The sequence below is a fragment of the Streptomyces sp. WAC04114 genome (assembly GCF_019733245.1).
Lineage (GTDB): Bacteria > Actinomycetota > Actinomycetes > Streptomycetales > Streptomycetaceae > Streptomyces > Streptomyces massasporeus_A.
The window spans coordinates 1-50,301 of record NZ_JAIGQA010000042.1 but is presented as its reverse complement, the minus strand read 5'-3'; the positions used below and the strand labels follow the sequence as shown (position 1 = coordinate 50,301).

Below are 50,301 nucleotides of genomic sequence, written 5' to 3'. Positions count from 1 at the left end.
CCCCCACCCCCGCCGCCCCAGCCCGGCCGTACCGCCGAGGTCGTCGAGACCGTCGAGACCGTCTTCCGGATGGAGTCGCCCCGGATCATCGCCGCAGTCGCACGGGTCGTCCGGGACGTCGGGATCGCCGAGGAACTCGCGCAGGACGCGCTGGTCGCGGCGCTGGAGCAGTGGCCCCGGGACGGGGTGCCCGACAACCCGGGCGCCTGGCTCATGACCGCCGCCCGCCACCGCGCCGTCGACCTGGTCAGGCGCCGGGAGAACTACGCCCGCAAGCTGGCGGAGATCGGCCGGGCCCTGCCCGACGCGGCCCCGGCGGAGGAGCCCGCCGACCCCGACGACATCGACGACGACCTGCTCCGCCTGGTCTTCACGGCCTGCCACCCGGTGCTGTCCACCGAGGCCCGCACCGCCCTCACCCTGCGCCTGCTCGGCGGCCTGACCACGACCGAGATCGCCCGCGCCTTCCTGGTCCCGGAGCCGACGGTCGCGCAGCGCATCGTCCGCGCCAAACGCACCCTCGCGACGAAGAACGTCGCCTTCGAGGTGCCGCACGGCCCCGACCGCGAGGCCCGCCTCGGCTCGGTCCTCGACGTCATCTACCTGATCTTCAACGAGGGGTACGCCGCCACGGCCGGCGACGACTGGCTCCGCCCGTCCCTGTGCGAGGACGCCCTGCGCCTGGCCCGGGTGCTCTCGGCTCTCATGCCGAAGGAACCCGAAGTGCACGGCCTCACCGCGCTCCTGGAACTCCAGGCCTCCCGGACGGCCGCCCGCACCGGCCCCTCCGGCGAGCCGGTCCTGCTGAAGGACCAGAACCGCTCCCGCTGGAACCGCATGCTCATCGCCCGCGGCATCACCGCACTGGGCCGGGCCGAGGCCACCTCCTCCGGCGCCCCGGGCCCTTACCTCCTCCAGGCGGCCATCGCCGCCTGCCACGCGCACGCGTACACCTACGAGGAGACCGACTGGTCCCGCATCGCCACCCTCTACGGCCTCCTGGCCGCCCGTTCCCCGTCCCCGGTCGTGGAGCTGAACCGCGCGGTGGCCGTCTCGATGTCCGAGGGCCCGGCCGCGGCCCTCGTCCTCGTCGACGCCCTGACCGGCGATCCCGCTCTGCGCGACTACCACCTGCTGCCCAGCGTCCGGGGCGACCTCCTGGCCCGCCTCGGGCGTACGGCCGAGGCCCGGGCGGAGTTCGAACGGGCGGCGTCGCTCACGCGGAACGAGAGGGAGCGGGACCTGCTGCTGCGCCGGGCGGCCGAGCCGTCCTGAAGGTCAGGCGGGGTGCCCGATGAGCATCGCCGGTGCCCCCGCGACCCGGGTCAGGAACACCGTGGCCGCGTGTGGCCCCTGCGGCTTGACCTTCTTGCGGAGCTCCTCCGGCTCGACCGCCGAACCCCGCTTCTTGACGGTGAGAATGCCGACCTGGCGCTCCCTCAGCAGCGCCTTCAGCTTCTTGACGTTGAAGGGCAGATGGTCGGTGATCTCGTAGGCGGTGGCGTACGGGGTCGGGTGCAGGGTGTCGGCCGTGACGTAGGCGATGGTCGCGTCGAGCAGCCCGCCGCCGACCTGGTCGGCCACCTCGGCGACCAGGTGGGCGCGGATGACGGCGCCGTCGGGCTCGTACAGGTAGCGGCCGGGCGGGCGGACCTCCGGGTCGGGCAGGCCGCGGGAGAGCAGGGTGCGGGGGCCCGGCAGGAGGGTCGCCCGGACCGCCCCCGGCTCGGTGCCGAACCACAGCACCGCTTCCTTGACGTCCCCGCCGTCGGAGATCCACTCGGCCTCGGCGTCCTCGGGGACGGCCTCGTGCGGGATGCCGGGGGCGACCTTCAGCGCGGCGCCGAGGGGGGCCCGGCGGGCGGCGGAGATCGCCCAGGACAGGGGCGGCGAGTAGGCCTCGGGGTCGAAGATCCGGCCGCGGCCGCCGCGCCGGGCGGGGTCGACGAACACGGCGTCGAAGCCGGCCGTGTCCACGTCCGTGACATCCGCCTCGCGCACCTCGACGAGACCGGACAGCCCCAGCGCGTCGGCGTTCGCCCGGGCCGCCGCGGCCGTCTGCGGGTCCCGGTCCACGGCCAGCACCCGGATCCCGGCACGGGCCAGCGCGATAGCGTCACCGCCGATGCCGCAGCACAGGTCGGCGACCGAGGTGATGCCCGCCTCGGCCATCCGCCGCGCCCGGTAGGCCGCCACGCTCGCCCGGGTCGACTGCTCGACGCCGTTCGGCGTGAAGAACATCCGGCCCGCGTCCTCGGCCCCGAACTTCACAGCCGCCCGCTGCCGCAGCCGCGCCTGCCCGAGCGCCGCCGACACCAGCGCGGCGGGGTGCTCGCGGCGCAGCCGGGTCGCGACGGCCAGCTCCTGCGCCGGGTCGGTGTCCCGCACCTCGTCGAGGAGGGCGCGGCCTTCGGGGGTGAGGAGGGGAGCGAGGTCGGTCACCGGATCATTGTCGGCCACGGCGGCGGGCGGGCGGCGTGTGGGCCAGTCGGTGGATGGTGGGGCGCGGGCCGCGGTGTCGGGCCGGGATCGACGGGAGGCGCTGCGAGGATCCGGCATCATGCGAGCAGTCGTACAAAATGACAAAAGCCGGGTATGGGGGGCATCGGGGCGAAGGTCCGCCGGCGTGCGGATCGGCCTCACCGTGCTCGTCCTCGCCGCCATCGCCTCCGGCTGCGCGCAGGACGGCGCGGGCGACCAGGTCACCCCGGCGGGTGGCCAGCAGCCCCTCGACGCGCCCCCGGCCCGCGCCCTCGACTCCTACGCCACCAAGCTGCGCGCCGCGCACGCCGCCCGGGTCGCCGCCGCGCACCGCTGGGGCCTGCGCAAGGTCCCCCGGGCGGCCCCGCCGGCCCCGGCGGAGAAGCCGAGGATCAGGACCCGCAAGGGCTTCGAGGTGGACGGCCACCGCGAGCTCGACCTGCCGCCCGTCTTCACCAGGGTCCCCACCCGCGACAAGGTCGTCTTCCTCACCATCGACGACGGCGCCGAGAAGGACCCCGCCTTCCTGCGGATGATGAGCGACCTGGACGTCCCGTACACCGCCTTCCTCAGCGGCTACCTGGTCAAGGACGACACCCGCTACTTCCGGACGATGCAGTCCAAGGGTGTGGTCCTGAACAACCACACCCTCCACCACCCCAATCTGCGGGGCATGTCCTACCGGGGGCAGAGGCGGGAGATCTGCGGCATGCAGCGCTACGTGCAAAGACAGTTCGGCAAGCGCCCCACCCTCTTCCGACCGCCCTACGGCAGCTACGACCGGGCGACCCTGCGCGCCGCCAAGACCTGCGGCATCACGTACGTCCCCCTGTGGAACGAGGAGGTCTTCGCCGACCACTGGGAGTACCGCGAGGGGGACCGCAAGCTGCGCCGGGGCGACATCGTCCTCACCCACTTCCGGGGCCGCGACCACTGGAAGGGCACGATGGCCGACATGGTCCGCCGCTTCCTCAACAAGGCGACGGCCCAGGGGTACGCGGTCGGGCGGCTGGAGGACTACCTGTGAGGCGGCCGGCCGCCGCCCTGCTGTGCGCGGTCCTGCTGGCCGGCTGCGCCGGGGGCGTGGGGGAGCGGCCGGACACCGCCGACGGCCGGGCCCAGGATTCGCCCCGCGCCGTGAGCGCCACCCGCCCGCTGCCGCCCGTGGTGGACCACGTCCCCACCCGCGAACCCGTCGTCTTCCTCACCTACGACGACGGCGCCGAACGCGACCCCCGCTTCGTCGGCCTCGTCCGCGAACGGCGCCTGCCCGTCAGCATGTTCCTCACGGACAGCGTCGTGGGCCCCGGCTACGGCCACTTCGCCCGGCTGCGCGCGGTCGGCGCGTCCATCCAGAACCACACCCTCGACCACCCCGCCCTGCGCGGCCTGCCCTACGCCGGCCAGCGCGCCGAGATCTGCGGCCAGCAGCACAAGCTCCGCTCCCGCTTCGGCATCAGCCCCCGCCTCTTCCGCCCGCCCTACGGCACCTACGACCGGACGACCCTGCGCGCGGCCGCCGACTGCGGCATCACGGCGGTCGTCCTGTGGCGCGCGTCCCTGGGCGTCGACGGCGAACTGACGTACACACGGGGCGAGCCGGGCCTGCGGCCGGGCGACATCGTCTCGGTGCCGGCGGGCGAGACGATGTCCCCGAGCCTGACCGAACGGACCGTGCGGCTGCTGCGCGAGATCGAGCGCAGGGGGCTTCGGGTGGGGCGGCTGGAGGACCACGTGCAGGACCGCCCGATGGGCCAGCCGAAGGACCAGCCGATGGGCAACCCGAAGGACCCCCCGATGGACCACCTGGAGAGAGCGCCCGGCCGACGCGCCGCCGGCAATTAGCAGTCCGCTTGACCGAGTGCTAATCGCAGTCATAGTCTCGGCTTTGGCACTCCCCCTAGGAGAGTGCCAACACAGCGACGGGCAGGTCCGGCACCCGCGACGACGGATCCACCTGGTCGCCACCTCAGACAGTTAACCCCGTGAGATCTCCGAAGGGGGAGGTCGGATCGTGACGACCACCAGCTCCAAGGTTGCCATCAAGCCGCTCGAGGACCGCATTGTGGTCCAGCCGCTCGACGCCGAGCAGACCACCGCCTCTGGCCTGGTCATCCCGGACACCGCCAAGGAGAAGCCCCAGGAGGGCGTCGTCCTGGCCGTGGGCCCGGGTCGCTTCGAGGACGGCAACCGTCTTCCGCTCGACGTCTCCGTCGGTGACGTCGTGCTCTACAGCAAGTACGGCGGCACCGAGGTGAAGTACAACGGCGAGGAGTACCTCGTCCTCTCGGCCCGCGACGTGCTCGCGATCGTCGAGAAGTAATTCACCCCAAGCACATTGCTTTGAAGCTGCGCCCCTGGCCCCCGCGATCGACATGAAGCCGGGCGCCCGGGGCGCAGTGCCGTATATCCCAGATTCCGGAAGAGGGCTCACGCTCCCATGGCGAAGATCCTGAAGTTCGACGAGGACGCCCGTCGCGCCCTCGAGCGCGGCGTCAACAAGCTTGCCGACACGGTCAAGGTGACGATCGGCCCCAAGGGCCGCAACGTCGTCATCGACAAGAAGTTCGGCGCTCCCACCATCACCAACGACGGTGTGACCATCGCCCGCGAGGTCGAGGTCGAGGACCCGTACGAGAACCTCGGTGCCCAGCTGGTCAAGGAGGTGGCGACCAAGACCAACGACATCGCGGGTGACGGTACGACCACCGCGACCGTGCTCGCCCAGGCGCTCGTGCGCGAGGGCCTGAAGAACGTCGCCGCCGGTGCCTCCCCGGCCGCCCTGAAGAAGGGCATCGACGCCGCCGTCGCCGCGGTCTCCGAGGAGCTCCTCGCGACCGCCCGGCCGATCGACGAGAAGTCCGACATCGCCGCCGTCGCCGGTCTGTCCGCCCAGGACCAGCAGGTCGGCGAGCTCATCGCCGAGGCGATGGACAAGGTCGGCAAGGACGGTGTCATCACCGTCGAGGAGTCCAACACCTTCGGTCTGGAGCTGGACTTCACCGAGGGCATGGCCTTCGACAAGGGCTACCTGTCGCCGTACTTCGTGACGGACCAGGAGCGCATGGAAGCCGTCCTGGACGACCCGTACATCCTCATCACGCAGGGCAAGATCTCCGCCATCGCGGACCTCCTGCCGCTGCTGGAGAAGGTCATCCAGTCGAACGCCTCCAAGCCGCTGCTGATCATCGCCGAGGACGTCGAGGGCGAGGCCCTGTCGACCCTCGTCGTGAACAAGATCCGCGGCACGTTCAACGCCGTCGCCGTGAAGGCCCCCGGCTTCGGCGACCGCCGCAAGGCGATGCTGCAGGACCTGGCGATCCTCACCGGCGCCACGGTCGTCTCCGAGGAGGTCGGCCTCAAGCTCGACCAGGTCGGCCTGGACGTGCTCGGCTCCGCCCGCCGCGTCACCGTCACCAAGGACGACACCACGGTCGTCGACGGCGCCGGCAACAAGGAGGACGTGCAGGGCCGCGTCGCCCAGATCAAGGCCGAGATCGAGTCCACCGACTCCGACTGGGACCGCGAGAAGCTCCAGGAGCGCCTCGCGAAGCTGGCCGGCGGCGTGTGCGTCATCCGCGTGGGTGCCGCCACCGAGGTCGAGCTCAAGGAGCGCAAGCACCGTCTGGAGGACGCCATCTCCGCGACCCGCGCCGCGGTCGAGGAGGGCATCGTCTCCGGTGGTGGCTCCGCCCTGGTCCACGCCGTCAAGGTCCTCGAGGGCAACCTCGGCAAGACCGGCGACGAGGCCACCGGTGTCGCGGTCGTCCGCAAGGCCGCCGTCGAGCCGCTGCGCTGGATCGCCGAGAACGCCGGCCTCGAGGGCTACGTCATCACCTCCAAGGTCGCCGAGCTCGACAAGGGCCAGGGCTTCAACGCCGCCACCGGCGAGTACGGCGACCTGGTCAAGGCCGGCGTCATCGACCCGGTGAAGGTCACCCGTTCCGCCCTGGAGAACGCCGCCTCCATCGCCTCCCTCCTCCTCACGACCGAGACCCTGGTCGTCGAGAAGAAGGAAGAGGAAGAGCCGGCCGCCGCGGGCCACGGCCACGGCCACGCCCACTGACGACCAAGGTCGCCAGAGCCTGAGTGAGGGCCCGGCACCCCGGAAACGGGGTGCCGGGCCCTCACTGTTCTTCTTCCCCGGTCAGGGAACCGCGGCGGCGTTCGGCGGCCTCCTAGGCACCGGAGCAGAAGGGGGATGCGATGAGCCAGGTGCTCTACGAGGAACGGTCCAGAAATCCGCTGGCGCGCACCGCGGAACTCACCGAGGACCGGCTGCGCAGGGGCGGCCGGACCACGCCATTGGACGAGCTGAACCTCGGCGCCATGGCCGAGGCGTATCTGCGCGGACACTGGCTGGGCGGCGGCGGTGCCGAACGCCCCCTCGCGTCACTCGTGCAGGGCCCGGGCATCGTCCCGGTCACCCGCGTCACCGGTACCACCACGCCCCTGAAGGTGCGCCGGACCGCCGACTTCGCCCGGGCGCTCGGCGAACTCGCCGTGCGCAGGTGCGGCGGGCCGGGCCAGGTGGCCGCCCTCGCCGCTCGGGCGCAGGCGGAGGGCGTGCCGCTGTGGATCGCCCGGCGGTACGCGCCGGGGCCCGCCGGGCCGGTTGCCGTCGCCGTGGACCGGCGCCTGGTCCGCGTGGACGTCTGGGGCCCGGGCGCTCCCGCCGTGCGCCTGCGAGCCCTCTACGGGTTCCGCGGTGCTCGGCGATGACCTCCCGCAGCCGCGGCTTGGCCCAGGCTGCGGCCTCGCCGTTCAGCACGGCGTGCAGCACGGTCAGGAAGTGGGACTTACCGGCGCCGAACGATCCGTGCAGGTAGGCGGCGTACGAGGCGTTCTTGCGGACGGCGCCGCGGATCAGCTTCAGCGCCTTGCCGAACTGTTCCTGGAGCTGCGGCGTGACCACGTACTCCTCGACCCGGCCCGCGGCACGCCCGCTGAACCCCTGGGACGGCTCGACCTTGAAGTCGCCGGCGTAGACGTCCTCCTTGATGTCGAGAACGTCCCTCAGTACGACCGTCTCGCCCGCGCTCTGGCCATCAGCCGCTCCCGCTCCCCACAGCACACGCCCGGCCACCCCCGCGGCCGGGCCTCGTTCCGGGCCCGCACAGTGAAACCGGGCCCCTTACAGCTCTCCTTATCCTGCCAGCCGGTAGGGGAATCCCGGTCGGGAAGAACGAGGCCATGCGACTTGTACCGGGTCCCTGTACCATCCGACTGGTACGGTATTTCGGTACCAGTCTGAGGAGGGACGGCATGTCCATCACCGCCAGTGAGGCCCGGGCCAGGCTTTTCCCGCTGATCCAGCAGGTCAACGACGACCATGAGCCCGTGGAGATCACCTCCAGGGGTGGCAACGCCATACTGATGTCGGCCGACGACTTCCGTTCCTGGCAGGAGACCGTCTACCTGCTGCGCTCGCCCGCCAATGCCGCCCACCTCATGGCGGCCGTCGCCGCGGACAAGGCCGCCGACACCCCGGTGATCACCAGGAGCATGGCGGAGCTGGAGGCCATGGCGGAGGACGGCGAGTGAGGGACGTACGGTTCCGTCCCACCGGCTGGGAGGACCTGCTCTACTGGCAGGCCGCCGACAGGAAGCTCTTCCGCAAGCTCGTCCGTCTGATCGCCGAGATCCAGCGGGACCCCTTCACGGGTATCGGCAAACCGGAGCCGCTGAAGGGCGACCTGTCTGGCTACTGGTCACGCCGGATCGACGACGAACACCGCCTCGTCTACCGGGCCACCGAAAAGGAAGTCGTGATCATCAAGGCCCGGTACCACTACTGACGGACCGAAAATGTGCACCTCGCTCCTTCGGTGCGGGGGCGCGGCGGGCGTTGAGGGCCCGGCGGCTGCTTACGGCGGGGGGCCGGCGCGACGCAGCGTGATGGTGTACCGGTCTGATCGGAGCCGTAGGTCGTCTCCTGAGCAAGAGAACTCTTCGGCCTTCGTCATGTGCGCGAAAAGGGGTTCTGTCGACTTCTTCTCGCCGTCCCAGAACAAAGTCTCGCGACCGTCTGGGACCGGATCCTCGTAATCGATCCGGTCGTCTTCGGCCAGGAAGTCCAGCCGGAGCGTTCCCGTGTACTTGTATACGGCCTCATGGCCGTTGAGGGAGCCCCATTCCCAGGTCTGGGAGCCGAAGTCCAACGTCACGGTCCCATTCCGTTGGAATCGGTGAGTGACTCCTTTTGAACGTGTAAAGGTGAGTGAGCCCGTTTCGTCGAGGGGAACGGTGCGGCGGTATTCGGTTTCGACCCAGGTGCCGAGAAGACAGTTCGCCGCAGATGCCTGGTTGCCGGCAAGGACGATCCATGCGCCATGGTTGAAGTAGGAGGCAGGTACCAGGGGGGCGGCCACCGCTGTGGCGAGCAGGACGAAGCCCACACGGGAGGTGGGAGGGCGGCGGCCGGGAAGCTCCTTCGGAGCCTGGTTCGTCGATGGCGCGTCTGACCGGACACGCCTTGCGCGTCGGCCCGGGATCTTTTGCGCCACGGCGACGAGAAGGACTACGGGGACTGCCGCGAGCGCGCCCAGGATGATCGCGGAGTGCCAGAACCGTCCGGCTGTGTCAGCCGAGAGTGGTTGCCAGCATGCCTCCACCATGATGCCCACGTAGGAGTAGCAATTGCCGGGCTGTGCGCCCACCCAGACGGCTAGGGTCGTCATCGTGCCCATGATGAAGACCGTCATCAGAGCGAAAACAACACGCCCCCGCTTCACGACAACGGCGGTGGCCCCCGCGGCCAATGCCTCGAAGGCGGCACAGATCGCCAGGAAGGCGGCCATGCTCCCCGTACCCCAGGCTTCGAGATCCTCTCTCGCACCGGCAGTTCGGTAGGCCGATCGCGCGAGCAGCACATGAGCGGCACAGGCCAGGGCCCAGAGACCGGTGCCGGACGCGGCGACCGCCAAAGAGGCACGAACGTCACGGAACGGGCTGTCGAGCGCCGGGTTCGCTCTGGAACGCCATGACGTGAGGACGATCGGGACCAGCCACAGCAGTCCCAGACCGAGCAGGACCCCCGGCATGAAGTAGCTGGCGACGAAGAACAGGAACCCTTGCGGCCAGAGGGTCAGTGTCTCCGTCCAGGCGAGTGCGGTGGCGTATCCCTCGACCAAGCCCTCCGGCATGGAGACCGCGGCGGGAGCCTTGCTCCGCAGGGCATCTGCGAGGGTCTCGTCGATGTTCTGGCGCAGCGTCAGCCAGAGAGCCATCCACGGAGTGGTCGCGAGCACCGCCGTGGCGATCAGCGCGCCCTGCAGTCTGCGCCGCCCTGGATCGGCCGTGCGGTGTAGAGCCGACCTCGCCCATACGGCCAGCAGCAGACCGCCGACCAGCAAGGGCGCGGCAGTGGTGAGCACCGTGACCGGTGTGAAGGAGTCGTCACTTCCGTACTGGCTGAACAGCACCCACTGGCCCGCACCCGTGTTGATCAACGAAATGGCCTCACCGGTGAGCAGGCCTGCTCCCATGACCATGGGGAGTGCCAGGACTCGCATGGCTGAAGTGCGGCGTCCCGTCGCGGTGACGGTTCGAGAGACCGAGAGCACCAGTGTCGCGGCCACCGGCGCGGTGAACAGCAGAGCGGTCAGGAACGTCGACAGGTTCAGAGCACCCGGCATGAGGTTGGCCAGCGTGAATCGGCTGTTCTCCATGATCACCGCTGCGACGACGCCGACGCAGAAGCTGTCCCACAACCGCGGGCGCACCAGCAGGCGGGGATCGTCCATGGTCTCGATCCGCTGCCGGGGCGGTGGATGATGATGCCAGTAGCGACGGGCGAGGGCGAAGCGCCCGGCTGTTTCCCGCCGGAGCGCAGCCCGGAGCGCTTGGAGGGGGACGCCGTCGGAGGGGTCCGACCAGCGGACCGCCTGCGCGTCGGCGTGCAACTCGCGGGCCCGCAGCAGGGCGTTTCGCGTGAGGTAGACCAGCAGCGTCAGAGCGCCGAGGGACACCGCGGCCGGTGCTGCCGCCGGCCAGTCCCGAAGGCCGGCGCCGGTATCGGTTCCGGAGCCTGACAGGAATTGCGGCGCCACCGCGAGGAACAGCATCAGGGGGACGACGGACAGAACGAACGACCACCACATGGCGATGGTGAGGTAGGTCTTGTCGACGTCATGGTGGTGCAGGTGCCCGAGCTCGTGTAGCACCGTGTCCCGGCGGAGATCCGGCAGGGAGCCGGAGTTCTGCAGCAGCCGGTTGGACAGTTGGATGCGGCGGCGCCCGGGATGGCCGAAGGTCAGGGCCTCGAGGGTCTTGTCGTAGGGCGCCACCAAGAACGTCGGTTCGGGCTCCACCCCGGCTTGTCGACACAGCGCCCTCAGCTCCGCCATGATTTCGGGGTCGTCCGCGGCCGTGACGCGTTGCAGGCGACCACGCCGGATCATTCGCCGTGGATGGCACGCGTAGATCGTCGCAGCAAGGACGAACACCGCACCGCTGCCCAAGGCGATGAGCGGAATTCTGCCGATGGTTCCCTCGGGCAGCGCCGTGTGAAGGACATAGAACACCGTGGACGTGGTGGCGAGCACAGCTCCGATCAACAGAGCGAACAGGGGCGTCGTGCTGGCCGAAGGAGTAGCTGCGTCCTCGTCCCCGGCCGTTTCGAGGCTGTTCGAGCCGGTTTCCGGGGTGGTGGGTGTGGTGGTCACGGGTCTTCGGAGCCTGCCTCCGGCCCGGCCTCGGTCAGAGCATCGGCGATCTCCCGCGCCAGTTCCTCGGCGTAGCCGTTCCGCGCCATGACCTCCTCCACGATGCGGCGCACCTCGTGACGCTCCTCGGCTGTCCGCAACTCCAGAATCGGTCCCTGCGCACCCGGGGCGTCGTCGTCCGAGCGGGCCCTGATCAGTCGCCGGACGGCTTCGCTCGCCGCTCGCCCTGCCCGGGACGCTCCGCGCACGGCGTACAGGCCGGCCAGGTAGAGGGCGACCTCCGAGGAGACCGCGAGGACGACCGGTGTGAGAGCTTCGACGACCTCGGTCACGCCGCTGCCCACGACACCGTCACTCGCCCGGTCGCCCTTCAATGCGCGCCGCGGGTCGGCGAAGTAGGCCTCGCTGGTGAACCGGAAGGTACGGAGCTCTCCTGGCGCCACGCGATGGACGACCTCGCGGGCCAGAACCTTGACCAGGTCCTGATCGGCGACTTTCTCGGGACGTTTTGTCACCCTGCCTCCATGCCTTACGTGTCCGCGGGACGGCTCGGGGCGAAGCGCACCTGACGGTCATCCGTGAATGACCGGATCGCCGGTGCCCCGCCGACCTGACATCGGAGACGACGGCCCGCCGGGCAACCCGGTTCCCCCTGCTGAGCAGACGATCGATGGCGACCGCAAGTGACTACCGGCGGCCGGGATCGTATGCATTCGGCATGACTTCTGACCGCGAATGAGGCGTTGTCGATCCAGTGGAGGACCGCCGCGCGCAGGTTCCCTCGACTCCCGGCCGGGATCAACCGGCGGGGTACCGACCACCCGGTTGATTCTTCGGAGCGGTGAAGGTTTCGGAGGGCCGTGACGACCCGGCGTCGGAGTGGGTTCCGACGACTCGGGGACCCCGTCCGTCATCGTGGGGGGCAGGGCCCACCGTGAACGGGCTGGTGTCGGCCGTCGGGGAGTCCGCTTGACGTCGGACCATCGCGCTCAGCGCGCCTCGGCCCCCGCGTACGCCGGGCAGTGTGTCTCGTCTCCGGCGGGCCGGAAGAGTCTCGGCTGTACGTGGTCGCCCTCGCACTCGCGGGTTCCGGCCAACCGGGCCGACAGGACCGTGGCGCCGCCCTGGGGCGCCACGGGCGCGCCGGATGGACGGAGAACGGGTGGCACGTCGCGGAGCAGGTAGCGCAGGAGGCCGCCGGGGCGGTGGACCGGGGTGCCGTCGGCGGGGAGGCCGCGCAGGATGTGCGTGCGGACGACGGTGGGGGTGTGGCCGGCGGCGATCCAACAGGAGATGAGACGGGCCAGTTCGTCGTGCATGCGCCGGGGGATGCCGCGCAGGTCGGGAGAGAGGTGAGAGAGGGCGGCGACGAGTGCGCGGGCGGTTTCGGGGACCTCGGTCGTCTCCGGGGCCGGGTCCGGCCTCGGCGGGGACCTCGGTCGTCTCCGGGGCGGGTTCCGAGTCCGGCCTCGGCTTCCGCTCCGGCTCGGCGGGATGGTGGGAGGTGTTCTCCCCAGGGTCTCTTCTTGGATGACCGTCGGTGGACGGAGGGGTCGGAGCACCGGCCGCCGGAATGCAGGGACTCGGTGCGGGCTGGGGCGACGCCGGGGCGGAGGGTGTGTGTACCGGCATCCGAGCGAGGATCTTGGCGGCTTCCGCGGCGCTCAACGGCACGTTGGAGACGAGCTGTTGGGTGACCCAGTGACCGCCGGGCCCCTGGAGCCGCCGCTCGTGCACGAAGCCCTCCTCCTTGAGCTGCCGCTTGGCCCGCGTGAAGGCGCACGCCCCGATGCGGGCGCGCTCGGCGGTGCGCGACAGCCACTCGCGCGTCCCGTCGGGGAGGGAGAGCTGCCAGGTCAGCAGTCGCACGGCGTCGGAGGACAGCCGGGGGTGCCGGATGAGGTCGTGAGAGAACTGGGAGAAGGCGCGCGGGGGCGCGATATGGTGCCGGCAAATCTCGGTGGGAGCCCATACTTCCACTGGTGTTCAGGCCCTCGCGGACGGTTGCAGCCGTCGCGGGGGCCGTCTTCGTACCGTGCCCGGCGTGGCACGCGGAAGACGAGATGTCGGGGCGACGCTACCGGACGCTGCGTGTGCGGATGAGCGCATTGAGTGAAGAAGGCTTTCGCGTAAGGGCGAACGCCCTGTCGACGGGAGTCGTCACCCGCCCACGTCCCCGGGTTCGCCGGATCGCGTCGTCACATGCTGCTCAGTCGCCGTCTCACCGAGGGACGTCCTTGACTTTCCCGATCAGGACGCCGGACGCCTGTGCCTTCTCCCTCAGCCCGGAGCTCAGGTCTACGGCGTCCTCGAGTACCACTACCCGCTGGACCTGGCCGTGCCGGGCAACCGACGGGGCTGACCTGCCGACGTACTCGACGGCCCCTGCGAGGCGCTTCGCCTCTTCGTCGCCTGATCGCTCGGGAGCCGCGACCCACGCGCCGTACGCGGTCCGTTCACTGACCCAGCCGAGGTCGAACTGCGGTCCCCGTCGCGCCGGAGCCCGAACGTCGAGCGTCCCTCGGGCGGCGACCCGCTCGATGAGGCGTCACAGTAGGCGGGGCTGGACAGCCACGCGTCCGGGATCAGCCCGTTGTCCTCGCTGAACCGCACGAACACACACGCCAGCACCCACGCGGCAGCGATCTGCACGACCCGCTCGTCCCGCCAGGTCTCGTACATGGCGGCCGTACGCTCCGCCGCGACGGCTTTCTCGTATTCCGCGCGCAGGGCGTCCCGGAACTCCGGCTCGCTCTCGGTCCGCGCCCGGAGATCGTCCTCCAGGAGCCGCGCCTGCGTCTGGAGATCCTTCAGCAGCCGCGCCCGGTCCAGCACGGACCCCGTCCCCTCAGCCGTAGCCGTCACCCTCGGCCCACTCCTTCAACGCTGACTCACGGGCCCACACGGCCCACCGCACCATCCTGCCAGCCGCCTCCCTTCAACCGGCCCGATCCGCATCAGGGTCGATTTCCGACGAAGAGGCCCCGGAGCGGGGCGAGCGGGGCCATCATGGCGGAGCCGCAGCGCAGAAGTCCGGTGGGGGAACGTTCATGTGCGCTGTGTGCCCGCACGGGGGGTGCCACCACATGGAGTGTCCGGCGAGCAGACGTGTGCCATGGGCGAGGTCTCTGGGAGCGGCGGCGGGCATGCTGCTGGCGTTGCTCTGCCTCTGTCTGAGCGGTGCCGGTCCGGCCGGCGCGGCCGGTGGAGGAAAGGGCGAGGGGAGCGTCGGGAAGCTCACTATCGACATCGGCTGGGACGCGGACCGGGAGAAGGTGGTGGTCCGCAAACGCTGCACGTACACCCTCCATCCTCGAAGTGAAGCCTTGACCTGGTTACGAACGGTCGGGAGCGGTTTCTGCACGGGCTACACCGTGCGCCGTGATGGAGAGGAGCCGATCTACGACAGTGAGGACGACCCGGCGGACAAGGTCACGCAACAGTCGTCCAGGAGTCCCGTACGGGTGGAGACGGACTCCGCCCGCCACCTGTCCCGACGTTCCGGCCCGCAGTCGCTGGAAGTCCACATCGACATGGCGCGAGCGCTGAAGAACGCACGGGACGGGATCCCCGAGGTCTGGACTGTGGAGGTGCGGGCCCCGCGCTGGTCGTTCAGCATGATCCGCGGTCCGGTGGCATCGCAGTCGCCCGGCAGGGTCACATGGGAGATGAAAACCACGTCGCAGGACGCTCCGGCCATGGTCGGCAAGGTCGTCCTGCGCAAGACGCTGGAGACGACGAAGCCGCCCTCGTCGAGGCGGCAGACGCAGGCGGAGCCGGTGACCGCCTTCGGCGTCGCCGCCTGCGGGATCGGTGTCGTCGCGGTATGCCTGGTGATGAGGCTCACCGGTCCCGCGGTGCCGTGGAGGTGGGCGAAGGCCACCATGGTGCTGACAGCGGCGGCGTACCCCCTCGCCTTCTTCGGGACGCAGGGACAACAGGATCTCTGGCGGTACAGCGGCCCTACCTCCGGCCCGCCGACGGCTCAGGAATGGGCGCCGGGGCCCGCCCTTGGCATGTGGTTGTGGTACGTCCTGCCGGTGGCAGGATGGTGGTTCAGCCGCCGCCTGGTCACCCGCAGGCCCCCGTCGACCCACATACTCCTCGTGAGCGGCGCGGCGCCCCTTCTCTTCTTTCCCCTCCTGGCAGCCGGCGGGACACTGCTGACTCCCAGAGGGTGGCGCGGACTGGTCGTTCTGTTCCTCCTCGCACTCGCCAAGTTCCTCGTCTTTCGCTTCCTCACCGACAGGGGGACGGCGGCCCGCAGATGGGCGGCGGCGGGGGGCACATTCGTGTGGGTCGCCGCCCTGACGTACCGGTTCGGCGGCGCCCCGATCATCACCGACAACGACTCGTCGGTGAAGACGTACGAAGTGGCCGCCCTACTGATCTGCACATGGCCGGCCGCGGCATGGCTCACATCGCTGCTGGGGCCGGCGCTGGGCCGGCCCCTGAGGCCGGTGGTCTGCGTCGTCTGTTTCGCCGCGCTGTGGGCTCTGGTGCTTGCTCCCTTCCTGGTGGCCCACATGACGACGCCGACGGAAGCAGGAAACGACCCGTGGGACTACTACAGAAGATCCTTCTTCACGGGATACATGGGTTTCCCGCTCTGCGCGGTGGTGGTCTGCGGCCTCGTCCTGCAACTCGTCTACCTGGTCCGGTGCGGTGGCCTCGCCGACCGGGGCCGGGCCGCGGAGCCGGTCGGCAGGGTGCTCCTGGTCTGCGGCGTGCTCATGGCTCTGGGTAACCCCAGCCTGCGGACCCTGTCCATGTGGGGCGACGCGCTCGCCATCCTGTGTGCCGCGCTCGGCTCGCTCTGGCTGATCCCCGTCGGCTCCCACGCGACGGCCGTCGGGTTCCGGCGCGTCAGCCGGAAGGCGCACGCACGGCTCATGAGCCGGTACGTGAGGACGCAACTCCTCTGGGACTCGCGTGCCGACTTCCAGCGGGCCTCCCGGTCGGCGCTCACGGATGGTGACATGTCCGCGGCGGAGTTCTCCCAGCGCTGGGAGGAACTGGACGTGCCCGGCCGCCGGGGCGACCCGGCAACCCGGCTGGCCCGTGCGAAGCGGTGCGCGCTGGGAACGAGTGCGGGAACCGCGCCGCGGGTCGCGGGAGCGGCCGGTGCGGCCCTCGCCCAGCTACTGGCCTTGCCCTGGGCCACCTACAAGCTCGTGACCGCCGACCCCGTGGGGGCCGACGCGTTCATGCCGTTCCACCTGGAAGAGATCTCCAAGGCGCTGAGGTTCGCCCACTGGGCGCTGTACGGCTTCGTGTTCGGCTATTTCTACACCCTGCTGCGTGGCCACACACCGATCGCCAAGGCGGCGGCACTCATGGCGGTGGTGCTGCCGGCCGAGGTACTGGCGATGGTCCCCCTCACCGTGGATCCGCAGTTCACACGGAACCCGTCCTGGAACGACATGGTGGTGGCCTGCGGCGGCCTGGCCGGACAGACCTTCGTCGTCTGTATGGGGCTGGGGCTCGTCTGGGAGTGGTGGCTGGCACGGGCCGCGGCGCTGAAGTGGTCCCAGGTGCGCAACTTCCGCCGGCTGTCCTCCATCACCGTGCCCCTCGGCACCGTACTCGTCGCCGCCGCCACCGCGTTCGCCACGGTGGTCGCGGGAGCCTGGGCCCAGCAGGAACTCCAGCCCCCGTCCGGCAACCCGTCATCGTCATCGACCGCCCCGGCTCACCCCGGGCCCAGCCCAGACCCTGACCGCTGACGCCAGGGTCGTCCGTCTTCCGGCCCGGTCGCGCGACGATGTCACGGAAGGCCGGTCGGGACGTCCCGGCGCGTGGTGACGTCGTTCCGTGCCGTCCACATGAGAACGGGCCAGGCGGCGCAGGGGACGTTCCGTCCCTCACGTGCCGCCGTGCACCGCACCCGGGGTCCGTCGCATACGGCACCTCGGCCGGAAAGCAGTCGGCACCGACCCGCTCGGCCGGTGGGTCGGCGAGAACAGCGTGCCCGCCCGGCGGCGGACAGGCCACGCCGTCTGGCTCACGGTGTGTCCGGCCGGGTGGTGGCCCGATCCGACACGTCGGACCGGGCCACCACGACGGTGGTCGTCAGGAACGCGGCTTGTCGGTCGCGGCGGATTCCTTGCCCGGCTCGGCGGGCTGGTCGGTGAAGACCGTCAGGTGCCACGTTCCCTTCTCCCGCGTGACGGTGAAGGTGTCCTGCAGTGGCTTGCCCTTCTTGTCCTCGGCGAGGAGGCGGGCCGAGCCGACGTCCGGACCCATGTCGTGCTGGATCCGCACGTCCTTGATCCTCCAGCCGCGTCCGCCCTGGTCGGCGAGGATCCGCTCCGCCTCCTGCCGGGACCATTCCTCGTCCTCGACGCCCCCGACCGAGATCAGCTCGGCGGCGTCACGGGAGTTGAGGGCCTGGACATACGCCTCGACGGCATCACGGGCCCCGTCGGAGGATGCCGATGCCGAAGACGAGGGCGCGGAGACCGCGGGCGGGGCTTCATCGTCCTGGGACGAACAGCCGGATGCGACAACCAGAGCGGCCGCCACGGCCAAGAGGCGTCGACGTTGCACAGCACACTCCTGTTTTCTGGTGAGGGGACGGGCAACCTGTCAGGTGCGGTGCGCATACCACCAGGCGCGCGGGTAGTCGGAGAGGATCTTCTTCAGGCTTTTGTTGTGGGTGTCGCCGGTGTGGTAGGTCAGATACGGCGTACCGCGGTATTTCTTCGTGACGATCATGGTGTGATCGATGTTGTTGTTGCGGTTGAAGTCGGCCTGGAGAACATCGGCCGAGGCCAGCTTCCACACGTTGCTGAGTATCTTGGTCCGCTTCGAGTGCTTCTTCGCGAACCAGTACCAGTTTTCGGCCCCGGCCCACGTGTAGCTGGTCGTGAACTTCGTCGGCCCGTAGAACCAGTACTTGTTGCTCTTCCGCTGGATGATGGCGCCACCCTTGGGCCCCCAGCCGCCGGCCAGCATCGCCTGGGAGATGAAATTGGTGCAGTCGTTGCCGTACGTGCGGAAGGCGTCGTTGTGGTTGTTCCAGTACTTGTTGGCGTAGGACACCATCTTGCCGTAGTTGTAGTTCGCCGTAATCGTGGGTTTGACGTAGTCGGCGCTGTTGGCGGGCAGCGGTTCGACGTCAGCCCCGGCGTCCTTGCTCCCTTCGGCCTCGTCCGGCGTCCCGCCCCCGTCGTCGACGGCGGGGGCGACGTCCACGTCGGTCACCTGGGTCGTCGCGGTCGGCCCGCCTTCCGCGTCGGCCTCGTCGGCCGACAGCAGCCAGGCGCCGTCGGGGCCCTGGGTGAACTGCACCGTGTGGGGGAGTGACAACTCCTCGTACTCCGGCGCGCCTTCCTCGACCTCCTGAGGTGTGAACGGGAGGTACAGGCGTGTGTGCTCGGTGAGTTGAAGCGTTGCCGACTGGCCGGTGACGCTCGCGTCGGTGACCTTCACGTCAACCTCCGCTCTTGTATAGCCGCCGTCGGCTTTCTCGTACCGCCGGCCCTTCTCCACCAGGGCGGCGAACTCGTCCTGTACCTGGGCCGTCATGGAGCGAGTCGCCTGAACCTGCCCGCGGGCGGACTTCACCGCAGGACGGGCCGTTGTCAGCAGGTCGGCCCGCTGCTGAAGGTAGCCCTCGGCGAGCTGGGTGAGTTCGGTGGTGTCGGCGCCCGCCGACGGAGTCGCCGCGGGCGAGGGCGTCTGAGCGTGTGCTGGTGTGCCGATGAGCGTGAGTGTCGCCGCCACCGTGGTCGCGGCTACGGCGATGACAGGTCTGTGCCCCGTGGTGCGCATGAATCCCCCTGCATGAGCTGACTGGTCGGCTTCAGCCTGCATGCCAAGAGATCGCATTCGAACACGCCGTTCCCGTACGGCGGGTTCAGATCCAGGAATGGCCGGTTCCTATTCGAAAGTCCTTCATAGCGAACAAGGTCCGGTCCCGCTGGAGAGTCGGGTACCGGATCGAGCACAGGAAGCCGGTCGAACCACCCCCGCACGTCGTGACGTCATCTACCGGGAAGACGCCCTCGGCCTCTTGGAAACAGATCACTTTAGGCAAGGATGCGGGCCGGGAAGGAACCGCGGGAGATCAGCGGCAACTGTCCCTTCGGCCCGGAGATCCTGAGCTGCCTGCCCAGGTGAGCCGCGATCTTGACGGTCGAGGAGGCAGGGGTGGTGAGAGGAATGAGCTGTGACAACTCGTCCCGAGCGATCCCCGTGACTACTTCGTTGCCACAGACCAGGACGGCGAAGACCAAGGGTGCCGGTTCGGAGTCGATTCTCCTCTTGTCTTCGCCGGAGAAGGTGAAGAAGTAATCCCCTGGTCCCTTGCCGTCGTTGTACTTGATGAACAGGTGGCGGTCGTGGTTCACCACGTAGTGCCCGTACTTCACGCTGGCGCGGTTGAGCGCAGTGAACTTCTCCGAGTCGGCGATCGCCACCAGCGCTGCGCCATGCATGAAGTCCTTGTGATCAATCACCGTCGTCCCCTCCGGTCGGCCATGGATCGATGAACGATCACCAGGATGGACGCGTCCGCGTGACAATCAGTTCTGCAGATGCGCCGGGACGATCTCCCGGACCAGTCGCCACATCCCGCTCGACGGATTCCGCTTGTGTTCCTCGCCCGGCTTCGCCAGCGCCCGCGCCCGTTCCACGGCCTGCGGCCACACCTCCCGGTAGAGGTCGAAGGCGAACCTGTTCGCAGCTTTGCTGTAACCGCTGTGGTGGGGGAGGAGGTGCCGCTCGGCCTGGCGGAAGCCGTCGACCGGGGCGCGGTGGTCGCGGAAGTGGAGCAGCAACCACAGCTCGAAGCACGGGTTCGACAGGGCGATGTCGATGCGCTCGGCGCGGGCCAGCCGCAGCGCCTCGTCCAAGTGCGCGAAGTCGTCCACGTCGAGAACACACCACGTGCGTTCGTAATGATCGCGGGCCCGTGTGCGCTCACCGGCCGCGTGCCGGACCACGGGCACCGGGTCCTGCGGACAGACCTTGACCTGCACATCGACGGCGCGGTTGTCCACTACCCTCAACAAGCTTTTGATGTAGATCGGTTCGGTGTTTCTCGCTCCGCACACCACCAGGATCGTCGGTAATGCGTCCCGGTATGCCGGCCTGCGGCGCAGCGTGGACTCACGCCGTGGATTCTTCCGGCCTTCCTGCTTCGGATCCCTCGCCATCCGTCTCCCCCCGCCTGGCGATAGCCAGCGTGAACGTGTCGTCGACCATGGGCACCGCGCCGTAGCTTCCATTGAGATAGCGCCGCTCCCGGTTCTCGTCCTGGCGCGGCCGGAAGTCGGACAGCGGATACAGCGAGCTCTCCCCGAACTCGTTCTTCGTCACGAACCAGATCTGATCCCGCTTCAGGATGTCCTCGCCGGCCCTGCGGCCCAGCAGGCTCACGTCATGGCTGGTGAACAGCAACTGGGCGCCGTGAGGATTGCGCTCGGGGTCCTGGAAGAGACCGACGAGGAAGGCGCTGAGCCGCGGGTGAAGGCTGCTGCCCAACTCGTCCACGACCAGGGTGCCCCCGCGACGAGCCACCCCCTCCAGCGTGAACGCGTACTCCACCAGCGCCTGCGTACCGGCGGACTCCGCGTTCAGCGGCACCTCGAACGGGCCGTTCCTGCCGGTGTGCCGCAGAAATAGGTCGTGGCGTGTCCGCCGGTACGTCCTCGGCATGTCGAAGAGCGTCTCCGTCTCGGCGCCCCGGGAGACGGGCCGCGAGGACTGCAGGTCCTCCTCGACCGTCTCCACGCGAAAGTCCTCGATGCCGAGGTCCGCGACGCGCAGCAGGTCCCGCAGATGGGTCGGCTCTCCACGTTGGTCCAGTCGGCGTGCGAGATTCCTGAGCATCAGCGCGCGGTTCATCGGACCGTTCGTCAGAGGGCCGCCGAACACCAGGTCGCTCCGAAACCACCGGTACACGGGGGTGACCACGTCCGTGGCCGTCTTCGACCGGGCGGCCATGGACAGGAACAGCGCGTTGGGAGCCGTCACGTCGGCGACCGTGTGCAGTTCCTTGGGACGGTCCTGCGAACTGCCGACCCGGAAGTCGTCTCCGTTCCGCTCGAACACCACCCGTTTGCGCCCCTCCGGGTAGGCGTACAGCCATTCGCCGACGACGTGGTCGTCGTCCACCTCGAAGCCGTAGACGTACCTGACTCCGCGCACGAGGAGGTCGGCGACGTACCAGGAGGAATCCGTCTCCCGAACGTCGGAGAAGAAGGGCTGCCTGCTCACGCCCCCGCCATCCTCCGCCAGGAGATGCGACCGGGTCACCATCTCCGCCATGTAGCGCAGCGCGTCGACGATGTTGGACTTGCCGGCCGCGTTCGAGCCGAAGACCCCCGCGACCGGTACTGCCTCCCACGCGGTGCCCGGCGGCCGGTCCCCTTCGTACACCGGTTGAAGCTGCCACTCCAGCTCGTCGCGAATCGAGCGGTGGTTGGCCACCCTGAAGTTCAAGAGCATGCGTACCCCCCTCGCGCAGGCTAGCTTCACCCGGTTTCGTGCAAGTGAATCGCCGGTAGTGCGGAGTAGCAAGCAGAACTGGAAAGTCAGGCGCCAAATCGAGCCCTACGGGTGTACGCCGGTGCCGTCAGGGCCGTACGGCTGTGGACCGGAGGTCCTTGAGGAACAACCCGTCCAGCACCTCCCACTCCGTCGCCCGGTCCACCACCTCCACCGTCCGCCCGTCCAGCACGGGCGTGGCGCGCGGGTCCTCCGCCGGCAGCAGCAGCCACAGGCCGTGCGGGGTGTCCGCCGGGCGACGGGCCGCCTGCTGGAGGCCGGCCAGCAGCTCACGGCCCCGGCAGGGGTCGGATCGTCGGAGCCCGGCTGGTCCTCCAGCGCGAGGACGACCCTGCCGCCGCGCCGCTGCACGGCCAACCGCGCCGGTGCCTCGTGCCGGGCCGGACCACGGTGCTGCGTGAGCTGCGCGCCGTCGGGGCTCCTGACGGCATGGCGCCGCTCGCGGACACCCGGCTGGTGGAGCTGGCCGCGTCGATGGCGGGCGGGGTGGCGTTCTCGCCGCGGTTGGAGTTGTTCCCGCTGGATCTGGGGCTGGCCCGTGCTCTGCGCATCTCACAGGCCGCGGCGGGGGTCCGGTCGGAGAGCGGCATCTCGCTCGAGGACCTGCTGTCGCGGGTACGGGCGCGCTTCCCCGGTCTGGCGGGGCTGGACGAGACGACATATGTCGAGCTGTCCGAGGCACTGACCGAGGCGGGTTTCCCACTGGACTGGGACACCGGGCGGCGCCGTTTCCTCCCGAGGGCCGAGGAGGGCCGCGGCAGCCGTCTGGATCCATCGGAGGTGGCCCCGGCCGGGGCGTCGTCCCGCTTGCGGATCTCCGCCTCGACCGCCGCGCGCACCACGGCCAGCGCCCTGGCCAGGGACACGGCGGGAGCGCCGGCCCCCGCGCCGTGCCGCGCCCGCAGCTCGGCCGCCAGCTCCTCCGTCGTGGACACCCGGTCCCGCTCGGTGAGGATGGCCACCACCTCGTCGCGCACCCTGCCGAGCCATGGCATTCGCGCCCACTGCTCGACGGCCACCTGCTGGTTCTGCGACACCGTCGGCTGGCTGATCCCCAACGCCTTCGCTATCAGGCTCTGCGCCGGCCACGACTCCAGCGCCTCACCCTCCTCCAGCACACCAGGCAGCTGGAGCGTGGCCCTCACCACGTCCGAGCGCGGCCGGGTCCGGCGCTTGCCCTCTGGCGGCGTGAGCCGTGCGGCCAGGGTGTCGACCGACTCCAGAGCCTCCTCGGGAGCGTCCGGTTCCAGGGTGACCGGCCGTGTCGGCGCGGGACGGCGGCGCAGCGCCTGTGTCCACTGGCGGTGGCGGCGGTTCAGCTCCTTGCAGATCGCGTTGCCCGCGCCCCGGGCCCGGGAGATGAGGTGCGGGGGAATGTCGAGGAGCTGCTCGACCGTGTGCGCCTTCAGCCCCTCGGCGACCGACACGGCACGCGGCGACAGGCCGGCCGCCGCCAGCGGTGTCTTCAGTGTCGCGGCCTCAGCGGCCTGCTCGCGAACGTCCTCAGATCCTCCGCGCTCAGCCCGACGGTGGCCGGAGTGGTCGCCGGATGGGCGGCGTCGGCGGCCCGGAAGACCTGCCGCCACGCCTCCTGCAACTGCCGCAACGAGTCGAAACGCTGCTCCACGTCCCGGTGCAGGGCCCGCTCGAAGAAGCCCTTCAGACCCTCGCTGAGCGCCTGCGGGAACAGCTCGGCGGCGACGTGCGGGGTTGCGTCGGTGGCCATACGGGGATCGCTCTGACCGTCCCCCCACACCGGGCGCTCGCCCGACGCCATCTCGTGCAGCGTGACGGCCGCGGCGTACCACTCGGCGTGGTCGTCGTACCGGGAGCGGCCGGCCCCACCGAGGAACGGGTCGAGGTAGCCGCGGGTACCGGCGTGCACGTCCTGGTCCGGGGCGTCGGCCAGGGAGAAGTCGAACAGCATCAACTGCCAGGAGCCGTCACTGCGCTTGAACAGCCCCAGGTTGTCGGGCTTGACGTCCCGGTGCCGCACTCCGCGCGCCGCCAGCGCGTCCAGTGCCTGGAACAGGTCGTTGCCGAACCGCTCCAGCTGGTCGTACCCCAGAGGGCCCTGGTCGCGGAGCCGCGCCCCGAGGCTCACCGGCTCCCGGTCGTCCGCGCCGCGGTAGCCGCCCGCGTACTCGATCTCGAGGATCGTGTGCCCCGCCAGCTCCCTCGGCTCGGCGAGCAGCTTGACGATCCGCCCGCCGCCGACCTCTTTGAGCGCCTTGGCCTCCGCGTACAGGCGGGCGTCCTTCTCCCGGTCCAGGGCGACCTTGAAGACGCGGAATTCCTGCTCCTCGCCCTCCGGCAGCGGTCGGCGCACCAGGAGGGCACGGGCGGTGGCGCCCGTACCGAGGACCCGGCCCACCGTCCAACCGTCGCCCAGCGGCTGCTCGGGCTGCACGGTCAGCGGATCGGCCGACGGCCCTGCGGACGGTTGCGGTGCTGCCGCGTCGGCTTCCGCCGCGGCCAGCAGCTCCAGGAACTCGTCGACGGAGGCGAGCCGGTCCCGTACGTCCGCCGTCGTGGCACGGAAGACGAGCGTGTCCAGGGCCGACGAGACCGAGTCGGTGACCGCGTAGGGATGCAGCCCTCCGTCGTTCTGCAACCGCTCCAGCAGCGCACTGCGCCGGTCCGCGGGCGGCCGGCCCGTGAGCAGCAGATAGGTGAGGGACCCCAGCCCGAACACGTCGAGATCGCCGGGGTCGGCGAACTCCTGGTCCGTCTCGGGCGCGAGGTACACCTATGCCGTGTCGGCGATCAGAACGGCGTCGAGGGGGGTGTCGCCCAGTGAGCGGTGCAGGGTCGTCTCGAAGTCGCGGGCGGCGGTCTGCCAGTCGGCGATGCGCAGCACCGGTTCGCTGCCGTCCTCCCGGGCCGACACATAGACAGAACGGGCGGCCAGCGCCCGGTGGTAGAGGGAGCGGTGGTGTGCGTAGCGGACCGCTTCGGCGAGCTGGCGCACCAGGTCGAGCCGCACCGCCGGGGTGAGCCGGCCCCCGTACGCGTCGAGATAGGCGTCGAGCCGTAGATCGGACTCGCGGTGCCGGAAGAGGATGGCCGGACCGCCCTGGTGCTCACGGATCTGCGTCGCCTGCACGATGCCACGGTGGTTGATTCCCTGGAGCACCTGGTACTCACGGCGGGCCGCACGGTCCACCTTCGCCCGCTGCTCCGCCGAGGCGGCCTGCCCGGCCAGGTAGATACGGACCCGGCCGCTCTCCTGCACCAGCCCGTCGTCCCGCACCGCCAGGCGGTCCTCCCAGCCGGGGCCGGCGTCCAGCGCGCGCGGCTGCAGCTTCCAGTCGTCGCCGAACCGCAGGTGGGCGGTGGAGTGGCTGATGCCGATCCGCTGCATCATCTGCTCGAGACGCTGGCCGATCACCGGCGTGATGCGCCAGCTCTCCCGCTCCGGGGGCCGGCCGAGCAGATCGTCCCAGACCTTCGGCAGTCCGCTCGCCCCGTCGTTGCGGCCGTAGACGGAAGCGCGCTGGAACTCGTCGAGGCCGCTCACCAGACCCGGGTCGTGCAGGAAGACGGCGGGCTTGATGAAGGGCACCTGCCGCGGATCCATCCCCAGCGTGCGGGCCGCCCGCTCCAGCTGCGCCTTCAACTCCTTGGCCTTGAGGTCGGTCAGATGCAGAGGGTTGCGCAGCGTCCGCACACGGTCGTCGCCGTGGAACTGCCAGGTGTCGCCGTGGTTCACGACACGGCCAGGGTGCCCCTTGAGTTCGAGGAGGTAGACCCCGCCGGGAACCGCGATCAGTACATCGCACTCGTTGATCCGCCCGGACGCCCCGGTGAACTGGGAGGTGGCCCACGCCCGATAGGGCTCGGTCCCCGGCATCAGTCCACGAAGGTGGTCCAGGCCCTCCTGCTCCCAGCGGAAACCCGATCGTCGCGGCTGAAACCAGCGTTCACGTGGAGTGGGAGCAGCCGGTTTCGGAGCAGCGGGCGCCGAGCACCTCCGGGAGACGGTGGCGGGAGGACCCGTACGCGCCGCGCGTGGTGATCCTCCCCTGACGACAGGTGCAAAATCCTAGTCATCCCCACTGACACCGAGGCCCGGATGTATCGGCTCGCGGCGACTCTGAGCCCGCGGCCCCCCTGCAGGCATCACTTCGACCAACAGGGGGGCACAGCACGATCTCGTGTGTGTGCCGCACAGGGGTCGGCTGCCGGAAGGAGCCGCCCCGACGTCAGAGCTCCGTCGGCTCCAACGCCCCCAGCTGCTGCATCAGCCCCAGCCGGTCGTACTGCCACCAGCCCTCGGCGATCTTTCCGTCCGGCGTGCAGCGGTGCACGGTCGTCCCGGTCATGGTGACCTCCTGACCGGTCGGCGGGATCCCGAGGAAGTCGCCGGTGTGGCGCCCGTGGAACGTCCACCGGGTGCAGACCCGGTCGCCCTGCGCCATCTGGTCCTCGATGGTGAACGAGAAGTCGAACCCGCCCCGCCACACCTCCACCTCGCGCCGGAGCGCGTCCAGCCCGATCACGTCCTGCACATTGGCGGGATCGTGGTCGTGGTAGTCCTCGATGAACACGTCGTTGAACGGCGGCGCGTCCCCCTGGCCCGGCGCGAGCTCGAAGAACCTGCGCGCGGTGGCCGCGTACAACTGCTCGTCCCGCACCACGTCCAGGTCCGTGAAGGTCGGCGTCTCCTCACAGAGCGCCACCATGTCCTGGAAGATCCGGTCGGTCTCCGGCAGCCCGGAGTTGCGCATCGCCTCCTCGTACGAGGGGAACTCCACGATCTCCACGATGTGCGAGGAGTCCGCCCGGTCCTTCGCCACCACGCTGTGCGACGCGGTCCGCTTCCCCTTGGTCTGCTCGACCCACCGGTCCATCAACCGGTTCATCTCGTCGAGCCGGCTGGTCCTGCATTCGATGAGCTGTACGAAGGTCATGGCCTCGCCTCCGGCCCCCCTGGGTCCGGCTGAACAGCTTCATTGTCCCAAGGGGTAAGCCCGGCTGCCTCTCGGCTCATGAGGCATGAGGAGAAGAGGAGGAGCCGGCCGACGCGCGCCTACTGCGGACCGTACTTCCTGCCCGTCCTGGAGGACACCGCCCCGAGCATCCCCCGCGGCACCAGCTTCGCCGCCCCCATCAGCGCCTTGTAGCGCGGGTCCGGGATGGACAGCGTCTTGCCGCGCGCCAGGTCGTGCAGCGCTGCCGCCACCAGCTTGTCCGCGTCGAGCCACATCCAGCCCGGGATGTTGTCGGTGCCCATCCCGGCCCGCTCGTGGAACTCGGTGCGCACGAACCCCGGGCACAGCGCCATCAGCCGTACGCCGCTGCCGGCCAGGTCGCGCGCCGCACCCTGGGTGAACTGCACGACCCAGGCCTTGGAGGCGCCGTAGGTGCCCCGGGGGACGAACGCGGCCACCGACGCGACGTTGACCACGCCGCCCCGGCCCCGCTCCCGCATCGCCTCGGTCGCCGCCGACGTCAGCCGCAGCACGGCCTCGCAGTGCACCTTCAGCATCCGCAGCTCGTCGGCCATGGAGACGTCCAGGTAGCGGCCCTTGTTGCCGAATCCGGCGTTGTTGATCAGGAGGTCGATGGGGTTCTTGCGGTCGCCGAGGCGTCCGGCCACCGCCTCGATCCCCTTGTCCTCGGCCAGGTCGGCCGTCAGCACCTCCGCCTCGATGCCGTGCCGGTCGTGCAGCTCGGTCGCCTGTTCCCGTAGCCGCTTGGTGTCGCGAGCCACCAGCACCAGGTTGTGCCCGTCGGCCGCCAGTCGCCGCGCGAACGCGGCCCCGATGCCTGCCGTCGATCCCGTAATCAGAGCCGTTGTCATGGCAGAAGGTTAGTGACCTGGACCGGGTGCATCCGCTTCCCCGGGGGGTGGTCCGTGGTGAAGGGTCGGTGGAGACAGGCGTGGTGAACGGCCGTCAGGCCCCGTACTTGTCCTTGTACTCCCGCGCCGTGCGCAGCAGCTCCGGGTGCAGGGCCTCGCCCGCGGCCAGCAGTCTGGGCAGCAGTGTCCGCTCGGTCGTCACCGCCCGGAACTGCAGGGCCACGGTCACGTCGTGGCCGGGCCGGTGCACGATCTCGACGGCGTCGCCCGCGCGGATCTCCCCGGGCACGATGACCCGCAGGTACGCCCCCGGCGCCCCGCGCTGCGTGAACCGCTTCACCCAGCCCTTCTCGTCCATGTGGGCCTGGAACGTACGGCACGGAATCCGCCCGGAGGTGATCTCCAGCACCACCTCGGGCCCGACCCGCCAGCGCTCGCCGATCAGGGCACCGGACACGTCCAGTCCGCTGGTCGTGAGGTTCTCGCCGAACGCGCCGTCGGGCAGGGTCCGGCCCAGTTCGCGCTCCCACTCGTCCATGTCCTCGCGGGCCATGGCGTACACCGCCTGGTCGTCACCGCCGTGGTGCTCCAGCTTGCATACCGCGTCACCGGCCAACCCGCTCCCGCCGATCCCCTTGGGCCCGGGCGCGGACACCCGCACCGGCCCGTCCACCGGTCGCTTGTCGATCCCGGTCACGCCCCCGGGGCCGTCCGCGTACGGCGCGGCCTCGGCACGGCCCAGATTCACAGACAGAAGCTTCATGCACCGCACGGTAAGCGACCGCACCCCAAAGCGTCGACGCATTATTCGCATCGCCGTCAAAGGGTCGCTTATCCTCGAAGCGTGATCGAAGCTCGTCATCTCCGCGTCCTGCGCGCCGTCGCGACCACCGGCTCCTTCTCCGCCGCGGGCCGCGAGCTGGGCTGCACCCAGCCCGCCGTCAGTCAGCAGATGAAGGCGCTGGAGACCTCCGTGGGCACACCGCTGCTGATCCGCACGGGACGCGAGATGCGCCTGACCCAGGCCGGCGAGGCGCTGGTGCGGCACGCCTCCGGGATTCTCGCCGGGCTCACGGCCGCGGAGGAGGAGGTCGCCGCCATCGCCGGGCTGCGCGCGGGCCGGGTCCGGCTCGTCTCCTTCCCCAGCGGCAGCTCCACGCTCGTCCCCACGGCCCTGGCAGCACTGCGGGCGGAGCACCCCGGCACCCGTGTCTCCCTGGAGGAGGCCGAGCCGCCCGCCTCCGTGGGTCTGCTGCGCGAGGGCGACTGCGACGTGGCGCTCGCCTTCCGCTACGAGGGGGCGGCCGGCGCGGAGGAGTGGAACGACCTCGTCGTACGGCCGCTGCTGTCGGACCGGCTCGTCGCGCTCGTGCCGGAGCGGCACCGGCTCGCGGGCGCGGAGTCCGTCGACATCGGCGAGCTCACCGAGGAGCCGTGGATCGCGGGCTGCCCGCGCTGCCGCGGACAGCTGATCGAGGTGTGCGCGGCGGCCGGCTTCACCCCGCGCATCGACTTCGCCACCGACGACTATCCGGCGGTGGTCGGGCTGGTCGGCGCCGGCCTGGGCGTGGCCGTGCTGCCCCAGCTGGCCGTCGAGTCGGTACGGCCCCGGGGGGTGCGCGCCGTGCGGCTCGAACCGGCGGTGCGACGGGAGATCGTCGCGCTCACGCTGCCCGACCTCGCACAGGTCCCGGCCGTGGCGGCAACACTCGACCAGCTGGCCCGGGCCGCCCACCGCCAGTAGCCGCCCGCCGCTAGTAGCCGCCCGCCGCTAGTAGCCGCCCGCCGCCAGTAGCCGCCCGCCGCCGGTGGCGGCCCGCCGTCAGTGGCGGTCCACCCGCGTCAAAAACCAACGGCACGCATGCGCGTGCCCTTCGAAGAAACGTTCCTTCAGTTGTTCGAGGCGGTGTGCCCGCCCGATGCCGACGCCGACACCAGCCGGTTGCGCGCCCGCCCCATCAGCTCTTCGCGCTCGTCCTCGGTCAGCCCGCCCCACACGCCGTACGGCTCACGCACCGCCAGGGCGTGAGCAGCGCACTCCGCGCGTACCGGGCACCTCATGCAGACCTCTTTGGCCGAGTTCTCACGAGCGCTCCTCGCCGCACCGCGCTCGCCCTCCGGATGGAAGAACAGCGAGCTGTCCACCCCGCGACAGGCGGCCAGCAGCTGCCAGTCCCACAGGTCCGCGTTCGGTCCGGGAAGGCGGGAGAAATCTGCCATTACGTGACCCCTTGTAGCCGTTCTGGGCGGATCCGGTGTCTACGACCGTACAACTACGATCTAAGGAGATGAAAATATGACTCATTGCGAATCTAGCTCCAGACACTGGCAAAGCGGAAGAAATGGGTCTGAATGGGGCATAGGTTGTGATGAAAGTTCGAGGGTCTGCTGCGCATATCTGCACCGTGTCCGTCCCCTCACGTAGAGTGCCGAAGATGGCAGCCACCCCCGTAACTCTTTCGAGTGACCGTCGTTGAGAGTGCGAGGCGGTTGAAGGAACAAGCGCTCGGACGGGCGTCCGAGTGGGTCGACCGCACAGGTGACGATTTCGTACCAGCCTGGAGGCTCAAGGTGACGTGCATCAGCTGCGGAGGGCGGTCATGACATCCGTCCTCGTCTGCGACGACTCCCCGCTTGCCCGAGAGGCGCTCCGTCGGGCGGTGGCGACCGTGCCCGGCGTAGAGCGCGTGACGACGGCGGCCAACGGCGAGGAAGTCCTCCGCCGCTGGGGGGCCGACCGCTCGGACCTGATTCTGATGGACGTACGCATGCCCGGACTGGGCGGCGTCGAGACGGTCCGGCGGCTGCTGTCCGCCGACCCCGGTGCGCGCATCATCATGCTCACCGTCGCCGAGGACCTGGACGGTGTGGCCCTCGCGGTCGCCGCCGGTGCCCGCGGCTATCTGCACAAGGACGCCTCCCGCGCGGAGCTCCGCGCGACGGTGACGCAGGCCCTGGCCGACCCGACCTGGCGGCTCGCCCCGCGCCGGCTGCGCTCGGCCGAGATGGGCGCGGCGCCCACGCTCACGGCGCGTGAGATCCAGGTCCTCGAAGGCATGAGCCACGGCCGCTCGAATGCCGAGATCGGCCGCGAGCTGTTCCTCTCCGAGGACACCGTCAAGACGCACGCCCGGCGCCTGTTCAAGAAGCTCGGCGCCTCGGACCGGGCCCACGCCGTGGCGCTCGGCTTCCGGTGGGGTCTGGTGCGCTAGGGCCTGTCCTTCGGATCGGGCCGGCTTCGACGCGCGGCCTCCGGCGAGGGTCGGAGAGCGGGGGCACACGGATGCCCCCGCGCGGACCGGAGCCGGCGGCCGACGGCGGCACCGGTCGGCAGCCGCTTCCGCCCGGGCGAGGCCGAGAGCCCGGGAGGGCGAGGGCCGAGGTCCCCGGAATGATCCGAACGGCAGGTCCCAGCGGTCGTAGTGAGAGCAGGGAACGCCAGGTGGGCGCGGGTGGACCGGTGGTCCGCCGGAGGCCTGCTGCTCGTTTCGCCGCGGATGCCGCATCCTTGAGGGTGTGGAGTTCCTCGGGGACGAGTCGGTCGAGCGGAAGGGGAGGGCGCAGGGAATGAGTGCCGGCGCACCTGCTCATAACGCTTCAGTGCACAACAACGGGCGCGGTGCCGCGGACCCCGCGGCCGCAAGGCACCATGGACCGATGCGCGACGACGAGGCGGCCCATGCCCAGGGCCCGATCGGGGCGCTCGTCCACCGCGCCGTCGACGGGGACGAGCAGGCGACGCACGACCTGCTCGCCCATGTCCACCCCCTGGCCCTGCGCTACTGCCGCACCCGTCTGTCCCGTCTCCCGGGCGACGCGCGGCACTTCGTGGAGGACCTCGCGCAGGAGGTCTGCGTGGCGGTGCTCCTCGCCCTGCCCCGCTACCGGGACACCGGCCGTCCCTTCGAGGCGTTCGTCTTCGCCATCGCCGCTCACAAGGTCGCCGACCTGCAGCGCGCGGCGATGCGGCACCCCGGCTCGACGGCCGTCCCTTCCGACGAGATGCCCGAGCGCCCCGACGACTCCCTGGGCCCGGAGGAGCGCGCCCTGCTCAGCAGCGACGCGGAATGGGCCAAGAAACTCCTGGCCAACCTCCCCGAGAACCAGCGGGAGCTGCTCCTGCTGCGCATCGCGGTGGGACTCACGGCCGAGGAGACCGGTCAGATGTTGGGAATGTCACCCGGTGCGGTCCGGGTTGCCCAGCACAGGGCGCTGAGCCGGTTGCGGGCGCTGGCCGAGCAGTAGTCCGGCTTGGAGAGCCCCCCAGTTGAACAGGCGGTGCGCCGCTTCCGTACGAACATACGAAGCCCGGAGCCGGGCGGAACCGTGGAATGAGACAGCCGCGCTTCCCGTTAGCATGGACATCCGCACCGATCAAGGCCATTTGGGGAAGGTGTCATGACTGCCAACGTCGACGGAGTGCCCGGAAAATTCGCGACACTCGGGCTGACCTACGACGACGTGCTGCTGCTGCCGGGTGCATCCGAGGTGCTCCCCAACGCGGTCGACACCTCGTCCCGCATCTCCCGCAACGTCCGGGTCAACATCCCGCTGCTCTCCGCGGCGATGGACAAGGTGACCGAGTCCCGCATGGCGATCGCAATGGCCCGCCAGGGCGGCGTCGGCGTGCTGCACCGCAACCTCTCGATCGAGGACCAGGTCAACCAGGTCGACCTCGTGAAGCGCTCCGAGTCCGGCATGGTCACCGACCCGATCACGGTGCACCCCGACGCGACGCTGGGCGAGGCCGACGCCCTGTGCGCCAAGTTCCGCATCAGCGGCGTCCCCGTCACCGACGGCAACAAGAAGCTGCTGGGCATCGTCACCAACCGCGACATGGCCTTCGAGACCGACCGCACCCGTCAGGTGCGCGAGGTCATGACACCGATGCCGCTGGTCACCGGCAAGGTCGGCATCTCCGGCGCGGACGCCATGGAGCTGCTGCGCCGCCACAAGATCGAGAAGCTGCCGCTGGTCGACGACGCGGGCATCCTCAAGGGCCTCATCACGGTCAAGGACTTCGTCAAGGCCGAGCAGTACCCCAACGCGGCCAAGGACTCCGAGGGCCGGCTGCTCGTCGGTGCCGCCGTGGGCGCCAGCCCCGAGGCCCTGGAGCGCGCCCAGGCGCTCGCCGGCGCCGGTGTGGACTTCCTGGTCGTCGACACCTCGCACGGCCACAACAGCAACGCGCTCAGCTGGATGGCGAAGATCAAGTCGAGCGTCGGCGTCGACGTGATCGGCGGCAACGTCGCTACCCGTGACGGCGCCCAGGCGCTGATCGACGCCGGCGTCGACGGCATCAAGGTGGGCGTGGGCCCCGGCTCGATCTGCACCACCCGCGTGGTCGCCGGTATCGGCGTCCCGCAGGTCACGGCCATCTACGAGGCGTCCCTCGCGGCCCGCCCGGCGGGCATCCCGCTGATCGGCGACGGCGGCCTGCAGTACTCCGGCGACATCGGCAAGGCCCTGGCCGCCGGTGCCGACACGGTCATGCTCGGCAGCCTCCTCGCGGGCTGTGAGGAGTCCCCGGGCGAGCTGCAGTTCATCAACGGCAAGCAGTTCAAGTCCTACCGCGGCATGGGCTCGCTCGGCGCGATGCAGTCCCGCGGCCAGGCCAAGTCGTACTCCAAGGACCGCTACTTCCAGGCCGAGGTCGGCTCCGACGACAAGCTCGTGCCCGAGGGCATCGAGGGCCAGGTGCCCTACCGCGGTCCGCTGGCCAACGTGCTGCACCAGCTCGTCGGCGGTCTGCGCCAGACCATGGGCTACGTGGGCGCCGCCTCCATCGACGAGATGGAGACCAAGGGCCGCTTCGTCCGGATCACCTCCGCGGGCCTCAAGGAGAGCCACCCGCACGACATCCAGATGACGGTCGAGGCGCCGAACTACAGCCGCAGCAAGTAGCGGCCCCCCTTCCGAGGGCGGCCCCGGGGCATCCGGGGCCGCCCTCGTCGTGCCCGTCGGCGATACTGGAAGACGCTGCAACGCATCAGGGAAAGGCCACAGACGTGACTGAGATCGAGATCGGGCGCGGCAAGCGCGGCCGCCGGGCGTACGCCTTCGACGACATCGCCGTCGTCCCCAGCCGCCGTACGCGGGACCCGAAGGAGGTCTCGATCGCCTGGCAGATCGACGCCTACCGCTTCGAGCTGCCCTTCCTGGCCGCTCCCATGGACTCGGTCGTCTCCCCGGCCACCGCGATCCGCATCGGCGAGCTCGGCGGCCTCGGCGTGCTGAACCTCGAGGGCCTTTGGACGCGCTACGAGGACCCGCAGCCGCTGCTCGACGAGATCGCCGGGCTGGACTCGGAGAACGCGACCCGCCGTCTGCAGGAGATCTACGCGGCTCCCATCAAGGAGGAGCTGATCGGGCAGCGCATCAAGGAGGTGCGCGACTCCGGCGTCGTCACCGCCGCCGCGCTCTCCCCGCAGCGCACCGCCCAGTTCTCGAAGGCCGTCGTGGACGCGGGCGTGGACATCTTCGTCATCCGCGGTACGACGGTTTCGGCGGAGCACGTCTCCGGCGCGCACGAGCCGCTGAACCTGAAGCAGTTCATCTACGAGCTGGACGTCCCGGTGATCGTCGGCGGCTGCGCCACGTACACGGCGGCCCTGCACCTGATGCGCACCGGCGCGGCCGGCGTGCTGGTCGGCTTCGGCGGCGGCGCGGCGCACACCACGCGCAACGTCCTCGGCATCCAGGTCCCGATGGCCACGGCGGTCGCGGACGTGGCCGCCGCACGCCGTGACTACATGGACGAGTCCGGCGGCCGGTACGTGCACGTGATCGCGGACGGCGGTGTCGGCTGGTCCGGCGACCTGCCCAAGGCGATCGCCTGCGGCGCCGACTCGGTCATGATGGGCTCCCCGCTGGCCCGCGCGACCGACGGCCCGGGCAAGGGCCACCACTGGGGCATGGAGGCCGTGAACGAGGAGCTGCCGCGCGGCAAGAAGGTCGACCTCGGCACGGTCGGGACCATCGAGGAGATCCTCACCGGCCCGTCCCACACCCCCGACGGCTCCATGAACCTCTTCGGTGCCCTGCGTCGCGCCATGGCCACGACCGGCTACAGCGAGCTCAAGGAGTTCCAGCGCGTCGAGGTGACGGTGGCGGACTCGCAGCACTCGCGGTAGTCCGTTCCGACGGAGAAGGGCCTGGTCACTCGGGGGAGTGGCCGGGCCCTTTTGCGTGCCCAAGTGGCTTTGGCGGGGCGCATGTTGCCGTTGGGGGGCGCACGGGTGCCTTCGGGCCGTTCGGCCCCGGGGAAGGCGGTTTCGAGGCGCTACTGTCCTTGATCGGCGCCCCGGTTCTTCTGGGTGCCCCCTTCCAAGGACATGGTCCGGACCCCGCCCTCGGGGCCCGGCCCGATGCCGACGAGCCGTTCACCGGGCCACTGGGCGGCGTCGTGGAAGGGGGCGCCCATGGGACGTCACCGCAAGCCCACCCGCTGGGACCGACTCCGTCTTCGGACGGTGCAGTGCCGGAGGAGGTGGATCTTGCGGATTTTCGGATGGTGAGCGGCCGCCCCCACGAAGACTAGGGGCGGACACTCCGTGATCCATCCTGGAGCCTGCCGCAGTGCCCTCTGCGGTGGGCTCCGTCTTGTTTCGGATGGTGAGCGGCCGCCCCCAGAAGAAGTAGGGGCGGACACTCCGTGATCCATCCTGGAGCCTGCCGCAGTGGCCTCTGCGGTGGGCTCCACCTGTGTCCGTAAGGTACCCGGGCGGAGTGCCGCATGCCACCAGTCCCCTGGGCTGACGCACCCCGCGCGCCCCCCTTCACAACCGATGCGCCGCCCCTGTGGGAGCCGCCCCGCGCGTGTCCAGCAGCAGCTGGGCCTTCACCGACAGGCCCTGGAGGTCGTAGGTGCGGTGCTGCTGGAGCAGGATGGTCAGGTCCGCGTCGGCCGCCGCCTCGTAGAGGGAGTCCGCGCGGGGGATGGGGCGGTCGAGGACCCTCCAGGCGGGGACGTGGGGGTCGTGGTAGCTGACCGAGGCGCCCAGTTCCATCAGGCGCAGGGCGATCTCCTGGGCCGGGGTGCCCTGGAGGTCGGCGAGGTCGGGCTTGTACGTGACGCCGAGGAGGAGCACGCGGGCGCCCCGTGCCGACTTGCCGTGTTCGTTGAGGAGCGTGGCGGCGCGCTGGACGACGTAGCCCGGCATGCGGTTGTTGACCTCCTGGGCCAGTTCCACCATGCGCAGGCCGCGGCCGCCTCCGGTGGTCATGTCCTGGGGGACGGAGTGGCCGCCGACGCCGGGGCCCGGGCGGAAGGCCTGGAAGCCGAACGGCTTGGTCTCCGCGCAGCGGATGACGTCCCACAGATCGACGCCCAGGTCGTTGCAGAGGACGGCCATCTCGTTGACGAGGGCGATGTTCACGTGTCGGTAGTTGGTCTCCAGCAGCTGCACGGTCTCCGCTTCGCGCAGTCCACGCGCGCGTACCACCTTGTCGGTCAGCCGTCCGTGGAACGCGGCGGCCGACTCGGTGCAGGCCGGGGTGAGGCCGCCGATGACCTTGGGCGTGGTCGCCGGCGTGACGTCCCGGTTGCCTGGGTCGACGCGGCTGGGGGAGTACGCGAGGTGGAAGTCGCGGCCCGCGCGCAGCCCGGAGCCCTCTTCGAGGATCGGACGCAGGAATTCCTCCGTGGTCCCCGGGTACACAGGTGACTCCAGGATCACCGTGGTGTGCGGGCGCAGGTGGGCGGCCAGGGTACGGGCGGCCGCTTCGAGCTGGCTCAGATCGAGCCCGCCGTCCGCGCCCCGCGGGGTCGGCGCGCAGATGACCGCGGTACGCACCCGGCCGAGCTCGGCCGGGTCGGTGGTCGGCCGGAAGCCCCCCGAGAGCATCCGGCGCAGTTCGGCGGGCCTGAGCGAGCCCGCCTCGGGTCCGGTCCGGTAGCCGAGGGTGGGGATGCCTGCGGCTACGGCGGCCTGGGCCAGGGGCAGGCCGTACGCGCCGAGTCCGATGACGGCGAGATCTGCGGGCATGGCGTGGCCGTCCTTCCCGATAGCCGAAGTGGGACAGGTGCGCAAGCCCTGTGGACAGGACGGGCGAGCGCAATGTCAGACTAGGAGTAAATATGACCGATATGCGGGATTGCCCGGCCGAGTTTCGGTGAGTGTTCCGTGAGCGTTGTCCACAGGCTGAGGGTCCGTGGTGGCTGAAGTCGGGCAACCCGGTCAGAATCTGGGCAGGGGGATACGGACGGGGTCTCACCCGACGGGTGCGGCCCGCGCGACCGATCAGCGGGAGGCAGCGGTGAGGACAGCGACACTCGGACCGGCGCAGCGCGCCGAGTCACTCGCATCGATGGCCGAGCGCGAGCTGGACGTGCTGGTCGTGGGTGCAGGCGTGGTCGGTGCGGGCACCGCGCTCGACGCCGTGACTCGGGGCCTGTCCACAGGTCTGGTCGAGGCGCGTGACTGGGCGTCCGGCACCTCCAGCCGGTCCAGCAAGCTCATCCACGGCGGCCTGCGCTATCTGGAGATGCTCGACTTCGCGCTCGTCCGCGAGGCCCTGAAGGAGCGCGGCCTGCTGCTGGAGCGGCTCGCGCCGCATCTGGTGAAGCCCGTACCGTTCCTGTACCCACTGCAGCACAAGGGCTGGGAGCGGCTGTACGCCGGTTCGGGCGTCGCCATGTACGACGCCATGTCCATGGCCCGCGGTCACGGCCGGGGCCTGCCGGTGCACCGCCACCTGACGCGCTCTCACGCCCTGCGCGTGGCCCCCTGCTTGAAGAAGGACGCGCTGGTGGGCGCGTTGCAGTACTACGACGCGCAGATGGACGACGCCCGGTATGTGGCGAACCTGGTGCGCACGGCGGTGGCGTACGGCGCGAAGGCCGCCAACCGGGCGCCGGTGACGGGCTTCCTGCGCGAGGGCGAGCGGGTCGTCGGGGCCCGGGTGCAGGACGTCGAGGCGGGCGGCGAGTACGAGATCCACGCCAAGCAGGTCGTCAACGCGACCGGCGTGTGGACGGACGACACTCAGGCGATGGTCGGGGAGCGCGGCCAGTTCCACGTCCGGGCGTCCAAGGGCGTCCACCTGGTCGTGCCGCGCGACCGGATCCACTCCACGACCGGGCTGATCCTGCGCACGGAGAAGTCGGTGCTGTTCGTCATCCCCTGGGGCCGGCACTGGATCATCGGCACCACGGACACCGACTGGGACCTCGACAAGGCCCACCCCGCCGCGTCCAGCGCGGACATCGACTACCTGCTGGGACATGTGAACTCGGTGCTGGCGGTGCCGCTCTCCAGGGACGACGTGGAGGGCGTGTACGCGGGTCTGCGGCCGCTGCTCGCGGGTGAGTCCGACGCGACCAGCAAGCTGTCGCGCGAGCACACCGTGGCGCATCCGGTGCCCGGGCTGGTCGTCGTGGCGGGCGGCAAGTACACGACGTACCGGGTCATGGCCAAGGATGCGGTGGACGAGGCGGTGCACGGACTCGACATGCGCGTCGCCGAGTGCGTCACCGAGGACGTGCCGCTGCTGGGCGCCGAGGGCTACCCGGCGCTGTGGAACGCGCGGGCGCGGATCGCCGCCCGGACCGGGCTCCACGTGGTGCGGATCGAGCACCTGCTGAACCGCTACGGGGCGATGACGGAGGAGCTTCTCGAGCTCATCGCCGAGGACCCGTCGCTGGGCAAGCCCCTGCCCGCGGCCGACGACTATCTGCGCGCCGAGATCGTGTACGCGGCCTCCCACGAGGGAGCGCGGCATCTGGACGACGTGCTGACCCGGCGGACGCGCATCTCTATCGAGACCTTCGACCGGGGCACCCGCAGCGCACGCGACGCGGCGCAGTTGATGGCGCCGGTGCTGGGCTGGGACAAGGACCAGATCGAGCGCGAGGTCGAGCACTACCAGAAGCGGGTGGAGGCCGAGCGGGAGTCGCAGCGGCAGCCGGACGACCTGACGGCGGACGCGGCGCGGCTGGGGGCGCCGGACATCGCGCCGTTGTAGGTCCGACGGCAGGGTTCCTTCGCATGTCACTCGAACGAGTGCCGGGAAGCGGGATCTTCGTTCGAGGGCGGGTCGTTCTACGAGGTGCGAGGGCAGAACTCGGCCGCGAGCATCGCGGGTTCGAGACCGGGATCTGCTATCGCGTCCGTGTTCACGCGGAAGGTGAGGACACGACGGCCGTCGACGGTGGCCGCGGTGCGCACGTAGCTGCCGGATATGTGCCCGTTGTGCCCCCACACCCTCGTGCCGCACGGAAGTCTCTCGGGAAACAGCCCCATGCCGTACGCGCCGTGTGCGGCACGGGTGTCGAGCATCTCGCGCAGCCAGTGCGGGGGCAGCAGCCGACCGCCGAGCAGGGCCGCGTAGAAGCGGTCCAGGTCGGTGAGCGTGGACACCAACTCGCCCGCGGCTCCGGCCACCCGCGGGTCGAGTGCGGTGACGTCGGTTCCGCCGGCGGTGTAGGCGCGACCGTGCGGTGAGGGCAGCGAGGAGCGGGACCCGGGGAAGGAGGTGCCCGTCAGCCGAAGGGGAGTGATGATGCGGCGCTCGGCCTCAGTGGCGTACGAGTGGCCGGTGACCTCCTCGATGACCAGGCCGAGCAAGACGTAGTTGGTGTTGGAGTAGGAGAAGTGGCCGCGTTCGGCCGGGGGGTGGGTGAGAGCGATGTTCAGGGCCTGACGGGGTGTGACGGGGGCGGCTCCGCCGGTGTCCGTGGTGAAGTCGCGCAGTCCGCTGGTGTGGGTGAGCAGGGAGCGCAGGGTCAGCGCGCGGCCGTCGTTGCCCGCTCCTCGCACCAGGCCCGGCAGGTGCTGCTCCACCGTGTCGGACAGCGACAGCCGGTGCTCGGCGGCCAGTTGCAGCACGACCGTCGCGATGAACGTCTTCGTGATGCTTCCGGCACGGAAGTGGTCCGACCGGGCGATTCCCGGGCCATTCGCGGCATAGCGGGTGATGGTGCCCTCCCGGGCGAGGAGGGCCGCGGCCGGGGCCCTGCCCTGCGTCACCAGCAACGGCAGCACCGCGTCGACCGGCGGCATCGAGAGGGCCGACGAGTCGGCCGGTGGCAGGGCGAGGAGGACTGCGGCCGCGGGCAGCGCCAGCAATGTCCGAATCGACGGCATGCGGACTCCTCCCTGGTCAGGGCCCATCATGCAAGGCCACGTGGGCCGTGCCGCACCCGGGTGCCCGGGGGCCGGGGCCGCGGGGGCTCGCCAGGGGGCCCCTGGGCGCCGGGCACTTGTCGGGTGAGAGACAATGGAGGCTCTGTCAGGGCGGGTTGTATGAGGGGACGCATGTCGGAGGCGGAGCGGGCGGGCACATCTCGTCAGGACACTCGTCAGGACACCAGGGAGCGTCTCCTCGCGGGGCGTTACCGGTTGGGCAAGGTGCTCGGCCGCGGCGGCATGGGCACGGTGTGGCGCGCCGAGGACGAGACGCTGGGGCGGACGGTCGCCGTCAAGGAGCTGCGGTTCCCGACGAACATCGACCAGGAGGAGAAGCGGCGGCTGATCACGCGGACGCTGCGCGAGGCCAAGGCCATCGCGCGGATCCGCAACAACAGCGCCGTGACGGTCTTCGACGTCGTCCAGGAGGACGACCGGCCCTGGATCGTGATGGAGCTCGTCGAGGGCAAGTCGCTCGCCGAGGTCATCCGGGAGGACGGCCTGCTCGAGCCGAAGCGCGCCGCCGAGGTCGGGCTCGCCGTCCTCGACGTGCTGCGCTCCGCCCACCGCGAGGGCATCCTGCACCGCGACGTGAAGCCGTCGAACGTCCTGATCTCCGACGACGGCCGGGTCGTGCTCACCGACTTCGGTATCGCCCAGGTCGAGGGCGACCCGTCCATCACCTCGACCGGCATGCTCGTCGGCGCGCCCTCCTACATCTCCCCCGAGCGGGCGCGCGGGCACAAGCCGGGCCCGGCGGCCGACCTGTGGTCCCTCGGCGGACTGCTGTACGCGGCGGTGGAAGGCGCGCCGCCGTACGACAAGGGGTCGGCCATAGCGACTCTCACGGCGGTGATGACCGAGCCGCTGGAGGAGCCGAAGAACGCGGGTCCGCTGAAGGACGTCATCCACGGGCTGCTCACCAAGGACCCCGCACAGCGGCTTGACGACGCGGGCGCCCGGGCGATGCTGAACTCGGTGCTGCACGCGCCCGAGACTCCCGAGCCGATGGACGCCACGAAGGTCGTGCCGCTGCCGGCACAGCCCGACAGGGCCTCGCGCAAGGGGGGCTCGTCGGGGTCCGGCGGCAAGCGGGGCGAGGAGGCCGGGGAGCGGTTGCGCGGGGCGCTGCGTTCCGTGCGGAAGGCCGCCTCGGGCTCGGCTGCCGCGGGAGCTGCCGCCGCGTCGGCCAAGTCCGGTGGCGACGAGGACTCTTCGGGATCGGCGGCCACGGCCTCCTCCGCGTCGGACAGCGGCGTGGGACGCAGCGGGACCGTCGGTGCGTCGTCGACCAAGCCGGGCTCTGGGACGGACGCCGCCGGTGAGCGCGGTGCGCCGGAGTCGAAGACGGCCTCCGGGGGGCGGAGTTCGGGGTGGCCCGTGGTGCCGCCGCCGGACCTGCCGCCGAGGCCCGTGGCCCGGGCGCCGCTCACCGACGTGGTGCCGCGCCGGACCCTGATGATCATCGCGGTCGTCGTGGCGCTCGCCGTGATCGGCACCGTGCTCGCCATCGTGCTCAGCGGTGACGACAAGGGCTCGAAGGGTGCCTCCGGCGAAGGCGGCGGGAAGACCGTCGCCACGGCGTCGGACGGCGCCGACACCAAGGGCGACAAGAGCGACGGCACGCGTACCGACGGCGCCGAGAGCGAGCCCGGGTCGTCCGGGCCCGCCTCGAACGGCACGCCCACCGGCCAGTCGGGCGACTCCTCGGACGAGGGCGGATCCGGCGGCGGGAAGGGCACCGCGGCGGAGTCGACTCACCAGGGGAACCAGGGGTACTCGATCGGTCTGCCGAAGGGCTGGAAGTACCAGTCCACGGCTGCGGCGGGCGACCGCTTCACCGGGCCCGACGGGCAGAAGCTGCTCGTCGCCTGGACGTCCACGCCCAAGGGCGACCCGGTGGCGGACTGGAAGAACCAGGAGCGCTACATGGTGCGGGCGCAGTACAAGAGGATCCGTATAGAGAAGGTGGACTACCGCGGCTGGAACGCCGCCGACTGGGAGTTCACCTACTCGGACGGCGGCACCAAGTACCGCACCATCGACCGGGGTTTCGTGGTCGACGGCAAGTACGGGTACGCGTTGATGTATACGGCCAAGGCGGCAGGCTGGGGCGGCGACGTGCGCAAGGAGACGTGGCGGACGCTCACGAAGACCTTCGAACCCAAGTCCTGAGCATGCGGCGCCCCGGGATTGGGGAGTGAGATCTGGCATCCCCGCATTGCGGGTTGCCTGCGGCACGTATCGTAAATGTTTGCGGACCGTGCGCAGCCGAATCGGACCGCGGGGCGAACGGATGTGACCGACCGGGCTGCCGGGGGAGGCAACGTGGACGACTACGCGGGTCGGGTGCTGGCCGACCGCTACCGCCTGCCACTGCCGCCGTCCGACGAGTACGAACTCACCGAGACCCGTGCCTTCGACACCTACAGCGGACAGGAAGTCCTGGTCCGGCAGGTGCCGTTGCCCGAGGTGGTCGAGGCCGAGGTCCTCGACGCGGAGGGGCTGCCCGACGGTTTCACGGCACGTGACGGTGGGGCCCGGCGGTCCGGCGCCCGGGCGGGCGCCACCCGCACCGGCACCCGGCGGCCCGCGGATCCGGTGGTGCGACGTGCGGTGGAGGCGGCGCAGGCCGCAGCGGCGATTCCCGACCACCCCCGACTCGACCAGGTCTTCGACGTGTTCGCCGAGGGCGGTTCGCTGTGGATCGTCAGCGAGCTGGTGGCCGCGCGCCCGCTGGCCGCCCTGCTCGCCGAGAAGCCGCTGACGCCGTACCGGGCGGCCGAGGTCGCCTCCGACGTCCTGATGGCCCTTCGGGTGCTGCACGCGCACGGCTGGGTGCACCGGAACATCACCGCGCGGACGGTGCTCGTCTGCGACGACGGCCGGGTGATGCTGACCGGCCTGGCGGTGGGCGCGGCGGAAGAGGCGCTGTGCGGGTACGACCCGGTGCCCGAACCACCCTTCGAGGAATCCGGGCAGTGCCGCCCGCCCGCCCTGCTGTGCCTCCTGCACCCGGGCGGCACTGCCCGGAGCCCGCACCGACCCCGACGCCGGGGGCGCGCCCCACGCCAACGGTTCGGCGCAGTCGCCGTACATCCCCGGACAGGGCACCGCCCCCGGGGCCGTACCGCCCGGGCGGATCGCCGACCCCTACGGTGTGGGCGGCCATCCACGGACGACGGCCTGGCACGGTGCCGCGCCCCGCGGCGCGACCGGCGGGGCGACGGCGGCGCAGGGCCGCGAGCAGGCGGCGCTCCCCCCGGCCCCGGACACCGCGGCCCACGGCGAGCCCACCCGCTGGGACGACCTGGTCGCCGACACCCCCGCACCCCGGCGCGGTCCGGCCACGGCGCTGGCCGCAGAGCGGGCGCGGCAGGCGCGGATGGCCGTGGTCGGGCCCGTGACCGAGCGCTGGGCGCCCGAGCAGGCGGGGCCGGTGCACGAGAACTGGCAGCTGGCCGCGCCGATCGGTCCCGCGACCGACCTGTGGGCGCTCGGCGCGCTGCTCTTCAGGGCCGTGCAGGGGCACGCGCCCTACCCGGAGGAGTCGACGGCCGAGCTGGTGCAGATGGTGTGCGCCGAGCCGCCCGCGTACGCCGAGGAGTGCGGGCCGCTGCGGCCGGTCGTGGAGTCGCTGCTGCGTCAGGACCCGACCGAGCGCCTCGACTTCGAGGAGGTGCGCGGCTGGCTGCGCTCACTGGTGCGCTCGGCGCCCGAGCCGGAGGCCGGGGTGCATGTGATCGCCGCGCCGCCCGTCGACGCCCGGCGGCTGCCCGTCGTACGGCGCCGGGGCGAGCTCGTGCGCCGGCGCAAGGCCGGGCTGCCCGCGCACCACGGGCGGCACAAGCGGGCCAAGCAGGAGTCCGGTTCGCCGCGCCGTCTCGGCCGCACCCTGCTCGTGCTGGTCCTGCTCGCGATGGCCGCGGCGATCGCCTACGCCATGCTGTTCATGCCCAAGGCGAAGACCGAGGGCGCGGACAGCGCGGACCGCACCGGAGCCGCCGGTGAGGTCGGCCGGGCGCCCGAGCCGGACGCCAGCAGCGAGCCCCGGCCCGACCAGACCTCGCCCGGGCCGGAGAAGAGCCCGTCCTCGTCGGCCGGCACCACTGAGACCCAGACCACCGACCCGGACGTCGCCGACGGCTTCACTCTGCGCAAGGACTCGGCGGGCTTCCAGGTCGCCGTCGCCAAGGGCTGGGACCGGACTCCGCGCAACGGCAGCGGCCAGGTCGTCTACTCCAAGGGCGACTTCGAGCTCATCGTCGTAGCGGGCCGGGACAGCGCGTCGTCGTACGGCAGTGACCCGATGACCTACCAGCGGGAGAGGGAGCGCGAGTTGCAGCCCTACCGCGACTCCAGCTGGGCCACCTCCACCGGGCTGAAGACGATCGAGGTGGGCGGACGGACCATGGCCGAGGGGCAGTTCACCTGGACCGGCGGCGACGGGGGCGAGCTGTACGTGCGCAATCTGGCGATGCTGGTCGAGGGGCGCTATCACGTGGTCCAGGTGCGCGGCCCGGAATCCGAACGGGACGAGGTGACGCGGCTGTACGAGCGGGCGGCGGCGACGTACAAGGCCACGGGATGAGCGACCGGCGCGCCGCCTGTACGCCGCAGTTCACACTCTGGTTGCCTCACGTCCCGGCAGGCGACAACCGTCACAGTGCGGTCACCGTGGTACCCCGCTTGTTCCCTGGTTGAGGGCGGGTCCTTACGCTGACCCTGTCAAGACCATTGCGGGGCAACGTGAATCAGATGCAGGGCCTGCTCGTCGCGGGCCGCTACCGGCTGGCCGAATCCATCGGCAGTGGCGGCATGGGCCGGGTCTGGCGTGCCCATGACGAGGTGCTGCACCGGTCCGTCGCCATCAAGGAGTTGACGGCCGCCCTCTACGTCTCGGAGAGCGAGCAGGCGATCCTGCTGGCGCGCACCCGGGCGGAGGCCAGGGCGGCGGCGCGCATCAACCACTCCGCGGTCGTGACGGTGCACGACGTGCTGGAGCACGACGGCCGCCCCTGGATCGTGATGGAGCTGGTCGAGGGCCGCTCCCTGGCCGACGCGGTCAAGGAGGAGGGGCGCGTCGAGCCACGCGAGGCGGCGCGCATCGGCCTCTGGGTACTGAGAGCCCTGCGCGCCGCGCACACCGCCGGCGTCCTGCACCGCGACATCAAGCCGGGCAACGTCCTCCTCGGCCGCGACGGACGCGTCCTGCTCACGGACTTCGGCATCGCCCAGATCGAGGGCGACACGACCATCACACGCACCGGAGAGGTCGTCGGGTCGGTCGACTACCTGGCGCCCGAGCGCGTACGCGGCCACGACCCGGGCCCGTCCTCCGACCTGTGGGCCCTGGGCGCGACGCTCTACACGGCGGTGGAGGGCCGGTCGCCGTTCCGCCGCACCACGCCGCTGACCACCATGCAGGCCGTGGTGGAGGAGGAGGCCGCCGAGCTCCGGCACGCCGGTCCGCTCACCCCCGTCATCATCTCCCTGCTGCGCAAGGACCCGAACACCCGGCCCGGCGCCTCCGAGGCCGAGCAGATGCTCGCCGAGGCGGCGGAGGGACGACGGCCGAACGGGGCGCAGGCGTACGTCCCCACGCAGTACGGCGGGGCGACACCGTACCGGGACGCCCACAGCGGCACCGGGCCGGTCGCCACCGGCACTTCCGGCACCGGTCCCGTCGTCGGCACCCGCTCGGGTTCGCACACCGGGACACCGCTCCCGCCGCTGGCCGGCCCCCCGGTCACCGGGACGTCCACGGCCGGTGCGACGCCGTACGGCCCCACCAAAGCCACCACGCTCGGCCCGACGTCGACCGGCCCGCAGCCGGCCGGTTCGGGCAGACGCCGCAGGCTGCGCACCCTCGCCCTGATCGTCGCGCTCGCGGCCATCGTCGGCGGAGCAACGGCTGTGGTGCTCCAGCAGTGGCACCAGAACCGGCAGGGCGGATCCGGCTCGTCGGTCTCGACGACGGAGGGGCCGGGGGGATCGGTTCCGGACAGCTGGATCCGCTACGACGACCCCGCCGGGTTCAGCCTCCACCTGCCGAAGGGCTGGAAGCGCACGCCCTTCGGCCCCCAGGGCGAGCTCAAGCAGATCGACTACTCACCGGACGGCGGACGGCACTTCGTGCGGATCGCCGTCGACAGGTCACCGGACTTCGCCGACCCCTACGCCCACCAACTCGACCTGGAGCAGCAGCTTCAGCGGTTGGTCGACTACAAGCGGGTCAGGCTGGAGCGCAACGTCTACCGTGACCGGGAGGGCGCCCGGTGGGAGTACACCTGGACCGCCCAGCCCAAGGACATCAAGTTCCCCGGCCCGCGCCGGGCCGTCGAGGAGACGTACGTGGCCCGCGACGGCACCGAGTACGCGCTCTACATGTCGTCACCCGCGGCGGACTGGCCGACGGTGAGCAAGCAGTTCACCGCGTTGCTGCAGGGCTGGCAGGAGAAGACCTCCTGAGGCGAGGGCACTTCTGACGAGGGGCTGTCTGTTTCGGCCACCGGCGGCTCACGGTCCCGGAGGGCTTCCGTCCGTTGGGGCATGATTGCCGCATGGGGACCGAGGGGCACAGCAGGCGTGTCATCGCGGGCCGTTACCGGCTCGAGGAAAGACTCGGGCGCGGTGGCATGGGCGTGGTCTGGCGGGCGACCGACCGGTTGCTCGGCCGGAGCGTGGCCGTCAAGGAGCTCCCCTACGACGAGACGCTCTCCGCGGCGCAGGCCCGTCGGCAGCGGGACCGTACGCTGCGCGAGGCCCGGGCCCTCGCCCAGCTGAGCCACCCGCACATCATCGTCGTCCACGACGTCGTGGAGGACGACGAACGCCCTTACATCGTCATGGAGTTGATCGAGGGCGGCTCGCTCGCCGACCGGCTCGCCCAGCGCGGTCCCGTCGACGCCGCCGAAGCGGCCCGCATCGGCATCGCCCTGCTCGGTGCGCTGGGCGCCGCGCACGCGGCCGGGGTGTTGCACCGCGACCTCAAGCCGGACAACGTGCTGCTGGAGACGGGCACCGACCGGGTCGTCCTCACCGACTTCGGCATCGCCCAGGTCGCGGGCACCCCCACGCTCACCGAGAACGGGTCCTTCGTCGGCTCGCCCGAGTACACCGCGCCCGAGCGGATGTCCGGGGCCAGGACCGGCCCCGAGTCCGACCTGTGGTCGCTGGGCGCGCTGCTGTGCGCGGCCCTCAGCGGGGAGTCGCCCTTCCACCGCGACTCGCTGGGCGGCATCCTGCACGCGGTCGTGGTGGGCGACATCCAACCGCCCGCGCAGGCCGGGCCGCTCCTGCCCGTCGTACGCGGGCTGCTGGAGCGCGATCCGGACCGGCGGCTGGACGGGGACCGGGCGGAACGGATGCTCCGGGCCTTTCGCGACACGGGCCGCACGCCGATGTCGCCACCGCCCGACTACCCGCCGACGGTGGGGGACGTGCCGCGTCGACGGCCGTTGAGCCTCCCCGTCCGGCAACCGTCCGCGTCGCCGGTCGAGCCGGCCGGCCCGGGCCGGCCGGAGGAACCCTTTTTCCGGCAGCCCACGCGGCGCGTGCTCATCGCGGCGCTGCTGGTCGCGGCGATGGCGGGAGCGGGGGTGTCCGCGGCGGCCCTGCTCGCGGGGGAGGGGGATGGGAACGGCGGTCCCGTGCCGACGAGTTCCGCATCGACACCGGCGAAGACCTCGAAGGCGCCGACAACCCGGCCGGCCTCCCCGGGCGCGTCCGCGGCCACCCCGTGACGGCGCCCGAGCCCCGCACCGCGACAAAGAGGGCGATAAGCCCCCTTCGACGTCACGGGTCGGTGACCGGCTCGCGTCCTTTGTGGATCCGCGGGCGGTTGGCGCGATATGGATGAACCCATGAGCAGCAACGGGGGAGCCCGATCCGGGGCCGACGAGCCGACGAGTTTTGTACTGCAACCGCCGAACCAGCAGGCGCCGGTGCCGGGCAATCCCTACGCCACCCCGGCCGCGTCACCCACCCAGGTCGTGCCGTCCCAGGCGGCTCAGATGTCCGAGGATGTCGGTGCGGGGCGGCTCATCGCCGGACGCTACCGGCTGCTGGCCAAGCTCGGGCACGGCGGCATGGGCACGGTATGGCGGGCCAAGGACGAGACGGTGGACCGGGAGGTCGCCGTCAAGGAACCTCGCGTCCCGGAGCACCTTCCCGAACGTGAACGGTCCAACGCCTTCGAGCGAATGCGCCGCGAGGCCCGGGCGGCGGCCCGGCTCGACCACCCGGCGGTGGTCGACGTGCACGACGTCGCGGTCGTGGAGGACCAGCCCTGGATCGTGATGGAGCTGGTGCGGGGCCGCTCACTGGGCGACGCGCTCCAGGAGGGCACCCTGTCCGCGCGCGAGGCCGCCCGGGTCGGCCTGGAGGTGCTCGGCGCGCTGGAGGCCGCGCACGCGGCGGGCATCCTGCACCGCGACGTGAAACCGGACAACGTCCTGCTCGGCCGGCACGACCGGGTCGTCCTCACGGACTTCGGCATCGCCCAGATCGAGGGCGAGACCAACCTGACCGACACCGGCGGCTTCGTCGGCTCGCCCGAGTACATCGCACCCGAGCGCGTGCTCGGACAGCGCCCGGGACCCGCCAGCGACCTGTGGTCCCTCGGTGTGGTGCTCTACGCGGCGACGGAGGGCGTCTCCCCGTTCCGCCGCAGCAACACCCCCGCCACGCTCCAGTCCGTCCTCAACGCCACACCCGCGCCTCCCGCTTCGGCCCAGGGCCCGCTCGCCGAGGCCATCAACGGCCTGCTGCACAAGGACCCGGCCCGCAGGCCCAACGCCGCGCAGGTGCGGGCCCTGCTGGAGGCGGCCGCGAACCCGCCCGCCACCTTGCCCACTCAGGCCGTGCAGGTCAGGGGCCCGGGCGAGGGCGGCCGGGGCGTCCGGCTCGGTCGGAAGGCCTGGCTCGGACTGGGTGCGGCGGTCGTCGCGGCGGCGGTGACGGCGTACCTGGTGATCGCGGACCCGTTCGCCGGGCCGCTGCCCGAGGGCTGGGAGGTCAAGCAGGAGAAGGACCTCGCCGCGTCACTCGCCGTCCCCGCCGAGTACCAGCGGACGGTGCCCGACCGGAAGTCCGACCAGGGCCACTGGGTCACGTACACCGACTGGAGCGGCAGCATCTGGATCGGCCTGAGGCTGGAGAAGAAGGCCGAGGACACCGGCGGCAACATCGCCGGTTCCGCGGCCGCCGAGATGTACGACGACGACACCCGGTTCAAGGAGAGCGGCAGCTACGAGCTCGACATGGACGAGGGGCCGAAGAAGTCGGACCCCAGGGTGACCACGTACCGCGACAAGAAGGCCGCCCGGAACACCGTCCCCTTCCTCACCGAAGACAGCGAGAACCCCCGCCCCCGGGAACTCCAGATCTTCTACTACCGGACTCCCGGCGGCGACATGTACAAGCTCACCGTCAGCTACCCCGGCAAGGGCGACTTCACCGATCGCGGACGTGAGGTGGCGAGCGCGGCCATCGCGAACCTGGACATCGACAAGACCTGATCCCGGTCGGTCCAACTGCCGTCAAAACGACCCGCGTCGACAAGCAGGCGCCGCGCGGGGTACTGATGGGGCATGAGCAACGACGGGGGCGGGACGGACGACGCCCGGGGCCGACTGGTCGGCGGGCGGTACCGGCTGATCGAGCGCATCGGCTCCGGCGGCACCGGCACCGTCTGGCGGGCCCACGACGACCTCGCACAGTGTGAAGTCGCCGTGAGACAGCCCCGGTTGCCGGGCGGCCCGAACGACGAGGGTCACCGGCGGGCGGCCCACCGGCTCCACCGTGAGGCCCGGGCCGCGGCCCGGGTCGACCATCCCGCCGCCGTCACCATCCACGATGTGGTCGTCGAGGCGGAGCAGCGGGACGAACGACCCGGTCCCGTGGGCCCCGACGATCTCGACGCGGGCGAGGCGCTCGACGGGCTGCCGTGGATCGTCATGGAGCTGGTGCCCGGGGAGTCCCTGCGCGAGGCGCTCCGACGCGGCCCGGTCGGCGTGCGCGAAGCCGCCCGGATCGGTCTCGCCGTGCTCGGTGCCCTGCGCGCCGCGCACTCCGTCGGCATCGTGCACCGGGACGTGAAGCCCGCCCATGTGCTGCTCGGCCCGCACGGGCGGGTCGTCGTCACCGACTTCGGCATCGCCCACGTCCAGGGCGAGGGCTTCCTCACCGCGGGCGGGGAGTCCGCCGCGGACTCGCTGGAGTTCGTCGCCCCCGAGAGGGCATCCGGCCGCATCGCGGGACCCGCGTCCGACCTGTGGTCGCTGGGCGCCCTGCTGTACACGGCCGTCGAGGGCTCGTCCCCGTTCCTGCGGGCCACGCCCGAGGCCACGCTCGCCGCGATCCTCGCCGCCGAGCCGCCCGAACCGACGCGGGCCGGCCCCCTCGGGCCGCTGATCGCACGACTGCTGGTACCGGACCCCGAACAGCGGCCGGCCGCCGAGGAGGTCGCGAAGGACCTGGAGGCGGCGGCGGGACCAACTCCGGCACCGGCATCAACGGCACCGGTACTGACACCAGCACCGGCACCGGCCGAGCGGCCGCAGCCGGTCGAACCCATACGCACCCCCGACGCCCCGGTGTCCGCCGCCGTGCCCTCCGGACAGCCCGCCCCGGTGTCCGCCGCCGTGTCCGCCGGACAGCCCGACCCGGTGCCGGCCGCCGTGCCCGCCGGACAGCCCGACCC

40 protein-coding genes and 1 pseudogene are annotated in these 50,301 nt (G+C 71.0%); 21 read left to right on the top strand and 20 right to left on the bottom strand.

Translation table 11 applies throughout. The annotated features are described in order from the left end of the window. A partial coding sequence (locus K4G64_RS14460) for an RNA polymerase sigma factor (protein WP_260460449.1) occupies window positions 1-1,275 on the top strand: 1,275 nt, incomplete at its 5' end. Window positions 1,276-1,278: 3 nt separating this feature from the next. On the opposite strand, the gene K4G64_RS14455 is transcribed toward K4G64_RS14460, so the two are convergent. Then, entirely contained in the window at window positions 1,279-2,442 is a 1,164-nt protein-coding gene (locus K4G64_RS14455; RefSeq protein WP_221756444.1) for a methyltransferase domain-containing protein, read from the bottom strand. Between the two features lie 184 nt (window positions 2,443-2,626). Between K4G64_RS14455 and K4G64_RS14450 the strand changes: the two genes are divergently transcribed. From K4G64_RS14450 to K4G64_RS14420, 7 genes are all read left to right on the top strand, one after another. Continuing rightward, window positions 2,627-3,508 carry a polysaccharide deacetylase family protein gene (locus tag K4G64_RS14450; protein WP_308122366.1) on the top strand — a complete coding sequence of 294 codons (882 nt, stop codon included), beginning with the start codon at window positions 2,627-2,629 and terminating at the stop codon, window positions 3,506-3,508. After that, window positions 3,505-4,326 carry a polysaccharide deacetylase family protein gene (locus tag K4G64_RS14445; RefSeq protein ID WP_221756442.1) on the top strand — a complete coding sequence of 274 codons (822 nt, stop codon included), beginning with the start codon at window positions 3,505-3,507 and terminating at the stop codon, window positions 4,324-4,326. The genes K4G64_RS14450 and K4G64_RS14445 overlap by 4 nt, the downstream gene beginning before the upstream one ends. 169 nt (window positions 4,327-4,495) lie before the next feature. Then, window positions 4,496-4,804: a co-chaperone GroES gene (gene groES, locus K4G64_RS14440; protein WP_003974211.1), complete on the top strand. Its 309-nt coding sequence runs from the start codon at window positions 4,496-4,498 to the stop codon at window positions 4,802-4,804. Between the two features lie 117 nt (window positions 4,805-4,921). Further along, window positions 4,922-6,547: a chaperonin GroEL gene (gene groL / locus K4G64_RS14435; RefSeq protein WP_221756441.1), complete on the top strand. Its 1,626-nt coding sequence runs from the start codon at window positions 4,922-4,924 to the stop codon at window positions 6,545-6,547. Between the two features lie 140 nt (window positions 6,548-6,687). Further along, window positions 6,688-7,203, top strand: a complete 516-nt coding sequence (locus K4G64_RS14430) for a hypothetical protein (RefSeq protein ID WP_260460448.1) — start codon at window positions 6,688-6,690, stop codon at window positions 7,201-7,203. Between the two features lie 543 nt (window positions 7,204-7,746). Further along, window positions 7,747-8,025 (top strand): type II toxin-antitoxin system Phd/YefM family antitoxin, encoded by a 279-nt coding sequence (locus K4G64_RS14425; RefSeq protein ID WP_184761037.1) that lies wholly within the window; start codon window positions 7,747-7,749, stop codon window positions 8,023-8,025. Further along, window positions 8,022-8,279 carry a Txe/YoeB family addiction module toxin gene (locus K4G64_RS14420; RefSeq protein WP_221756440.1) on the top strand — a complete coding sequence of 86 codons (258 nt, stop codon included), beginning with the start codon at window positions 8,022-8,024 and terminating at the stop codon, window positions 8,277-8,279. Before K4G64_RS14425 ends, K4G64_RS14420 begins: the two co-directional genes overlap by 4 nt. A gap of 69 nt (window positions 8,280-8,348) precedes the next feature. On the opposite strand, the gene K4G64_RS14415 is transcribed toward K4G64_RS14420, so the two are convergent. From K4G64_RS14415 to K4G64_RS14400, 4 genes are all read right to left on the bottom strand, one after another. Beyond that, a complete protein-coding gene (locus K4G64_RS14415; protein WP_221756439.1) occupies window positions 8,349-11,147 on the bottom strand; it encodes a M48 family metalloprotease in 2,799 nt (932 codons plus the stop codon). Then, the gene (locus K4G64_RS14410) at window positions 11,144-11,662 is read right to left on the bottom strand and encodes a hypothetical protein (RefSeq protein ID WP_221756438.1); all 519 of its coding nucleotides are present in this window, start codon (window positions 11,660-11,662) and stop codon (window positions 11,144-11,146) included. Before K4G64_RS14410 ends, K4G64_RS14415 begins: the two co-directional genes overlap by 4 nt. A 474-nt stretch (window positions 11,663-12,136) precedes the next feature. Next, window positions 12,137-12,466, bottom strand: a complete 330-nt coding sequence (locus tag K4G64_RS40165) for a hypothetical protein (protein WP_260460447.1) — start codon at window positions 12,464-12,466, stop codon at window positions 12,137-12,139. Between the two features lie 1,000 nt (window positions 12,467-13,466). Beyond that, on the bottom strand, window positions 13,467-14,012 hold the full coding sequence (locus K4G64_RS14400; protein ID WP_221756437.1) for a hypothetical protein: 546 nt from the start codon (window positions 14,010-14,012) through the stop codon (window positions 13,467-13,469). 281 nt (window positions 14,013-14,293) lie between these two features. Between K4G64_RS14400 and K4G64_RS14395 the strand changes: the two genes are divergently transcribed. After that, window positions 14,294-16,873, top strand: coding sequence for a hypothetical protein (locus K4G64_RS14395; protein WP_221756436.1), 2,580 nt, complete (start codon window positions 14,294-14,296; stop codon window positions 16,871-16,873). A 346-nt stretch (window positions 16,874-17,219) separates the two neighbouring features. On the opposite strand, the gene K4G64_RS14390 is transcribed toward K4G64_RS14395, so the two are convergent. The 11 genes from K4G64_RS14390 to K4G64_RS14350 form a co-directional block, all read right to left on the bottom strand. Continuing rightward, window positions 17,220-17,696, bottom strand: coding sequence for a hypothetical protein (locus K4G64_RS14390; protein WP_221756435.1), 477 nt, complete (start codon window positions 17,694-17,696; stop codon window positions 17,220-17,222). A 39-nt stretch (window positions 17,697-17,735) separates the two neighbouring features. After that, window positions 17,736-18,923 (bottom strand): amidase domain-containing protein, encoded by a 1,188-nt coding sequence (locus K4G64_RS14385; RefSeq protein WP_221756434.1) that lies wholly within the window; start codon window positions 18,921-18,923, stop codon window positions 17,736-17,738. Window positions 18,924-19,180: 257 nt separating this feature from the next. Continuing rightward, window positions 19,181-19,609 carry a hypothetical protein gene (locus tag K4G64_RS14380; protein ID WP_221756433.1) on the bottom strand — a complete coding sequence of 143 codons (429 nt, stop codon included), beginning with the start codon at window positions 19,607-19,609 and terminating at the stop codon, window positions 19,181-19,183. A 66-nt stretch (window positions 19,610-19,675) separates the two neighbouring features. Further along, a complete protein-coding gene (locus K4G64_RS14375; RefSeq protein WP_221756432.1) occupies window positions 19,676-20,308 on the bottom strand; it encodes an RloB family protein in 633 nt (210 codons plus the stop codon). Next, on the bottom strand, window positions 20,262-21,602 hold the full coding sequence (locus K4G64_RS14370; protein WP_221756431.1) for an ATP/GTP-binding protein: 1,341 nt from the start codon (window positions 21,600-21,602) through the stop codon (window positions 20,262-20,264). The genes K4G64_RS14375 and K4G64_RS14370 overlap by 47 nt, the downstream gene beginning before the upstream one ends. Before the next feature lie 329 nt (window positions 21,603-21,931). After that, window positions 21,932-23,089, bottom strand: coding sequence for a hypothetical protein (locus K4G64_RS40160; RefSeq protein WP_260460445.1), 1,158 nt, complete (start codon window positions 23,087-23,089; stop codon window positions 21,932-21,934). Window positions 23,090-23,127: 38 nt separating this feature from the next. Further along, window positions 23,128-24,411, bottom strand: coding sequence for a hypothetical protein (locus K4G64_RS40155; RefSeq protein WP_308122365.1), 1,284 nt, complete (start codon window positions 24,409-24,411; stop codon window positions 23,128-23,130). After that, window positions 24,412-25,515, bottom strand: coding sequence for a protein kinase (locus K4G64_RS40150; protein ID WP_260460444.1), 1,104 nt, complete (start codon window positions 25,513-25,515; stop codon window positions 24,412-24,414). 352 nt (window positions 25,516-25,867) lie between these two features. After that, on the bottom strand, window positions 25,868-26,575 hold the full coding sequence (locus tag K4G64_RS14360) for an ester cyclase (RefSeq protein ID WP_221756430.1): 708 nt from the start codon (window positions 26,573-26,575) through the stop codon (window positions 25,868-25,870). 119 nt (window positions 26,576-26,694) lie between these two features. Continuing rightward, window positions 26,695-27,468, bottom strand: a complete 774-nt coding sequence (locus K4G64_RS14355; protein WP_221756429.1) for an SDR family oxidoreductase — start codon at window positions 27,466-27,468, stop codon at window positions 26,695-26,697. Between the two features lie 94 nt (window positions 27,469-27,562). Next, entirely contained in the window at window positions 27,563-28,231 is a 669-nt protein-coding gene (locus K4G64_RS14350; protein WP_221756428.1) for an MOSC domain-containing protein, read from the bottom strand. Window positions 28,232-28,312: 81 nt separating this feature from the next. Here K4G64_RS14350 and K4G64_RS14345 point away from each other — a divergent pair, with 81 nt between their 5' ends. Continuing rightward, on the top strand, window positions 28,313-29,212 hold the full coding sequence (locus tag K4G64_RS14345; RefSeq protein WP_221756427.1) for a LysR family transcriptional regulator: 900 nt from the start codon (window positions 28,313-28,315) through the stop codon (window positions 29,210-29,212). A 146-nt stretch (window positions 29,213-29,358) separates the two neighbouring features. Here the strand turns inward: K4G64_RS14345 and K4G64_RS14340 are convergent, their stop codons facing one another. After that, entirely contained in the window at window positions 29,359-29,688 is a 330-nt protein-coding gene (locus K4G64_RS14340; protein ID WP_004927066.1) for a WhiB family transcriptional regulator, read from the bottom strand. Window positions 29,689-30,068: 380 nt separating this feature from the next. Between K4G64_RS14340 and K4G64_RS14335 the strand changes: the two genes are divergently transcribed. The 4 genes from K4G64_RS14335 to K4G64_RS14320 all read left to right on the top strand — a co-directional run bounded on the left by K4G64_RS14335 (window position 30,069) and on the right by K4G64_RS14320 (window position 34,601). After that, window positions 30,069-30,680, top strand: a complete 612-nt coding sequence (locus K4G64_RS14335; RefSeq protein WP_003948568.1) for a response regulator transcription factor — start codon at window positions 30,069-30,071, stop codon at window positions 30,678-30,680. 445 nt (window positions 30,681-31,125) lie between these two features. Further along, on the top strand, window positions 31,126-31,713 hold the full coding sequence (locus K4G64_RS14330) for a sigma-70 family RNA polymerase sigma factor (protein ID WP_185014700.1): 588 nt from the start codon (window positions 31,126-31,128) through the stop codon (window positions 31,711-31,713). 153 nt (window positions 31,714-31,866) lie between these two features. Then, window positions 31,867-33,372: an IMP dehydrogenase gene (guaB, locus tag K4G64_RS14325; RefSeq protein WP_221756426.1), complete on the top strand. Its 1,506-nt coding sequence runs from the start codon at window positions 31,867-31,869 to the stop codon at window positions 33,370-33,372. A 104-nt stretch (window positions 33,373-33,476) separates the two neighbouring features. Then, window positions 33,477-34,601, top strand: coding sequence for a GuaB3 family IMP dehydrogenase-related protein (locus K4G64_RS14320; protein ID WP_221756425.1), 1,125 nt, complete (start codon window positions 33,477-33,479; stop codon window positions 34,599-34,601). Window positions 34,602-34,750: 149 nt separating this feature from the next. Here K4G64_RS14320 and K4G64_RS14315 read toward each other — a convergent pair whose 3' ends face one another. Next, a complete protein-coding gene (locus K4G64_RS14315) occupies window positions 34,751-34,891 on the bottom strand; it encodes a hypothetical protein (protein ID WP_221756424.1) in 141 nt (46 codons plus the stop codon). Between the two features lie 355 nt (window positions 34,892-35,246). Continuing rightward, the gene (locus K4G64_RS14310) at window positions 35,247-36,455 is read right to left on the bottom strand and encodes a nucleotide sugar dehydrogenase (protein WP_221756423.1); all 1,209 of its coding nucleotides are present in this window, start codon (window positions 36,453-36,455) and stop codon (window positions 35,247-35,249) included. Window positions 36,456-36,726: 271 nt separating this feature from the next. Here K4G64_RS14310 and K4G64_RS14305 point away from each other — a divergent pair, with 271 nt between their 5' ends. Beyond that, entirely contained in the window at window positions 36,727-38,433 is a 1,707-nt protein-coding gene (locus tag K4G64_RS14305) for a glycerol-3-phosphate dehydrogenase/oxidase (RefSeq protein ID WP_221756422.1), read from the top strand. A 77-nt stretch (window positions 38,434-38,510) separates the two neighbouring features. On the opposite strand, the gene K4G64_RS14300 is transcribed toward K4G64_RS14305, so the two are convergent. Further along, the gene (locus K4G64_RS14300; protein WP_221756421.1) at window positions 38,511-39,554 is read right to left on the bottom strand and encodes a serine hydrolase; all 1,044 of its coding nucleotides are present in this window, start codon (window positions 39,552-39,554) and stop codon (window positions 38,511-38,513) included. Between the two features lie 171 nt (window positions 39,555-39,725). Here K4G64_RS14300 and K4G64_RS14295 point away from each other — a divergent pair, with 171 nt between their 5' ends. The 6 genes and pseudogenes from K4G64_RS14295 to K4G64_RS14270 form a co-directional block, all read left to right on the top strand. Continuing rightward, the gene (locus tag K4G64_RS14295) at window positions 39,726-41,771 is read left to right on the top strand and encodes a serine/threonine-protein kinase (RefSeq protein WP_221756420.1); all 2,046 of its coding nucleotides are present in this window, start codon (window positions 39,726-39,728) and stop codon (window positions 41,769-41,771) included. 153 nt (window positions 41,772-41,924) lie between these two features. Then, window positions 41,925-44,187 (top strand): annotated as a pseudogene (locus K4G64_RS14290) (protein kinase). Between the two features lie 167 nt (window positions 44,188-44,354). Beyond that, complete coding sequence (locus tag K4G64_RS14285; protein WP_221756419.1) at window positions 44,355-46,067, top strand: protein kinase; 1,713 nt, start codon at window positions 44,355-44,357, stop codon at window positions 46,065-46,067. 92 nt (window positions 46,068-46,159) lie between these two features. Then, the gene (locus K4G64_RS14280) at window positions 46,160-47,341 is read left to right on the top strand and encodes a serine/threonine-protein kinase (protein ID WP_221756418.1); all 1,182 of its coding nucleotides are present in this window, start codon (window positions 46,160-46,162) and stop codon (window positions 47,339-47,341) included. A 120-nt stretch (window positions 47,342-47,461) separates the two neighbouring features. Then, complete coding sequence (locus K4G64_RS14275; protein WP_221756417.1) at window positions 47,462-49,117, top strand: serine/threonine-protein kinase; 1,656 nt, start codon at window positions 47,462-47,464, stop codon at window positions 49,115-49,117. A gap of 72 nt (window positions 49,118-49,189) precedes the next feature. Then, on the top strand, window positions 49,190-50,301 hold a 1,112-nt coding region (locus tag K4G64_RS14270; RefSeq protein ID WP_260460443.1), incomplete at its 3' end, for a serine/threonine-protein kinase.

Bases quoted from the DNA above. Each gene is read 5' to 3' on its own strand.
- K4G64_RS40165 (WP_260460447.1), bottom strand. From the start codon at position 12,466: ATGCACGACGAACTGGCCCGTCTCATCTCCTGTTGGATCGCCGCCGGC.
- K4G64_RS14425 (WP_184761037.1), top strand. From the start codon at position 7,747: ATGTCCATCACCGCCAGTGAGGCCCGGGCCAGGCTTTTCCCGCTGATC.
- K4G64_RS14430 (WP_260460448.1), top strand. From the start codon at position 6,688: ATGAGCCAGGTGCTCTACGAGGAACGGTCCAGAAATCCGCTGGCGCGC.
- K4G64_RS14300 (WP_221756421.1), bottom strand. From the start codon at position 39,554: ATGCCGTCGATTCGGACATTGCTGGCGCTGCCCGCGGCCGCAGTCCTC.
- K4G64_RS14310 (WP_221756423.1), bottom strand. From the start codon at position 36,455: ATGCCCGCAGATCTCGCCGTCATCGGACTCGGCGCGTACGGCCTGCCC.
- guaB (WP_221756426.1), top strand. From the start codon at position 31,867: ATGACTGCCAACGTCGACGGAGTGCCCGGAAAATTCGCGACACTCGGG.
- K4G64_RS14340 (WP_004927066.1), bottom strand. From the start codon at position 29,688: ATGGCAGATTTCTCCCGCCTTCCCGGACCGAACGCGGACCTGTGGGAC.
- K4G64_RS14370 (WP_221756431.1), bottom strand. From the start codon at position 21,602: ATGCTCTTGAACTTCAGGGTGGCCAACCACCGCTCGATTCGCGACGAG.
- K4G64_RS14375 (WP_221756432.1), bottom strand. From the start codon at position 20,308: ATGGCGAGGGATCCGAAGCAGGAAGGCCGGAAGAATCCACGGCGTGAG.
- K4G64_RS14280 (WP_221756418.1), top strand. From the start codon at position 46,160: ATGGGGACCGAGGGGCACAGCAGGCGTGTCATCGCGGGCCGTTACCGG.
- K4G64_RS14295 (WP_221756420.1), top strand. From the start codon at position 39,726: ATGTCGGAGGCGGAGCGGGCGGGCACATCTCGTCAGGACACTCGTCAG.
- K4G64_RS14350 (WP_221756428.1), bottom strand. From the start codon at position 28,231: ATGAAGCTTCTGTCTGTGAATCTGGGCCGTGCCGAGGCCGCGCCGTAC.
- K4G64_RS14335 (WP_003948568.1), top strand. From the start codon at position 30,069: ATGACATCCGTCCTCGTCTGCGACGACTCCCCGCTTGCCCGAGAGGCG.
- K4G64_RS14355 (WP_221756429.1), bottom strand. From the start codon at position 27,468: ATGACAACGGCTCTGATTACGGGATCGACGGCAGGCATCGGGGCCGCG.
- K4G64_RS14315 (WP_221756424.1), bottom strand. From the start codon at position 34,891: ATGGGCGCCCCCTTCCACGACGCCGCCCAGTGGCCCGGTGAACGGCTC.
- K4G64_RS14385 (WP_221756434.1), bottom strand. From the start codon at position 18,923: ATGCGCACCACGGGGCACAGACCTGTCATCGCCGTAGCCGCGACCACG.
- K4G64_RS14360 (WP_221756430.1), bottom strand. From the start codon at position 26,575: ATGACCTTCGTACAGCTCATCGAATGCAGGACCAGCCGGCTCGACGAG.
- K4G64_RS14285 (WP_221756419.1), top strand. From the start codon at position 44,355: ATGCAGGGCCTGCTCGTCGCGGGCCGCTACCGGCTGGCCGAATCCATC.
- K4G64_RS14395 (WP_221756436.1), top strand. From the start codon at position 14,294: ATGCTGCTGGCGTTGCTCTGCCTCTGTCTGAGCGGTGCCGGTCCGGCC.
- K4G64_RS14330 (WP_185014700.1), top strand. From the start codon at position 31,126: ATGCGCGACGACGAGGCGGCCCATGCCCAGGGCCCGATCGGGGCGCTC.
- K4G64_RS40150 (WP_260460444.1), bottom strand. From the start codon at position 25,515: ATGCCGGGGACCGAGCCCTATCGGGCGTGGGCCACCTCCCAGTTCACC.
- groL (WP_221756441.1), top strand. From the start codon at position 4,922: ATGGCGAAGATCCTGAAGTTCGACGAGGACGCCCGTCGCGCCCTCGAG.
- K4G64_RS14275 (WP_221756417.1), top strand. From the start codon at position 47,462: ATGAGCAGCAACGGGGGAGCCCGATCCGGGGCCGACGAGCCGACGAGT.